The sequence below is a fragment of the Corynebacterium sp. HMSC073D01 genome (assembly GCF_001815555.1).
Classification (GTDB): domain Bacteria; phylum Actinomycetota; class Actinomycetes; order Mycobacteriales; family Mycobacteriaceae; genus Corynebacterium; species Corynebacterium glucuronolyticum.
The window spans coordinates 1-54378 of the sequence record NZ_KV821086.1; the positions used below are offsets into that span (position 1 = coordinate 1).

At 61.5% G+C, this 54378-nt stretch carries 60 protein-coding genes and 1 tRNA gene; 37 read left to right on the forward strand and 24 right to left on the reverse strand.

Going from position 1 to position 54378, the window contains the following annotated elements; all coding sequences use genetic code 11:
* Positions 1-626: 626 nt before the first annotated feature.
* The gene (locus HMPREF3044_RS12130; RefSeq protein WP_070742128.1) at positions 627-1007 is read right to left on the reverse strand and encodes an alpha/beta fold hydrolase; all 381 of its coding nucleotides are present in this window, start codon (positions 1005-1007) and stop codon (positions 627-629) included.
* 1 nt (position 1008) lies between these two features.
* Positions 1009-1515, reverse strand: a complete 507-nt coding sequence (locus tag HMPREF3044_RS12135) for a phage holin family protein (RefSeq protein ID WP_005390830.1) — start codon at positions 1513-1515, stop codon at positions 1009-1011.
* A gap of 84 nt (positions 1516-1599) precedes the next feature.
* Between HMPREF3044_RS12135 and HMPREF3044_RS12140 the strand changes: the two genes are divergently transcribed.
* A complete protein-coding gene (locus HMPREF3044_RS12140) occupies positions 1600-2169 on the forward strand; it encodes a hypothetical protein (protein ID WP_070742130.1) in 570 nt (189 codons plus the stop codon).
* Here the strand turns inward: HMPREF3044_RS12140 and HMPREF3044_RS12145 are convergent.
* On the reverse strand, positions 2123-2896 hold the full coding sequence (locus tag HMPREF3044_RS12145) for an HAD family hydrolase (RefSeq protein WP_070742132.1): 774 nt from the start codon (positions 2894-2896) through the stop codon (positions 2123-2125). The two genes, HMPREF3044_RS12140 and HMPREF3044_RS12145, sit on opposite strands and share 47 nt — an antisense overlap.
* 400 nt (positions 2897-3296) lie before the next feature.
* On the opposite strand from HMPREF3044_RS12145, the gene ssd reads away from it, so the two are divergent.
* The 8 genes from ssd (at position 3297) to HMPREF3044_RS12185 (ending at position 8154) form a co-directional block, all read left to right on the forward strand.
* The gene (ssd, locus tag HMPREF3044_RS12150) at positions 3297-4331 is read left to right on the forward strand and encodes a septum site-determining protein Ssd (RefSeq protein ID WP_070742189.1); all 1035 of its coding nucleotides are present in this window, start codon (positions 3297-3299) and stop codon (positions 4329-4331) included.
* A complete protein-coding gene (locus tag HMPREF3044_RS12155; protein WP_070742135.1) occupies positions 4324-5439 on the forward strand; it encodes a TadA family conjugal transfer-associated ATPase in 1116 nt (371 codons plus the stop codon). The genes ssd and HMPREF3044_RS12155 overlap by 8 nt, the downstream gene beginning before the upstream one ends.
* The gene (locus HMPREF3044_RS12160; RefSeq protein WP_005390824.1) at positions 5427-6068 is read left to right on the forward strand and encodes a type II secretion system F family protein; all 642 of its coding nucleotides are present in this window, start codon (positions 5427-5429) and stop codon (positions 6066-6068) included. The genes HMPREF3044_RS12155 and HMPREF3044_RS12160 overlap by 13 nt, the downstream gene beginning before the upstream one ends.
* Positions 6065-6622: a type II secretion system F family protein gene (locus tag HMPREF3044_RS12165; protein WP_005390822.1), complete on the forward strand. Its 558-nt coding sequence runs from the start codon at positions 6065-6067 to the stop codon at positions 6620-6622. Before HMPREF3044_RS12160 ends, HMPREF3044_RS12165 begins: the two co-directional genes overlap by 4 nt.
* 36 nt (positions 6623-6658) lie before the next feature.
* A complete protein-coding gene (locus HMPREF3044_RS12170) occupies positions 6659-6841 on the forward strand; it encodes a DUF4244 domain-containing protein (RefSeq protein WP_005390819.1) in 183 nt (60 codons plus the stop codon).
* Positions 6841-7146: a hypothetical protein gene (locus HMPREF3044_RS12175; protein WP_005390812.1), complete on the forward strand. Its 306-nt coding sequence runs from the start codon at positions 6841-6843 to the stop codon at positions 7144-7146. The genes HMPREF3044_RS12170 and HMPREF3044_RS12175 overlap by 1 nt, the downstream gene beginning before the upstream one ends.
* Positions 7136-7456 (forward strand): Rv3654c family TadE-like protein, encoded by a 321-nt coding sequence (locus HMPREF3044_RS12180; RefSeq protein WP_005390810.1) that lies wholly within the window; start codon positions 7136-7138, stop codon positions 7454-7456. The genes HMPREF3044_RS12175 and HMPREF3044_RS12180 overlap by 11 nt, the downstream gene beginning before the upstream one ends.
* A gap of 188 nt (positions 7457-7644) precedes the next feature.
* On the forward strand, positions 7645-8154 hold the full coding sequence (locus tag HMPREF3044_RS12185; protein ID WP_005390806.1) for an Hsp20/alpha crystallin family protein: 510 nt from the start codon (positions 7645-7647) through the stop codon (positions 8152-8154).
* A gap of 96 nt (positions 8155-8250) precedes the next feature.
* Here HMPREF3044_RS12185 and HMPREF3044_RS12190 read toward each other — a convergent pair whose 3' ends face one another.
* Positions 8251-10479 (reverse strand): DEAD/DEAH box helicase, encoded by a 2229-nt coding sequence (locus tag HMPREF3044_RS12190; RefSeq protein ID WP_070742137.1) that lies wholly within the window; start codon positions 10477-10479, stop codon positions 8251-8253.
* A gap of 32 nt (positions 10480-10511) precedes the next feature.
* Between HMPREF3044_RS12190 and HMPREF3044_RS12195 the strand changes: the two genes are divergently transcribed.
* Positions 10512-10715: a cold-shock protein gene (locus tag HMPREF3044_RS12195; protein WP_005390801.1), complete on the forward strand. Its 204-nt coding sequence runs from the start codon at positions 10512-10514 to the stop codon at positions 10713-10715.
* A gap of 150 nt (positions 10716-10865) precedes the next feature.
* The gene (topA, locus tag HMPREF3044_RS12200; RefSeq protein WP_070742139.1) at positions 10866-13742 is read left to right on the forward strand and encodes a type I DNA topoisomerase; all 2877 of its coding nucleotides are present in this window, start codon (positions 10866-10868) and stop codon (positions 13740-13742) included.
* Here the strand turns inward: topA and HMPREF3044_RS13190 are convergent.
* The 3 genes from HMPREF3044_RS13190 to HMPREF3044_RS12205 all read right to left on the reverse strand — a co-directional run bounded on the left by HMPREF3044_RS13190 (position 13739) and on the right by HMPREF3044_RS12205 (position 15826).
* Entirely contained in the window at positions 13739-13897 is a 159-nt protein-coding gene (locus HMPREF3044_RS13190) for a hypothetical protein (protein ID WP_005390798.1), read from the reverse strand. The two genes, topA and HMPREF3044_RS13190, sit on opposite strands and share 4 nt — an antisense overlap.
* Before the next feature lie 8 nt (positions 13898-13905).
* Entirely contained in the window at positions 13906-14070 is a 165-nt protein-coding gene (locus HMPREF3044_RS13195; RefSeq protein ID WP_168167263.1) for a hypothetical protein, read from the reverse strand.
* A gap of 337 nt (positions 14071-14407) precedes the next feature.
* The gene (locus HMPREF3044_RS12205) at positions 14408-15826 is read right to left on the reverse strand and encodes an adenylate/guanylate cyclase domain-containing protein (protein ID WP_005390794.1); all 1419 of its coding nucleotides are present in this window, start codon (positions 15824-15826) and stop codon (positions 14408-14410) included.
* Between the two features lie 33 nt (positions 15827-15859).
* Here HMPREF3044_RS12205 and HMPREF3044_RS12210 point away from each other — a divergent pair, with 33 nt between their 5' ends.
* The 4 genes from HMPREF3044_RS12210 to HMPREF3044_RS12225 all read left to right on the forward strand — a co-directional run bounded on the left by HMPREF3044_RS12210 (position 15860) and on the right by HMPREF3044_RS12225 (position 18365).
* Positions 15860-17083 (forward strand): DNA polymerase III subunit delta', encoded by a 1224-nt coding sequence (locus tag HMPREF3044_RS12210; protein ID WP_070742142.1) that lies wholly within the window; start codon positions 15860-15862, stop codon positions 17081-17083.
* A 68-nt stretch (positions 17084-17151) separates the two neighbouring features.
* Positions 17152-17227 (forward strand) — tRNA-Thr (locus tag HMPREF3044_RS12215).
* Between the two features lie 312 nt (positions 17228-17539).
* Complete coding sequence (locus HMPREF3044_RS12220; RefSeq protein ID WP_231286107.1) at positions 17540-18001, forward strand: Panacea domain-containing protein; 462 nt, start codon at positions 17540-17542, stop codon at positions 17999-18001.
* Positions 17991-18365, forward strand: coding sequence for a hypothetical protein (locus HMPREF3044_RS12225; protein WP_005390781.1), 375 nt, complete (start codon positions 17991-17993; stop codon positions 18363-18365). Before HMPREF3044_RS12220 ends, HMPREF3044_RS12225 begins: the two co-directional genes overlap by 11 nt.
* 132 nt (positions 18366-18497) lie before the next feature.
* On the opposite strand, the gene HMPREF3044_RS13525 is transcribed toward HMPREF3044_RS12225, so the two are convergent.
* From HMPREF3044_RS13525 to HMPREF3044_RS12820, 3 genes are all read right to left on the reverse strand, one after another.
* Positions 18498-18842 (reverse strand): site-specific integrase, encoded by a 345-nt coding sequence (locus tag HMPREF3044_RS13525; RefSeq protein WP_246821084.1) that lies wholly within the window; start codon positions 18840-18842, stop codon positions 18498-18500.
* A complete protein-coding gene (locus tag HMPREF3044_RS12815) occupies positions 18784-19119 on the reverse strand; it encodes a hypothetical protein (protein WP_246821085.1) in 336 nt (111 codons plus the stop codon). The genes HMPREF3044_RS13525 and HMPREF3044_RS12815 overlap by 59 nt, the downstream gene beginning before the upstream one ends.
* 247 nt (positions 19120-19366) lie before the next feature.
* Positions 19367-19831 carry an AAA family ATPase gene (locus tag HMPREF3044_RS12820; RefSeq protein WP_005394697.1) on the reverse strand — a complete coding sequence of 155 codons (465 nt, stop codon included), beginning with the start codon at positions 19829-19831 and terminating at the stop codon, positions 19367-19369.
* Between the two features lie 207 nt (positions 19832-20038).
* Between HMPREF3044_RS12820 and HMPREF3044_RS12235 the strand changes: the two genes are divergently transcribed.
* Complete coding sequence (locus HMPREF3044_RS12235) at positions 20039-20638, forward strand: hypothetical protein (RefSeq protein ID WP_070742144.1); 600 nt, start codon at positions 20039-20041, stop codon at positions 20636-20638.
* A 116-nt stretch (positions 20639-20754) separates the two neighbouring features.
* Here the strand turns inward: HMPREF3044_RS12235 and HMPREF3044_RS12240 are convergent, their stop codons facing one another.
* Both HMPREF3044_RS12240 and HMPREF3044_RS12245 read right to left on the reverse strand, forming a co-directional pair.
* Positions 20755-21351: a DedA family protein gene (locus tag HMPREF3044_RS12240; protein WP_070742146.1), complete on the reverse strand. Its 597-nt coding sequence runs from the start codon at positions 21349-21351 to the stop codon at positions 20755-20757.
* Between the two features lie 9 nt (positions 21352-21360).
* Positions 21361-21708 (reverse strand): DoxX family protein, encoded by a 348-nt coding sequence (locus tag HMPREF3044_RS12245; RefSeq protein WP_005390776.1) that lies wholly within the window; start codon positions 21706-21708, stop codon positions 21361-21363.
* Between the two features lie 77 nt (positions 21709-21785).
* Between HMPREF3044_RS12245 and HMPREF3044_RS12250 the strand changes: the two genes are divergently transcribed.
* Genes HMPREF3044_RS12250 through HMPREF3044_RS12260 form a run of 3 tightly spaced genes read left to right on the forward strand, consistent with a single transcriptional unit; the run spans position 21786 to position 25489 of the window.
* Positions 21786-23741, forward strand: a complete 1956-nt coding sequence (locus HMPREF3044_RS12250; RefSeq protein WP_070742150.1) for a glycoside hydrolase family 3 protein — start codon at positions 21786-21788, stop codon at positions 23739-23741.
* Positions 23742-23786: 45 nt separating this feature from the next.
* On the forward strand, positions 23787-24863 hold the full coding sequence (locus HMPREF3044_RS12255; protein WP_070742152.1) for an S-(hydroxymethyl)mycothiol dehydrogenase: 1077 nt from the start codon (positions 23787-23789) through the stop codon (positions 24861-24863).
* Positions 24863-25489 carry an MBL fold metallo-hydrolase gene (locus tag HMPREF3044_RS12260; protein ID WP_005390771.1) on the forward strand — a complete coding sequence of 209 codons (627 nt, stop codon included), beginning with the start codon at positions 24863-24865 and terminating at the stop codon, positions 25487-25489. Before HMPREF3044_RS12255 ends, HMPREF3044_RS12260 begins: the two co-directional genes overlap by 1 nt.
* 83 nt (positions 25490-25572) lie before the next feature.
* On the opposite strand, the gene HMPREF3044_RS12265 is transcribed toward HMPREF3044_RS12260, so the two are convergent.
* Positions 25573-26937: an MFS transporter gene (locus HMPREF3044_RS12265; protein WP_246821086.1), complete on the reverse strand. Its 1365-nt coding sequence runs from the start codon at positions 26935-26937 to the stop codon at positions 25573-25575.
* Between the two features lie 93 nt (positions 26938-27030).
* Between HMPREF3044_RS12265 and HMPREF3044_RS12270 the strand changes: the two genes are divergently transcribed.
* Positions 27031-27954: an NAD-dependent epimerase/dehydratase family protein gene (locus HMPREF3044_RS12270; RefSeq protein ID WP_005390767.1), complete on the forward strand. Its 924-nt coding sequence runs from the start codon at positions 27031-27033 to the stop codon at positions 27952-27954.
* A gap of 439 nt (positions 27955-28393) precedes the next feature.
* Here the strand turns inward: HMPREF3044_RS12270 and HMPREF3044_RS12275 are convergent, their stop codons facing one another.
* The 6 genes from HMPREF3044_RS12275 to HMPREF3044_RS12300 form a co-directional block, all read right to left on the reverse strand.
* Positions 28394-29188 (reverse strand): DsbA family protein, encoded by a 795-nt coding sequence (locus tag HMPREF3044_RS12275; RefSeq protein WP_070742156.1) that lies wholly within the window; start codon positions 29186-29188, stop codon positions 28394-28396.
* 412 nt (positions 29189-29600) lie between these two features.
* Positions 29601-29945 carry a DUF2304 domain-containing protein gene (locus tag HMPREF3044_RS12280; protein WP_005390761.1) on the reverse strand — a complete coding sequence of 115 codons (345 nt, stop codon included), beginning with the start codon at positions 29943-29945 and terminating at the stop codon, positions 29601-29603.
* Entirely contained in the window at positions 29942-30634 is a 693-nt protein-coding gene (locus HMPREF3044_RS12285; protein ID WP_070742158.1) for a glycosyltransferase family 2 protein, read from the reverse strand. The genes HMPREF3044_RS12280 and HMPREF3044_RS12285 overlap by 4 nt, the downstream gene beginning before the upstream one ends.
* A gap of 21 nt (positions 30635-30655) precedes the next feature.
* Complete coding sequence (locus HMPREF3044_RS12290) at positions 30656-31450, reverse strand: glycosyltransferase (RefSeq protein ID WP_070742160.1); 795 nt, start codon at positions 31448-31450, stop codon at positions 30656-30658.
* 20 nt (positions 31451-31470) lie between these two features.
* On the reverse strand, positions 31471-32670 hold the full coding sequence (locus tag HMPREF3044_RS12295; RefSeq protein ID WP_070742162.1) for a polysaccharide biosynthesis protein: 1200 nt from the start codon (positions 32668-32670) through the stop codon (positions 31471-31473).
* Positions 32671-33076: 406 nt separating this feature from the next.
* Positions 33077-34393 carry an alpha/beta hydrolase gene (locus HMPREF3044_RS12300; RefSeq protein ID WP_040428959.1) on the reverse strand — a complete coding sequence of 439 codons (1317 nt, stop codon included), beginning with the start codon at positions 34391-34393 and terminating at the stop codon, positions 33077-33079.
* A 280-nt stretch (positions 34394-34673) separates the two neighbouring features.
* On the opposite strand from HMPREF3044_RS12300, the gene HMPREF3044_RS13580 reads away from it, so the two are divergent.
* From HMPREF3044_RS13580 to HMPREF3044_RS12345, 11 genes are all read left to right on the forward strand, one after another.
* Complete coding sequence (locus HMPREF3044_RS13580; RefSeq protein WP_005390738.1) at positions 34674-34799, forward strand: hypothetical protein; 126 nt, start codon at positions 34674-34676, stop codon at positions 34797-34799.
* A gap of 223 nt (positions 34800-35022) precedes the next feature.
* Positions 35023-36432: a dihydrolipoyl dehydrogenase gene (gene lpdA / locus HMPREF3044_RS12305; protein ID WP_005394714.1), complete on the forward strand. Its 1410-nt coding sequence runs from the start codon at positions 35023-35025 to the stop codon at positions 36430-36432.
* A gap of 201 nt (positions 36433-36633) precedes the next feature.
* On the forward strand, positions 36634-36825 hold the full coding sequence (locus HMPREF3044_RS13020) for a DUF6767 domain-containing protein (protein ID WP_081446532.1): 192 nt from the start codon (positions 36634-36636) through the stop codon (positions 36823-36825).
* Positions 36826-37024: 199 nt separating this feature from the next.
* Positions 37025-37780 carry a succinate dehydrogenase cytochrome b subunit gene (locus HMPREF3044_RS12310; RefSeq protein ID WP_005390732.1) on the forward strand — a complete coding sequence of 252 codons (756 nt, stop codon included), beginning with the start codon at positions 37025-37027 and terminating at the stop codon, positions 37778-37780.
* 81 nt (positions 37781-37861) lie between these two features.
* On the forward strand, positions 37862-39850 hold the full coding sequence (locus HMPREF3044_RS12315) for a fumarate reductase/succinate dehydrogenase flavoprotein subunit (protein WP_034989352.1): 1989 nt from the start codon (positions 37862-37864) through the stop codon (positions 39848-39850).
* Positions 39850-40602 (forward strand): succinate dehydrogenase/fumarate reductase iron-sulfur subunit, encoded by a 753-nt coding sequence (locus tag HMPREF3044_RS12320; protein WP_005390728.1) that lies wholly within the window; start codon positions 39850-39852, stop codon positions 40600-40602. Before HMPREF3044_RS12315 ends, HMPREF3044_RS12320 begins: the two co-directional genes overlap by 1 nt.
* Positions 40603-40649: 47 nt before the next feature.
* Positions 40650-41039, forward strand: coding sequence for a hypothetical protein (locus HMPREF3044_RS12325; protein WP_005394715.1), 390 nt, complete (start codon positions 40650-40652; stop codon positions 41037-41039).
* A 77-nt stretch (positions 41040-41116) separates the two neighbouring features.
* Positions 41117-42427: a DUF445 domain-containing protein gene (locus HMPREF3044_RS12330; protein WP_034989227.1), complete on the forward strand. Its 1311-nt coding sequence runs from the start codon at positions 41117-41119 to the stop codon at positions 42425-42427.
* A 3-nt stretch (positions 42428-42430) separates the two neighbouring features.
* Positions 42431-42580, forward strand: a complete 150-nt coding sequence (locus HMPREF3044_RS13200) for a hypothetical protein (protein ID WP_005390716.1) — start codon at positions 42431-42433, stop codon at positions 42578-42580.
* Between the two features lie 5 nt (positions 42581-42585).
* A complete protein-coding gene (locus HMPREF3044_RS12335) occupies positions 42586-42867 on the forward strand; it encodes a DUF2516 family protein (protein ID WP_005390715.1) in 282 nt (93 codons plus the stop codon).
* A gap of 557 nt (positions 42868-43424) precedes the next feature.
* A complete protein-coding gene (locus HMPREF3044_RS12345) occupies positions 43425-43922 on the forward strand; it encodes a hypothetical protein (protein ID WP_141759703.1) in 498 nt (165 codons plus the stop codon).
* Here HMPREF3044_RS12345 and HMPREF3044_RS12350 read toward each other — a convergent pair.
* Positions 43902-44480, reverse strand: a complete 579-nt coding sequence (locus HMPREF3044_RS12350; protein ID WP_070742166.1) for a TetR/AcrR family transcriptional regulator — start codon at positions 44478-44480, stop codon at positions 43902-43904. The two genes, HMPREF3044_RS12345 and HMPREF3044_RS12350, sit on opposite strands and share 21 nt — an antisense overlap.
* Positions 44481-44494: 14 nt before the next feature.
* Between HMPREF3044_RS12350 and HMPREF3044_RS12355 the strand changes: the two genes are divergently transcribed.
* A complete protein-coding gene (locus HMPREF3044_RS12355) occupies positions 44495-44848 on the forward strand; it encodes a hypothetical protein (RefSeq protein ID WP_005390708.1) in 354 nt (117 codons plus the stop codon).
* Here the strand turns inward: HMPREF3044_RS12355 and HMPREF3044_RS12360 are convergent.
* Together HMPREF3044_RS12360 and HMPREF3044_RS12365 are read right to left on the reverse strand one after the other, a co-directional pair.
* A complete protein-coding gene (locus HMPREF3044_RS12360; protein ID WP_005390706.1) occupies positions 44835-45602 on the reverse strand; it encodes an LmeA family phospholipid-binding protein in 768 nt (255 codons plus the stop codon). The two genes, HMPREF3044_RS12355 and HMPREF3044_RS12360, sit on opposite strands and share 14 nt — an antisense overlap.
* On the reverse strand, positions 45602-46093 hold the full coding sequence (locus tag HMPREF3044_RS12365; RefSeq protein ID WP_005390704.1) for a DUF2505 domain-containing protein: 492 nt from the start codon (positions 46091-46093) through the stop codon (positions 45602-45604). The genes HMPREF3044_RS12360 and HMPREF3044_RS12365 overlap by 1 nt, the downstream gene beginning before the upstream one ends.
* Positions 46094-46117: 24 nt before the next feature.
* On the opposite strand from HMPREF3044_RS12365, the gene HMPREF3044_RS12370 reads away from it, so the two are divergent.
* Positions 46118-47161, forward strand: a complete 1044-nt coding sequence (locus tag HMPREF3044_RS12370; RefSeq protein ID WP_070742168.1) for a UDP-N-acetylmuramate dehydrogenase — start codon at positions 46118-46120, stop codon at positions 47159-47161.
* Here HMPREF3044_RS12370 and HMPREF3044_RS12375 read toward each other — a convergent pair.
* Positions 47151-48119, reverse strand: coding sequence for a lactate/malate family dehydrogenase (locus tag HMPREF3044_RS12375; protein WP_070742170.1), 969 nt, complete (start codon positions 48117-48119; stop codon positions 47151-47153). The two genes, HMPREF3044_RS12370 and HMPREF3044_RS12375, sit on opposite strands and share 11 nt — an antisense overlap.
* Positions 48120-48503: 384 nt before the next feature.
* Positions 48504-50210, reverse strand: coding sequence for a long-chain-fatty-acid--CoA ligase (locus HMPREF3044_RS12380; RefSeq protein WP_070742172.1), 1707 nt, complete (start codon positions 50208-50210; stop codon positions 48504-48506).
* Positions 50211-50316: 106 nt separating this feature from the next.
* Here HMPREF3044_RS12380 and mshA point away from each other — a divergent pair, with 106 nt between their 5' ends.
* Genes mshA through HMPREF3044_RS12400 form a run of 4 tightly spaced genes read left to right on the forward strand, consistent with a single transcriptional unit; the run spans position 50317 to position 54309 of the window.
* Positions 50317-51600 (forward strand): D-inositol-3-phosphate glycosyltransferase, encoded by a 1284-nt coding sequence (gene mshA / locus HMPREF3044_RS12385; protein WP_210400560.1) that lies wholly within the window; start codon positions 50317-50319, stop codon positions 51598-51600.
* Between the two features lie 22 nt (positions 51601-51622).
* Positions 51623-52369 (forward strand): phosphoglyceromutase, encoded by a 747-nt coding sequence (locus HMPREF3044_RS12390; protein WP_005390689.1) that lies wholly within the window; start codon positions 51623-51625, stop codon positions 52367-52369.
* A gap of 3 nt (positions 52370-52372) precedes the next feature.
* Positions 52373-53617: a sensor histidine kinase gene (locus tag HMPREF3044_RS12395; RefSeq protein ID WP_070742175.1), complete on the forward strand. Its 1245-nt coding sequence runs from the start codon at positions 52373-52375 to the stop codon at positions 53615-53617.
* Between the two features lie 8 nt (positions 53618-53625).
* Positions 53626-54309, forward strand: a complete 684-nt coding sequence (locus HMPREF3044_RS12400; RefSeq protein WP_005390686.1) for a response regulator transcription factor — start codon at positions 53626-53628, stop codon at positions 54307-54309.
* Positions 54310-54378 lie beyond the last annotated feature (69 nt).

Consider the following 54378-nt stretch of genomic DNA (forward strand, 5'->3'; position numbering starts at 1 on the left):
CCGAATGCGGCCCGACCCCGTTTGAGTTCTCGTGTTTTGGTTCCAGCTGGGCCGTGTTGTGTACGGCAGCGTTCTGAAGGCAGCCCTTCCTTGTTTGAAGCTCGAGGCCTTGGGGCAGCTGGGCCGCAGAAGGTACCCGCGCGACCGAATGCGGCCCGACCCCGTTTGAGTTCTCGGGCTTCGGTTCCGGCTGGGCCGTGTTGTGTACGGCAGCGTCCCGGAGGCGGCCCTTCTCCGGTCAAAGCTCGAGGCCTTGGGGGCGGCTGGGCTGCAGAAGGTACCCGCGCGACCGAATGCGGCCCGACCCCGTTTGAGTTCTCGGGCTTCGGTTCCGGCTGGGCCGTGTTGTGTACGGCAGCGTCCCGGAGGCGGCCCTTCTCCGGTCAAAGCTCGAGGCCTTGGGGGCGGCTGGGCTGCAGAAGGTACCCGCGCGACCGAATGTGGCCCGACCCCGTTTGAGTTCTCGGGCTTTGGCTCCGGCTGGGCCGTGTCGTGTACGGCAGCATCCCGAAGGTGGCCCATCGCCGTGCAAAGCTCGAAACCTTGGCTCCAGGTGGTCCGCATTGCGAACCGGCGCACCAGCGAGCAGACCCTGCAGCCCCAGCAGCCCCCGCAACTAACGCTGCCTACCGCGTCTTCTTCGCCAGGGCCGCGGTGAGCACCCGGGCGGCGGGGGAGCGGACATCGAGGAAGACAGCACCGGGGTGTTCGTTGACCACATCCTGGACGAGGTTGGGGTGCTTGGACTGCACCATCCGGGCGATGTTCTCCACATTGCGGTTGGGGACGAGGAGCGTGACCGGCGGCTCGGCGATCTGCGGGATAGCGTGGGCGACGTCGGCGGCGAACGTGTTGATGCTGTAGCCACGCGGGGGTTGATCGGATTTGCCAAAGCCACGCAAGGTCAGCGTCGTCGCGGTCGGGTGGGGCTCCTCAAGGGAGAGATAGACGTGCGAAAGGCACCCGCTTTCGTAGTGTAAGCGGATGCCTCGTTGGTATAGGTACACCTTAGGAGTACATGCCCCTGTTCTGGTCCTCCAGCTGCTTGGTGGCCTTGCCGGGGACGAGCTTCTTCATCTCCTGCACGGAGGCGACCGTCTTCTTCGGTGCCTTGATGGTCTTGACCTTCTTCAGGCCGACAAGTGCAAGAACAGCGGCGATGACAAGCATGAGGATGAAGATGATGAGCCATGCTGCCCAGCGGGCAACCCACAGGGTGAGGAGCTCAGCCGCAAACACGAAGAAGAAGAAAAGCGAGAACAGGGCGATGACGCCAGCAGCGCCGAGGAGGCCGCCACCGAGGCCGGCCTTCTTTGCTTCGCCAGCGATCTCAGCCTTGGCTAGTTCGATTTCCGAGCGGACGAGCGTGGAGATCTGGCTCGTGGCGTCAGACACGAGATCGCCGATGGATCCGGTACCGGCGGGGCGGGTGTCCACGTCGTGGAGCGGAATCGAGTTAACGCGTGTCGCTACAGGCTCGTTTGGGTCGGTGTACAGTCCGTCGTTGTTGCTCACGTGGGTTCCTTCTCGTGTACGTCTAAATTCGTTCTTCGGTATATCAATCCTACAGTGTAGCCGTCACCGACTAATCTGGCACACATGTTACTCGCTGATGCCCAGCTCGTCGCGGAGGTTGCCCGCGTCCACCGGATCGCCCCACGCCTCACCAACGCGGAGTCGGTGGCGCGCGGTGCGGTGCTCATAGCGGACATCGCGGGTCTCGACAGGGAGGTGGTGGCATCGGCGGCGTCGCTGCTGCTGGATCCGCCGCTGCCTACCCTCACCCGCCAGCCTCTCCAGGTCGTCGCAAAGCTGGACGTGGTGCTTGGCGGGTCGGGAGTGCCCCGTGAACCTGACCAGCTTGTCACGCTCGCGGGGATGCTCACACACACTCCTCCGACGGGGATCGGGGCCGACGTGCTGGGGCTCACGCACGGGGCGCTCGACAACGGGCTCGCCGTCGGGCTCATTGTGTCCCGGCTGGCGGCGATGGCCAGCGGCCTCGACCCGAAGGGACTGTGTGTGCCGGAGGTCTTCTACAACCGCCACCGTGCACGGTTTTTCCAGGCACTCTCGTCGTACGCAGGTGATGCGCAGGAGCTGTATGGTCTCTACGAAGAAGCTATGTACGCCGGTGCCCGGGAAGCAGCGGGGATCGCCAGAAAATAGCGATGAGGGCGCCAATCAGAACAATTGCTGCGCCGGCTGTCACCCACGGATTGGGGTGAGGGAACAGGGGCATGGGGTTGGAGAACCGCCGAATGGGGACCCCGTTGTCCGCGGCCCACTGCGCCAGGTTCTTATCGGGGTTGACTGCGACGGGGTGTCCCACCGCTGCGAGTAGGGGAATGTCCGTCTCCGAGTCGGAGTAGGCGTAGCTTTGCCCCAGGGCGTAGCCCATCTCCGTGACGCGAGTGATTTTTCTCACACCCTTGTTGTAGGTGAGCAGCTTTCCGGTGTACTTCCCGTCACGAACTTCCAGCTCAGAGGTAAGAATCCGGTCGACTCCAAGTTCGGTGGCAATGGGGGCGACGAGGTCACGCACGGAAGCTGACACAATGACCACGTCGTGGCCTTGTCGTTTGTGCCAGGCGATGAGTTCGCGCGCCTCCTCGTAGATGGCGGGGGTAACCACCTCGTGCAGCGTGGTCTGCGCGATTTCTGCCACTTTCGCCACGTCCCAGCCTGCGACCATTTCCAGGAGCTTGTCCCGTGTGGAATCCATCTGGCCACCTGACCAGCCCTGTAAGAGGAAGGCTGTTTGGGCGTAGCTCAGCGCAAGTGCCTGGGAGGCAGTGATGAGCCCGTTCTTGAAGAACTGGCGACCGTAGGCAAGCGCCGATGACGTGGCGATTACCGTTTTGTCCAGGTCAAAAAAGGCCGCAGGTGTGCTCATAATGACTAAGTGTATATACCCGTGGAAATGGGGGTAGAAATTTTTTTGGGTTAGGTGTTGCCGTGAGAAAAAAAGTGTGTCATACTTCGTATTGCACGGCCCCGATATACAGTGCGGCCGGCCCCGGTTCGCCCCCCGAGACCGGGTTACTCTGACGGCCCGCATCCATCCCCCCCGAGATGCGGGCCGTCCTATATCTTCAGCCAGACGCATCCCGGCAAGTGTCGTGGGTAAGCGCCACCATGTGTCGCTTGCGTGGCGTGGTGGACCTCCACAGCTCGTTGGGTGCAACACTCTTCTGACCAGCGCATTGTGTGGAACTTTCCGCACGATCCGGAGGTTATCCACAGAATTGGGTGCAACCGTTGTGGGCACGCGGTTGTGGCGTGAAGATGGGGCCATGAACGAAACACGCATGCACGAGTCCTACATTCTCATCGCCGCGGACGACCCCGTCCGCGCAGACATCCTCCATATCGCCGCCGCCACGGGCAGAGAAGTGGTCGAGGCCACCGACCCCGTCGAAATCCGGCGACTGTTCCGGCGGGCCTTCGCTGTGCTCATCGATGCCACGTGTGCGGCCGCCACCCGCGACCTACCCCGCCGGTCCCGCGTATTCCTCGTCACCCCCGATCCCGGTCCGCCCGACTACGAGTGCGCTATGGCGATCCACGCCGAGCTTGCCTGCACCGTACCCAGCATGTCCTATGACATCGTCGAGGCGCTGAGTCGTGAGCCTGCACGCATCGCCGGTGGTGGCGAGGTCATCGGTGTGATGGGGGTCTGCGGCGGCGCGGGTTCCTCCACCCTTGCCTGCGCCCTTGCGCTGAGCTCCTCCCGTCCGTCCTTGCTTGTCGACGCCTGCCCGTACTCCGGTGGCCTCGATCTCGTCCTCGGCGCGGAGGAGATGGAGGGCAAGCGCTGGCCAGATGTCCACCTCGACGGCCACGTCCCCGCCGCCGAACTTCGTGGGGCACTGCCTCAGGTGGGGGACACGGCGCTTCTTACCTGCGACCGGGGAGCGGTGAGCGCGCCGCCCACCACCGAGGAGGTTATCGCCGTCATTGAGTGCCACCGGGGTGACCCCGCCGGCGCCCGCACCATCGTCGACCTGCCCGCCTGGTCGGAGCCCGTGGCGGGGATCCTTAGCGCCCTGGACAGGCTCATCCTCGTCGTCCCCGCCGAGGTGCGTGCCGTTGCAGCGGCGGCGGGTATCACCAGGACGATTCGCACGGAGCTGGCGATCGCCGTGCGCTACCGGGAATGGTCGGGGCTCAGCTCCCGCGAGGTGGGTCGCCTTATCTCCCTGCCTGTCGAAGCCGAGATCCCGCATGTGCGGGGGCTTGCCAAACAAGTAGAAACGCGCGGCCTGACGCATCTTCCCCAACAGTTACGGCGAGCCGCGGAGTACCTCCTGGGGGTGGAGCGTGGGTAGCGTCGTCGACAAGCTGCAGGAAGCGCTGGCGAGCAACCCGGGGCTGACCCCAGCGGAGCTTGCGCGGATCGCGCGCGGGGAGGTGGGCATCGTCTCCGACCAACAGATGCTGATGCTTCTGCAGAAGGTGAACAACCGCGTCCACGGCATCGGGGTATTGGAGGGGCTCATCGCGCCGGGGGTCACAGACGTTGTTGTCAACGGCCCGGAGAGCATCTGGGTCGACCGGGGGAACGGCATGGAAAAGGTCGACTCCGTCCGCTTCGAGTCCGATGCCGAGGTGCGTCAGCTCGCTACCCGGCTCATGCACGCGGCGGGCCAGCGCCTCGACGACGCTGTCCCGTTCGCCGGTGGCCACATCCAGCGGCCGGACGGGCAGACCATCCGCCTCCACGCAGTCTTATCCCCACCGGCGGCACCGGGCACCCTCCTCAGCCTGCGCATGCTGCGGGGCGCGACCGCCACCCTTGACCGACTGGGGATTCCGCCGGGGCTCGTGCGAGTGCTGCGCGGTCTCGTGCGGGCGCGGCGCTCCATCCTCGTTGTCGGGGGCACCGGCACCGGCAAGACAACGATGCTGTCCGCCCTTCTTGCCGAGGTCCCCGCACACGAGCGCATCATCTGCATCGAGGACACCGCCGAGCTGCACCCGCCGCACCCGCACGTGGTGAGCCTTACCACCCGGGGCGCCAACGCCGAAGGTCGCGGCGCGATCACTATGAGCGACCTGCTCACCCAGGCGCTGCGCATGCGGCCGGACAGAATCGTCGTGGGGGAGATCCGGGGTAAGGAGGTTGTCGACCTCCTCGCCGCCCTCAACACCGGCCACGACGGCGGTGCCGGCACCGTCCACGCCAACAGCCTCGACGAGGTGCCCGCCCGGATGGAGGCGCTGGCTGCCCTCGGTGGGCTCGGGCAGGAGGCGTTGCACGCGCAGCTTGCCGCCGCCATCGACATCATCATCCACATGGTGCGCACTCCTGGCGGACGTGTTATCCACCAGATTGGAGTGCTTATCGCCCGGCGCGGACAGCCGGTGCGGACGCGGGTGCTGTGGGAAAACGGCACGCCACAACCCGGGTGGGAGGAGCTTGTATGCTCGCTCTAGCCTTGGCGTTAGTCATCGTCGGCGTGCCACCGCGAAGGCGACTCGGCGAAGAGGAACGGGGTGAATTCACCCATCTGCCGCTGGTATGCGCCATCGCGTTCGTGCTTGGGTGCGCGGTCATCGGTCAGGTGACGGTTGTCGTTGCGCTCGTCATCCTCGCTGCGACGGCCGTGCGCGTGGGGGCTACCCTGCGCGGTTACAGGCGGAAAACCGCTGCGGCCGAGGCCCTCGCCCGCGACGTGGGGCAGCTTGCAGCCACATTGCGCACGGGTGCCCTCTACCAGCCGGAGAAGGCCCCCGATTCCCCGCAGGTGCGCGCACTCGGCTCCGTTGCTGAAACCTACGGTATTCCTCTCGCTGGCCTGCTAGAAAGCGTGCAGGCTACAATGGACCGCCAGCTGCAGCACGACAAGCAGACGGTGGCGCAGCTCCAGGGGCCAATCACGACGGCGGGTATCCTGACGGCGTTACCGGTTATCGGCATCATCATGGGGGCCGCCATCGGCGCGGATTCCGTTACCTACCTGCTCGGTGGGGGGACAGGCGGGATCGTCCTTGTCGCTGGCACCGGCTGCATCGCCGCCGGCGTCCTCTGGTCCGCGCGGATCATCACGGGGGCGATGTCATGATCGGCCCTGCGGTCCTGCTCGCCCTCGCCCTCCTCATCGTGTCCCGACCGCCGGGGGCGCGGCTGGAACCGGCCACGGGCCCGACGATCCTTTCCCGGTTGCGCTGTGGCGGCGCCCCGCGTGACGGTCCCACAGTCAAAGACACAGTCAGCGACGTTGAACTATTCAGTGCCTGCTTGGAAGCCGGGCTTTCGCACGCACAGGCGGCGCACGCCGTCGGCATGTGCGGGGGAGACAGCGCCTGGCTGACGACAGCATCGCTGCTGGCCGTAGGGCTCGACCCGGATACCGCGTGGGCACCCGTCCGCGCCCTTCCTGGCTGCGCCGACATCGCCTCGCTGGCAAGCGCTGCGACGCGCACGGGGGCATCCATTGTGGCCGGCTGCATGCGGGTGGCGGACAAACTCGCCACCCGGGCAGCCGACGAGGCTACCGCCGCAACAGAACGCGCCGGTGTCCTCATTGCATTACCTCTCACCATGTGTTTCCTTCCAGCGTTTTTCCTCCTCGGGCTCGTGCCCGTGCTGGTCTCGCTGGGAGCGGACTACTTCTAACACACCACATCACATCCATCTGAAAAGGAGAACACCATGTTTGTTAACCGAATCCGCCACCTGTTCGTCGACGATCTGGGCATGTCCAGCGTGGAATACGCGCTGGGCACAATGGCTGCCGCAGCCCTTGCCGGCGTGCTGTATACCATCGTCACCGGCGACAGTGTGACGAGCGCGCTCGAGGGCATGTTCACGGACGCACTTCACAACCGTCCCTAATGCTCGAGGGTGATGAGGGAGCCGTCACCGTCGAGGCGGCGCTGGCGTTGACCAGCATCATCGTGGTCACCGCAGGCATCGTGGCGGGGATGGCATCCCTTGTCGCCAGTCTCCTCGCCGTGGACACCGCCGGTGCCGCTGCCCGCGCCTATGCCGTCGGCGTGGACTACGCGCCGCCGCGTGGAACTGTTGAGGTGACAGAAAGCGCCGGGCTTGTCACAGCGACGGCACGGATTCCCTCCCCGCTGGGGGAGATGACGTCCACCGCCGTCTGCCTTGTTGAGGGGAGAAACCGTGCGCGATGACCGTGGTTATGCCACCGTTCTCGCCGCAGGGATCCTCCTTGCACTCGTCGCTCTGCTCGGCACCCTGCTGTACTGTGTGAGCCTCATTCACGATGCTCACGTGGCGCAGCGGGCTGCCGATCTCGCAGCGGTGGCGGGTGCCCGGGAGGTCTATCTTGGGCGGGAAGGATGCGATGTGGCAGCCGACATCGTGGCCCGCAACGGGGGTGCTGTGACTGAATGCATAGTCAGGGGTGATGATCTGACCATTATTGTCCGCGTGGGCTCTCGTACGGCCGTCTCGACGGCGGGTCCAACCGTGCTCTTATAACGTTGTGTGGTGGGTAAATAATTCCCTCGTTCGCTAGTAGTAAACACGGTTAAAAAACGTTGACAAAAGTCAAATCGGGATTAAAGTTGGGGGTAGCGAAAAGGTGATAACCGGACATTCGAAAGGATGGTTTCGCAGGTTTTCTACCCCCGCTTCACACCAACTGCATAGACAAAAGGAGACACATCATGGCAGACATTTCCCGCTGGAACCCATTCGCAGAACTTGCACCGCTGCAGCGCGCATTCTTCGGTGAGGACTGGCCAGGCTTCGGCCGGGACGAATTCCCCGGTTCCCGCCGCGGCATTGATAGCCCGACGACGGACGTTTACACCTCTGGAGACAACGTCGTCGTAGAGGCGCACCTCCCGAACTTCTCTAAGGACGATATCGACCTCGACATCGACGGTCGCGTGCTGACGATTAGCGCATCGCGCCACTCCCGCGAGGAGGACAAGGACCGCAAGTACGTCATCCGCGAATCCTCGTCGAGCTTCCAGCGCCGCGTCACCCTCCCCGAGGGCGTCGATACGGACGCGATTACCGCCGAGCTGAACGACGGCGTCCTTACCGTCACCGTTCCTACCCCGCAGGTCAGCGCATCCAAGCGCAAGATCGAAATCACCGGTGGCTCCAGCACCCCGACAATGATCGACGGTGGCGAAAGTGCCGCAGACGGTGAGGAAGACGAGAAGTAATAAGACAACGGCGGGCGCTCGCCTGGATTGATCCGCAGGCGCTCACGTGGGGCATCGCACACCGGTTGTACCGGGGCGGTGCCCCTTTTTTCGCGGCTAGCCTTCGTCCTGCGTGCGCAGGATGCTCAGCAGCCGCAGGGCGCCCTCCTTGGACAGAGGCTCGTTGGCGTTGCCACACTTGGGTGAGATGATGCACGAGGGGCAGCCGGACTCGCAGCCACAGGAATCAATGGTGTCGTAGGTGGCGGTGATCCAGTCGTCGAAAAGCTCAAAACCACAGTCCGCAAAGCCAGCACCGCCGGGATAACCGTCGTAAACAAAAACGGTGGGCAGCATCGTGTCCGGGTGATCGGCGGTGGACAACCCGCCCAAATCCCAGCGGTCGCACGTGGCGATGAGGGGGAGAATCCCGATGGCGGCGTGCTCCGCAGCGTGCAGCGCGCCCGGCCAATCGGCGGGAGTCAACCCCACCGCCTCAAGGAGGACCGGATCGATGGTGTACGTCACGGCCCGCGTGGTGAGCACATCCGGCGGCAGGTGCAGCGACTCCTGGCCGAGGATTTCCCCGCTGCGGTGGCGGCGGATAAACCCGGTGACCTGCTCGGTGACCTCCACCTCGTTGAGCTGAACCGAGATGCCCGGCCGGCGGCGCTCCTCCACCGTGCGCAGGATCTCAATATCCGTCTCCGAAAGCGTCATGGTGGAAAAATCGGCGTGGGTGGGGGAGACGAGTGCGATGTCGTCGACAAGCTCCTCGCTCACATATGGGCGTCCCTGATGCAGGTAGATGGCACCGGGGTGGAGCTCACTTTTCGCGCGCGACTCGTCGATCGTCCCCAGCAGGCGGCCGTCCTGAGCATCGACGATGGTCACCTGGTTGCCACCGCCGCGCAGATGCACATCCTGATGCGGGTGGAGGCCTGGCTCCGGGTAGTAGAGCCCGTTACCGCGGCGCACCAATCCTGCCGGGGAGAAATCGCCGATCTCCTCGGCGGTGAGCGGTTTCTCCGCGGCAGCGCACGCGAGGTGGGGTTCCACCACGTACGGGTTCGCCGGGTTGAAAGCGAACCGCTCAATCGGCTTATCCAGCAGCGCCTCCGGGTGGTGCACAAGGTACTGATCCATGGGCTCATCGCGGGCAACAAACACGGACAGCGCACCCTGCCCACGCCGCCCCGCGCGACCCGCCTGCTGCGTGAAGGAGGCGATCGTCCCCGGGAAACCCGTCGTAATAACCGCATCCAACCCGCCCACGTCGATCCCCAATTCCAGGGCATTCGTGGTGGCCAGGCCGATGATCTCCCCGGTGTCGAGCTGGCGCTCCAGACGGCGTCGATCCTCGGCCAGATACCCCGCCCGGTACGCCGCCACCCGCTTGGCTTCTTCCGTTCTACCGCTCCGAAGGAGCTCCTCCCCGCACTGCATGGCGACGGTTTCGGCGGCGCGCCGGGAGCGCACAAAGGTCAGCGTTCTCAGACCCTCGGAGAGCAGAACGGACATGATGTGTGCGGCCTCCGTTGTGGCGGATGTTTCCTCCCCCGGGGTCCATAGAATCGTGGTGCGCTCCCCGCGGGGCGCGCCATCGCGGGTGATCGCACGAACCGGGACACCGAGGAGGCGGGCGGCATGCGCGCCGGGGTCGGCGGCGGTGGCGGAGGCGGCGATGAACACCGGTGTTGCCCCGTAGTGGGCGAGGAGCCGCTGGAACCGCCACATCACCTGCGACATGTGTGCGCCGAACACGCCCCGGTAGGAGTGGCACTCGTCGATGACGACGAAGGCGAGGCGGCGCAGGAACCGGGACCAGCGTGCGTGGTCGGGGAGGATCGCCTGGTGCAGCATGTCCGGGTTGGTGAAGATGAAGCGGCTCATCTCCCGCACGGCCCGACGCACCTCCTGTGGCGTGTCGCCGTCGTAGGCGTTGGGGTTCACACCGCTGATGCCCGCCCCGCGGATGATCGCGTTGACGTTGCGGATCTGGTCGGTGGCCAGTGCCTTCGTCGGTGTGAGGTAGAGCGCCGTCGCACCCTCCTGCTTGGCCATCCGTGTCAGGATGGGCAGCAGGTAGGCGAGCGATTTGCCGGAGCTGGTGCCGGTGGAGATGACCACATTTTCCCCGTCGTGCGCAGCCGTGGCGGCATCCGCCTGGTGGGAGAAGAGGCTGGTGATGCCGCGCTCGGTGAGGAACTCTCGCAGTCCTGGGTCGACCCAGGCGGGGTAGGGGGCGAAGGTGGCGGCGCGGGCCGGTGTGATGCGGAGGTGCTCGACGTGCTCCTTGCCGAGAGCGTTGGTCAATTGTGCTGCGATTTCTTCGCCAAACCTCACTGCATGTCCTCCATGACTTACAATCTACACACATGGCACAAGGCACAGTTCGGTGGTTCAACCCAGAAAGTGGCTACGGCTTCATCATTGATGACGAGTCTGGTCAGGATCTTTTCGTCCGTTATTCCGATATTGAGGGGGCGGGCTTTCGCACGTTGCAGGAAAATCAGCGCGTGGACTATTTCGTGATGGAAGGGCCGAAGGGGGCACACGCCTCCCGTGTGCGGACGGTATAGTCTCTGCTTCCACCGGCGCGCGGTGGGCGTACCCCGGTGTTGTTACCCCCGGAATGTTCGGGCTGCACGGGTTGCGTGGTAGGGATATATATTACTGTGTAGTTTTGATGTTCTTCGTTTTGTAAGAAGAAGGAAAGTAAGAGGTTTCCTGTGGTAAAGCGCCTGGTGATTGTCGAGTCACAAACAAAAGCCAATAAAATCGCTCCCTACCTCGGTCCGGACTACATAGTTGAGGCATCGGTGGGGCACATCCGCGACCTCCCCCGTTCGGCCGCTGAGATCCCGGCGAAATACAAGAAGGAGCCGTGGGCGCGCCTCGGCGTGGATACGGAGCATGACTTCCAGCCGCTGTACCTGGTCAGTAGCGAAAAGAAGAAGAAGGTCGCGGACCTCAAGAAGAAGCTGAAAGAGGTAGACGAGCTCTACCTCGCCACAGACCCCGACCGCGAGGGAGAAGCCATCGCCTGGCACCTGTTGGAGGTGCTTAAGCCGAAGGTGCCCGTGCGCCGCATGGTGTTCAACGAGATCACCAAGCCGGCGATTATCGCCGCCGCCCAAAACACCCGTGAGCTGGACGAGGATCTCGTTTCCGCGCAGGAAGCCCGCCGCATCGTCGACCGCCTCTATGGCTACGAGGTGAGCCCCGTGCTGTGGAAGAAGGTCATGCCGCGCCTGTCCGCCGGTCGCGTGCAATCCGTGGCCACGCGCGTCATCGTCGAGCGCGAGCGCGAGCGCATGGCGTTCATCTCCGCCGATTACTGGGATCTCACCGCTGAGCTGGATACCAAAAAGAACGAACTGAACAGCGTCTTCAACGCCCGCCTCACCGCCGTCGATGGCAAGCGCGTGGCGCAGGGGCGGGATTTCTCCGATCGCGGTGAGCTGAAGGACGATACGCTCGTTGTCCTGGACAAGGATCAGGCGACCGCGTACGCCACGTCGTTGAAGGGAGCCGAGGTACGCGTCGATGCGGTGGAGGAGAAGCCCTACACACGCAAGCCGTACCCGCCATTTATGACCTCCACGCTGCAGCAGGAGGCCGGGCGCAAGCTGCACTACACCTCCGATCGCACGATGCGTATCGCCCAGCGCCTGTACGAGAACGGTCACATTACCTATATGCGTACCGATTCGACCACGCTGTCCCAGTCTGGCCTGCAGGCCGCCCGCAACCAGGCGATTGAGCTGTACGGCGAGAAGTATGTCGCCGATTCTCCGCGCCAGTACACGCGCAAGGTGAAGAACTCCCAGGAGGCCCACGAGGCTATTCGTCCCGCCGGTGATCGGTTCGCCACCCCCGGTGAGCTGCACGGGCGTCTCGATGCTGAGGAGTTCCGCCTCTACGAGCTCATCTGGCAGCGCACCGTCGCCTCCCAGATGGCTAACGCCCACGGAACGTCGATGAAGGTCACCCTCTCCGCCGATAACCTCACGTTGTCCGCCACGGGTCGTTCCATCACGTTCCCTGGCTTCCTCAAGGCTTATGTGGAGACGAGTGAGCTTTCCGACGGCAGGAAAGTGGCGGACAACGCTGAGTCTCACCTCCCGGTTCTCACGGAGGGGCAGACGGTTCACGCCGAGGATGCCACCCCCGAGGGGCACTCCACGAACCCGCCGGCCCGCTACACCGAGGCATCGCTGGTGAAGAAGATGGAGGACCTGGGCATCGGTCGTCCGTCCACGTACGCATCCATCATCAAGACGATTCAGGATCGCGGCTACGTCTTCTCCCGCGGTAACGCGCTCGTCCCCAGCTGGGTGGCGTTCGCCGTCGTGGGGCTCATGGAGCAGAACTTCGGGTCGCTGGTGGATTACGATTTCACCTCCGAGCTGGAGGATCAGCTGGACTCCATCGCCACCGGCAACACGGACCGCACCAATTGGCTGACAGGCTTCTACTTCGGTGATGCCAACGCGCCCGAGGAATCCGTCCCCTACCAGGGTGGTCTCAAGGCGATCGTCGGCCAGAACTTGGAGAACATCGATGCCCGCGAGGTGAACTCGCTGCGCCTCTTCGCGGATAAGGAAGGCCGCGACATCGTCGTGCGCGTCGGCCGTTACGGTCCGTACTTGGAGCGCGTCGTTGGGCTTACCGACGACGGCGAGCCGGAATTCCAGCGCGCCAACCTGCCGGAAGCAACCACCCCAGATGAGCTCACCCTCGAGTTTGCAGAGAAGCTGTTTGCCACCCCGCAGTCCGGCCGGGAGCTGGGAACGAACCCGGATAACGGGCGCACCGTTGTGGCCAAGGAGGGTCGCTACGGGCCGTACGTTACCGAGCTCGTCCGTGACGACGAACGGTCGGTCGTCGAAAAGCAAGCCCTTGAGGTTGTGCAGAAGGAGCGCGAGGAAGAAGACGCGCAGCGCAAGGCCGAGGGCAAGCGGAAGAAGAACTGGGAAACCAAGACCGCAGAGAAGCAGAAACAGAAGCGGATCGACGAGTTCATCCAGGAGAAGTTGAAGCCCGGCACCGCGAGCCTGTTCTCCTCCATGGATCCGGCAGCGGTCACCCTCGAGGAGGCACTGAAGCTGCTGTCGCTTCCGCGTGAACTCGGTGCCGATGACGATGGTGAGATCATCACCGCCCAGAACGGCCGCTATGGCCCGTACCTGAAGAAGGGCAGCGATTCCCGTTCGCTGGCTTCCGAGGACCTCATCTTCACCATCACTCTCGACCAGGCTAAGGCCATTTACAGGGAGCCGAAGCGCCGGGGCCGCCAAGCCGCCAAGCCGCCGCTGAAGACGTTGGGTAACAACGACGTATCCGGCAAGCCGATGGTGGTCAAGGACGGTCGCTTCGGCCCGTATGTCACCGACGGTGACACCAACGCCTCCCTCAAGCGAGGCGATACGCCGGAGACCCTGACCGACGCCCGCGCCTGCGAGCTCCTTTCCGAGCGCCGCGCCCGTGAGGCCGCCGGCGAGGTGGGGAAGAAGAAGACGACGCGGAAGAAGGCAACCCGCAAGAAGGCAACGAAGCCGAAGCAGACGACCAAGCGCGTGGTGAAAGCCCGCCGGTCCCGTTAGTTAGAGAACACGAACGGCGGCAGTGCACGCGATGCGCTGCCGCCGTTTTGCGCCTTGCCGGGCAACAACACGTCACGCGCCCCGGAAAGGGAGCGCTTCCTCATCGGGAAGCAGATGCCACGTGCCTGGCAGAACGAGGCCTTCTGCGCTCTCATTCACAGAGTTATGTGGAGGCTGACTTTCGTGTCGCGTACACCGTGAAAATCGCGCCAACAATGACCACGGCAACCGTCCAGCCAAGGCCAATGCTGCTGGCCTTGTCGGCAACAACGTCGCCATACGGCTGGTCAGATAGTAGCGGGGCGAGGAGTAGACAGTAAGCCCACACTCCGGCTAAAACAGTTGCGAAACCGATAATTACTTTGCGCGGATTATCGGGATTTATGGTGCTCTCCGATCCCTAGGAAATACGTGCAGCTCTATTGCGAAAAAATTCTGTTCTCCCCTGCAAGGCCCGGTGCACTAGCTAAGCCGATTTGAAAAGGAAAATAATCTTCTGACAGATTGTTCTCATAGATTCTCCATTTGTTACGGCTGTTGTACGCATTTTCAACAATCAAACTAACCCCATATTGCAGTGCAGAGGATTTCCTGCTGACTAGCATCAGTGTTCCTGAGGAGGGGCAAACGCGGTGAACAAAATCTCGGCCAGGTTCACGTCGGCGCTACGACCGGTCCGCCAGCGTCGGCCGGATCGGGCGAGCGAGACGAGTTAGCGTGGAACGGCCGCGGAGCTCCACGGACTTCATGAGCGTCCAGCGGGCCTGCTCGGCCTCGCCGGCATCGCGCAAGGTCGCGGCGGTGGTGAGCACACCACCGGGGGTGTTCTTGGCCAGGTCTGTCAGGCGCGAGGCGGAGTTCACCGCGTCGCCGATGACCGTGTACTCGTAGCGCTCGCGGGCGCCGATGTGGCCGGCGACGACGGTGCCGGTCGCCACGCCGATACCCGCGTCGAGCTCGACGTTCTGCAGCCGTGCGTGCAACTCCCTGGCGGCGGCCAGGGCGTTGCCGGTGGAGTCGGGAAGGGTGTTGGGGGCGCCGAAGATGGCCAACGCGGCATCGCCCTGGAACTTGTTGATGGAGCCGTGGTACTCGTGCACGACTTCCACCACGTGCTCAAAGAACTCGTTGAGGGCGATGACCACTTCCTGCGGGGTGTGGCGGGTGGCGTAGGTGGTGGAGCCCACGACATCGACAAACAGGACGGCGACCTTGCGTGATTCGCCGCCGAGCTGCGGGGTCTCGCGCAGTGCGCGGTTGGCAACGGACTTGCCCACATAGGTTTCGAGCATCCGCTTCGTGCGTTTGCCCTCGCGGAGGCCGCGAATCATCTCGTTGAAACCGGCCTGCATCGTTCCGATGTCTCCTCCGTCGTAAAGCGGAACCCTGACCCCGAGCTCACCGCGACGGGTGGACTCCACCGCGTGACAGACATCCCGGATCGGATCGGCGACGGTAGCTGAGACGAGCACCGTGGCGACGGCACCGAACACGAGAACGGTCACCACGCCGACAATGACGGGCATGCTTGGCTGCATGAATGCGACGAGCGCCACCATCGGGACGCAGGTGGTCGCCACCCATGTCAGGATGATGCGGGTGGCAGGGCCGGTTTCCCGGCGGTGGCTTTCAACCTGGCCGGAGAAAACGCGGTTGGCGGCGGGGCGGATCAGGATTTTGGCTGTAAGAAAGGTGAGGACCGCGACCAGTGCGAGGCCGACGGCCATGCACACAACGATTGCACGTGAGCGGGAGATGGCGTAGAAAACGCCGGTGGCGATGGCCCACACAACGATGCCGACGATCGTTTGCAGGCGCGGAATCCGCATAACCGTTTGCCGGATCATGGCCCTGTCGAAGGCATCGGGATCCTTCCGCCAGGCCAGGACTGGCCGGAAGAGGAAGAACGTGGAGGCCACGCCGAGAGCCACGGCCACCACACCGACGGCGAGGCCGGCGACGGCGAGTGTGGCAGGCACGGGCGCGACGAGCGAGATGATGAGCGCGATCGCGGCCGCGCCCGCTGTGTTCACCGCAGCGATCGCGAGGGCGTAGCGGGGCCAGGAAGTTTTCAACAGCCACATGAGTTCTACTCTAAATCAACTACGCTTGTATGCGTGCAGTTATCCCCCGACCTCCTACACGCAGCCCACGCCGCCCGCACTGGCGAGTCTGGCTCCGCCATGACCCACGCCTGGCTCATTACCGGCCCGCCCGGCTCTGGTCGCTCGACGATGGCTCGCTACTTCGCCGCTGCGCTTTTATGCACCGCAGACGTAGTCGGCGGTTCCGGAGTCCGCGACGATGTCGGCGGTTCCGGAGTCCGCGACGATGCCGACGGTTCCGGAGCTTGCGACGGAACCCCCTGCGGTCAGTGCGAGGGCTGCCGGCAGGCGCTGAACGGGAGTCACCCCGATCTGACGGTCGTGCACCCGACGGAGTTGTCCATCAGTGTCGAAGACATGCGCGCAGTCATCCGCGGGGCGTCCCGCACGCCCACGGTCGGCGCGTTTCGGGTGGTCATCATCGAGGATGCGGACCGTCTCACCCCCGCCGCCGGCAACTCGCTGCTCAAGACGGTGGAGGAGCCCCCGGAGCGCACCGTCATCATCCTCTGCGCGCCATCGACGGACCCGGAGGACATGCTCCAGACCCTCGTCTCCCGCTGCCGCCACGTCTACATCCCCACCCCCAGCTTCGAGGAGGTCGCCGCCACGGTCGAGGCCTCCGGCGTCCCCCACGACCAGGCGCTCCTCGCCGCCCACGCCACCGCCGGGCACATCGGTCGCGCCCGCCACCTCGCCCAGGATCCCACCACCCAGCGCCGTCGCGCGCGCATGTTGCACCTGGCTGAGCTTCTTTTTTCGGGTTCGGATGCCTACCTCGAGGTCACCTCTTTGCTTTCCGACGTCGAGTCCGACGTCAAGGCTCGCATCAAAGAGCTTCTCGACGCCGACCTGGAGCGCACCCGCCTCACCCTCGGCGCCGGCGGCTCCGGCAAAGGCACCGGTGGCGTCATGCGTGGAACCGCCGACATCCTGAAGAAGGTCGAGCAAAAGTACAAGAAGCAGCAGACCCGCGAACTTCGCGATACCATCGATCAGCTCCTCATGGACTTCATCGCCCTCTTCCGCGACGCCATCGCCCAGCGTGCCGGCGCCCCGCTCCTCCACACCGACTTCGCCGGCGACTCCCAGGACCTCGCTGCCCGGCTTTCCGACGCCCAGCTCATCGCCACCATCGACACCATCGGCCGCGCCCGCGAGCGCATCACCCGCAACGTCACCCCCCGCACCGCCCTCTTCGCGATGATCGGGGAAATACGGCTCATAAGCAGGTAGTTTCTTCCCTGGTGAGGGAGTCATGTACACTACCACTTGGTCATTCAGCGATACGCTGGGCTGATCGTGCCGCCTTAGCTCAGTCGGTAGAGCGTCTCACTCGTAATGAGAAGGTCGTGAGTTCGATTCTCACAGGCGGCTCCACCAAATCCCCAGCTAGACACTGGTTCTGGCTGGGGTTTCACCTATTTCTAAGAATACACAAGAAGCTCAAGAAAGCCCAAGAAGTCTTAATTATTCCCGACCGTTGACCGACCATAGACCGACCATGGACGGTCCAGCCCAAAAACTAGACAGGCCACACCACAAAAGAAAGACAAGCCAGGCTACCCACACCACACCGGGAAATAGACCGTTCGGTACCGAATTCACCCCTTGGATAGGATGGAAACTAGAAAGGGCAATCACAAGGAGACATGCGCGGAGGTGACAATCATGCCCTATAGTCCTACCGTTGTGGCGAATAACATACTGGCCCGCGCGTTCAAAGAGAAGCTATATCCCACCCCGATGAAGCTCCAAAAGATCCTCTACTTCGTCTCCAGCCAGTACATCAAGAAGACCGGCCACCCTCTACTCGAATCCCCGTTCCTAACGTGGGCCTACGGTCCGGTGGTGTATACCGTGTATGACGAGTTTCGTCCGTTCTCCAAGAACGGCATCAAACGATACGCCCGCGATGCTGCGGGGCAATCCTACATTGTCGATGAGAACGAAGATCGAGCGCTGGCGGAATCCCTGTCTGAAGTTTGGGAAGCAACCAAGTACCGGGGCGCAGTCGACCTATCCAAAATCACCCACAAAGAGTCCTCTGCCTGGGATAAAGCGTATCAAAGAGGGGAAGACACTTTGAGCTGGGAAGACGTGAAACAAGACCGAACCTATGTAGACGAACTAGGATTGGCAAATGCCCACTGACGCCGGCAGTGAACCAGTCAAGAGGAAACCGGCGCCGGAAATCGAAGGAGAAGAAGACTACGCTCTTTCCCCCGAGGAAACAGGGACACCCAGCGCCACACAATCCGCTACTAGCTCCTCGCTCAAGCATGCGCCGAATTATGAGCCGAAGAACCTCCCCGAGTTCGTTGGATTATCCAAGCTGCGTTTCGGTCAACAGCTAATCGGCTGGTGTATTTTCCTCATCGTTGCTCTAACACTAATTTCCGCATTCAACTGCGCAAATGGCTCCATTCTGCAATCCACCATTGACGTTCTGAAGCTGATAACAACAACAGCCCTGGGATTCGTCTTCGGGCGAACAAAAATGAGCGACGGAGAATAACAACCCTGTGGGGCTAGATGCTCCGCAGTCGACCACGCCCGCCTGTCGCCCGCTCCGCACGGCGTTCCCTACGCAACCGCTCCCTTTCCCTCTCACGCCGCATATGCTCCTCCAGCGCGCCGGGAAATTGGTCTAGGCCCTCGTCCCATAGGTGGCCGTAAATGTCGAGTGTGGTGGCGGCTGAGGCGTGGCCACACTTTCCTGGATGACGTACACGTCAGCACCGGAGGCGATGGCCATGGATACGGCGGTGTGCTTGAGCGTGTAGGTGTCCACGCCTGTAAGCCCTGCAGCGGTGCATGTGGTGCGCCATACGCGCCGCCAGCGGGCATCGGTCCACACGTGGCCAACCTCGTCGGGGAGCAGCCAATCATCGTCTGCTTTGCCGTCTGCCGCGAGGTCAAGGTCGATGAGCAGATCACCGCCGACGGGAACGTCTCGGGTGAGTCTGTTCTTGGTGGGGGCCCTCGTGGCCAAGCGCGTCAACACTGCGCCGGATGGTGAGACGCCCACGGTAGTAGTCGAGGTCACCTACTTTGAGTCCTTTTGCTTCTCCTGGCCTGATTGCTGTCATTGCCAGGACTCTGATAAGAAGTTGGGCTTCGTCGGTGGGTGCGGCGTTGATGAGCGCGTCGAGTTCGGAGACCCTCAAATAGTGGTGGCTGCCTTTGGTCTGCTTAACGATGTCGCCTGATTCTAGGGGGCTGGCAGGAATGATTTTCTGTTTGACGGCCTGTTTCATGAGTGCTCCCATGATGATGCCGATCTTCCGTTTTTGGCCACTGCCCAGTGGTTGGGGATCGTGTTTGGCGTGGGGCCTACGGGTTTTGAGCCCATCGACCCACAGTGTGAATGCGCCACCGTCGACTTCACACACGGGTGTGGCTCCCCATACTGGCGCGAGGTGCTGCCAGGCGGATTTGTACCCGGCGATGGTTTTTGGTGCGCACTTGGCCTCTTTGGTAGCTATCCAGGGGCCCCACAGGTCTTCGACGGTAATGTCACGCTTGTCTTTGGTGATCCATGTTCCCTCGGCTTGGCCGGCTTCGGCTTGGGAGCACGAGTCGCGGGCTGCGTCTTCTGTTCGGAACGTTTTGGTGCGTTCTTTGCCGTTTTCGTCCCATAAGGAGGTTTGATGAACCCGTGATAATGAAACGCCCGGGGCGACGATCTTCTTCAAGCGCACCTTTGATAGCCCTAAACAGTTCCGGTGCGCGTTGAATCTCGTCGATGGCTAGAGTGCCCTCCGGAAACATGCGGACAAATCCGTCAGGATCTTCGCGTGCGGAAGTGAGATGTGAGGTTTCGTCCAAATTAACAAACCGTGATGGACGATCCAATAAGAGTTGGCTTGCAAGCGTGCTTTTGCCAACTTGCCTCGCTCCTGACACCGAAAGAACCGGGGTGTCGGACAAGATTTCCTCGGCAATCGATTTCGTATTTCGGTGTAAAAGATCATACGACATAAAATCATCCTACCTGCGACGTTGTGATTCTGCAATATGTTCACCGTGATTCTGCAATATACTCATCGTGATTCTGCAAGGCTTTCGTTGTGATTCTGCAACCGTTTTCAATCTGTTGTGTGAAAATAACTCTTCCTGATTTGCTGCCATGTTTCGGTATCTGTGCTAGATGGAGTTTGTGTCTCGGCAGCCAGCTAATATGGCGCTATGGACCCTATGGATAACGTGTACGAGTGGCGGGCATTCGAGCAGACGGCGGCTTTCAAGAAGCAGGCGACGGATGTGCATGGGCAGCTGCGGGCGGGGGAGTTCGCTGCGGCACTGGAGGTTTTTGCGCAGGCGATGCCGTGGGATCCGGGGATCAATGATTGGGATCCGGCGGACCCGTCGATGGCGTACCCGGTGCAGATTGTGGAGGAGCTCGGTGGGCCCGTGGACTTTTTTGTGGCCCAGGGAGCGTTTACCACGCTTCGCGCCGAAACGTTCGGGCTGCATTCGGAACAGCTGACGCGGCTTGTTGAAAAGCGGGCGGAGGAGTTCGGGTTGACGCTTCCCGCGTGGGAGGCGGTGGATCTGGGGATTCTCACGGATCCGCAGGCACCGGAGGCGATTTGGTTGCCGGTGCCGGGGATGCGCGGTGGCTTCGAGATCACGCGCTGGGGTTCCGACAGGGTCGGAACCGACAAAGATGCCGATGAGGTCGACGCGTTCCAGGTGCGGTCCTGGTCCAGGAAGGACATGGGGTCGGGGCAGCGACACCGGCTGACCGCAGATGGTTTGGAGCGTGTGCCGGGCGGATTCGACTAGACTACGGTTTGACTTTTTGCAGCAGATCCGGCCCAATTCCCTGCTAACGGAGCCCTTCGAAGGGAATCTGCCGCAAAAAGTAAATGACGCTCTCACAGCGTCGAAGATGTCGCCCCCTAGGCCTGCGCCACGCGCGACTTCTGGATGTGCTGGATGATGACGCCGGACATGAGGCCTGCGGTCACGCCGATGATAACGCCGATGAGCGGGTACTCCTGGAAAATCCAGCCACCGAGGTAGCCGATGAGGGTGGCCTGCGTCGCCCAGATAAAGGAACCGACGGTGTCCACAACGAAGAAACGCCACCAGGGGTATTTCACAGAACCCAAGAAAATGGTGAGGAACCAGCGCGCCCAGGGGATGAAGCGGGCGGTAATGATGGTGACGGCCTCGTTGCGCTCAACCGAGTTGCGCACCCAATCCGAGGCGCGGGCACGCTTGGAATTGGGTTTGAGGTGATACTTGCCGGCGTAGAAGCGACCGACAAGGTACGTGGTGTTGTCGCCGATAATGGAGTAGGCCCAGGAGGCCAGGAAAATACCCCAGACCCAGGGCCGACCCGTGGAGCCGGACCAGGCGGCGGCAATGTTGACAATGGTTTCGCTGGGCAAGAGGGGGAAGATGCAGTCGCCGATGACGAACATCCCGAGGATGGGATAGAACAGCGACGAGTGCAGGAACAACTCGATGAGAGCCTCTAGGAATCCGCCCATGAACTGCCTCTACTTGTTGTCGGTGTAAATCTTCCAACCCGCCATAATGAGCGGTATCTGTAAGGGTAAACGGCCGACGGAGATAATTTGTTTCTTTGCTGGCTCATGGCGCCAGTCCCACGCCATCTTGAAGTTGCCGGGCCACACGGCCAAGGAGGTGCCCACGGTAGCGAGCCCACCCCAGGCGGGCTTGGCCAGGAGCAGGGCGGCGGTGCCGAGTTCCCACACGCCGGAGAAGTAGGTCCACTGGGTGGGGGTGCCGGGGAGTGCCTCCGGGATGAGGTTGTTGAAGGGCTCCGGCTTGGCAAAGTGGAGGACGCCCATGGCACCGAATGCTGCTGCGAGGATCTTTCTCATAGCCCCCAGAATACGACCGCGAGGCAAATTCTGGCAACGACGGGCGTAAGCCCCACAATTTCATTAAATTCACAGGTATGAAGATTGTTTCCCACGTAGTTCCCACGATCACAGTCGGCGGAGAGACATTCCGCGACCTCGACCGCGACGGGGTGCTCAGCCCCTTTGAGGATTGGCGGCTGACCCCAGCGGAGCGCGCGGCAGACCTTGCCCGTCGCCTGAGCGTAGAAGAAAAGGCGGGGCTGATGATCATTGGCTCCCACTACCCGGGCGATTCCTCGTTCCTCCCCAACCCCGTTGAGGGCAAGCTCCTCAACGATGAGGATGTGTGGAAGGATAAGCACCCGATCACCGGGATTCCCTTTCCCGAGCCGGTGCTCACCGCCGCCGCCAGCGAGAAGGCGGTGAAGGAGCGGCACCAGCGCTACTTTATTGTGCGCGATAACCTGAAGCCGCGCCGCCTGGCGGAGTGGACGAACGCCATCCAGGAGTTGGCCGAGGAGACGCGCTTCGCCATTCCGGCCGTGTTCGCGTCGAACCCCCGCAACCATGTCTCCCTCGTTGCCCGCTTCGGTGTCAACGAGTCCGCAGGTGTGTTCAGTGAGTGGCCGAGCGAGCTGGGCCTCGCCGCCCTCGATGATGCGGAGCTCATGCGCGAGTTTGGCAAGCTCATCGCCCGCGAGTGGCGCGCCGGTGGCATCCACAAGCTGTACGGCTACATGGCCGATGTTGCCTCCGAGCCCCGCTGGTCCCGGTTCAACGGCACGTTTGGCGAGGATACGCAGCTTGTCGCCGATTACATCCGCGAGGTTGTCACCGGGATGGAGGAGGGTGGCGTGGCCACCACCATCAAGCACTTCCCGGGCGGTGGCGTGCGCATCGACGGTCACGACCCGCACTTCCCGTGGGGTCAGACCAACGAGTACCCCACCGAGGGGGCGCTGGCGAAGTACCACCTCCCGCCGTTCCAGGCCGCCGTCGATGCGGGCTGCACGTCGATCATGCCGTACTACGCCAAGCCTGTGAACACCTCGGCAAAGCAGCTCGACGAGGAGCTGTGGCTAAGCCCGAGCACGCAGTTCGACGAGGTTGCCTTCGCGTATAACAAGACGATCATCGGCGACCTGCTGCGCGACAAGATGGGCTTCACCGGCTACATTAACTCCGACTCCGGTGTCATCGATGCCATGGTCTGGGGTGTCGAGGAGCTCACCGAGAAGGAGCGCTTTGCCAAGGCAGTCAAGGCTGGCACGGACATCTTCTCCGATATGTCCAATCCCCAGAAGCTTGTCGACGCCGTGGCTGACGGTCTGCTCACAAGTGACGATCTCACGGGGTCGGCCACCCGTCTCCTCACGGAGATTTTCTCCCTCGGTCTCTTTGAGAACCCCTACGTCGACCCCGCCGAGGCTGAAAAGGTCATCGGCAACACCGAAACGCAGGCGCTGGGTGAGCAAAAGCAGCGCGAGTCCGTCGTCATCCTCAAGAAGGGCGAGGCCCTGCCGCTGGATACGTCCAAGAAAGTGTACACCTTTGCCACCGGTCGCACGTCCATCGGTGAGGTGCAGGAAAAGCTGGACAAAGCCGTCGACAAGCGATTTACGCGAGCTGACCTGGACGATGCAGACATCGCCATCGTGTGGGCTCGCCCTGAGATCGAACTTTTCGAGGACGACCAGGAGGGCGTGACCCTCTCCATCAACCCGGAGGATTGCGGTGTTGACCTCGAGGAAGTCAAGCGGATTCAGGAGCAGGTGCCGACGATTGTCGTGGTGAACTTCACCAACCCGTGGATCCTTGAACACCTCGAGCCGGGCGCCGACAGCCTCGTCGGCAGCTTCGAAATTACCCCCGACAATCTCCTCGACTCGCTCGTAGGGGGTGAGGCGAAGGGCCACCTCCCGTTCGCCGTGCCGGCATCCATGGAGACCGTGAAGGCATCCCCGCGCGACGTGCCGGGCAAGTACCTAGGCGACGACTACGCCTACGTCGATTCGGTGGGCAACCGCTACGCCTACGGCTTCGGCCTCTAGCTGGAAACCGTTTCTAACAAGCGGTTTCCCGTTACAGTGGCGGGCATGGATAAGGTACAAGCAGTCATTTCCCGCCACAAGGGTGAGCCCGTCGAGCTCACCACCATCGTCGTCCCCGAGCCTGGCCCGAACGACGTCGTCGTGAGGATCCAGGCGTGCGGCGTATGTCACACCGACCTCGCCTACCAGCAGGGTGACGTGGAAGACGCGTTCCCCTTCCTCCTCGGCCACGAGGCCGCCGGAGTGGTAGAAACCGTCGGTGACCGCGTCACCCACGTCGCCCCCGGCGACTTCGTCGTTTTGAACTGGCGCGCCGTGTGCGGCGAATGTCGCGCCTGCAAGCGTGGCGAACCGCAATACTGCTTCGCCACTTTCAACGCCTCCAAGAAAATGACCCTCGAGGATGGCACGGAGCTCACCCCCGCCCTCGGCATCGGTGCCTTCGCCGAGAAGACCCTCATCCACGAGGGTCAGTGCACCAAGGTGAACCCCGATGCTGATCCGGCCGCTGCTGGCCTCCTCGGCTGTGGTGTCATGGCCGGCCTCGGCGCCGCCGTTAACACGGGCAAGGTTACCCGCGGTCAATCCGTCGCCGTCATCGGCTGCGGTGGCGTGGGCATGGCAGCCATCGCCGGAGCCCACCTTGCGGGTGCAACCACGATCATTGCCGTCGACACCGACGAGTCCAAGCTTGAGCTCGCCAAGGAGTTCGGCGCCACCCACACCCTCGTGAGCTCCGAATCTGTCGTTGAAGACATCCAAGAGATCACCGAGTTCGGTGTCGACGTCGCCATCGATGCCGTGGGCATCCCCGCCACCTGGAAGCAGGCCTTCTACGCCCGCGACCTCGGCGGCACCGTCGTCCTCGTCGGCGTGCCCGCGCCGGGCCAGGCGGTCGAGATCGAGGCCGCAGACATCTTCAGCCACGGCGGCGCACTCAAGTCCGCGTGGTACGGCGACTGCCTCCCGGAGCGCGACTTCCCCATGTACACAGACCTCTACCTGCAGGGTCGCTTCCCACTGGACAAGTTCGTCAATGAGCGCATTGGCCTGGACAAGGTCAACGAGGCTTTTGAAACGATGAAGTCCGGCAAGGTCCTGCGCAGCGTGGTGGTGCTCTAATGGCCTTCACTATTGAGCATGCGGAGACCTCCGGCCTGTTTAAGCTCGACGGCGGCGAGTGGGAAGTAGACAACAACATTTGGGTTGTTGGCGACGATACAGAGGTCTACATCATCGACGCCGCCCACTCCGTCGACCCCATTGCCGAGGTTGTTGGCGACCGCGCCGTGAAGGGCATTATCTGCACCCACGGCCACAACGACCACATCACCGTCGCCCCGCAGCTTTCCCAGAAGTACGATGCTCCCATCTTCCTGCACCCCGGCGACCGGATGCTGTGGAACGAGACCCACCCCGATGTCGCCTTCCAAGAGATTGAGGACCGTCAGCGCTTCGGCATCGCGGGAACGGACCTGGAGTTCATTTCCACCCCGGGCCACTCCCCGGGCAGTGGTTGCCTGTATATGCCGGAAGCAGGCGTGCTGTTTTCCGGCGACACCCTGTTCCAGGGCGGCCCGGGTGCCACGGGCAGGAGCTTCTCCTCCTTCGAGGTGATCATCGACTCCATCCGCGAGCACCTGCTCACCCTCCCCGCCGAGACCCTCGTGTACACGGGACACGGCGAGCACACCACCATCGGTGGCGAGGCCCCGCACCTGGAAGAGTGGATCAAGCGCGGCTACTAGCTGGCAAAATCCCCAAAAATAAAAAGTCTCCACCCGGATTCCGGCTGGAGACTTTCAGTTTTCCTCTCCCCATGTAGCGAGGGCTACGCCTTCGCCTTGCGTAGGTCTACGATCTGCAGCACGAGGGCCACCAGAAGAATTCCTAGGATGGCCATGAAAGCTGCGGTGATCGCGTGGTTCCAGTTGGTGGTGGCGAGGACGGAGAACAGAATGCCCGTCATGATCGCGTTACCGATTGCAGTAGCGACGCGCTCTGCGGTCTGCTTGAATGCGCCGGCGGTGCCACCCTCGTAGCCGGGGACATCGAGCATCGCAATGGTCTGGTTAGCAGAGCCGAAGGCACCCTGTCCCAGGCCGACAATTGCGAATGCTGCGAACAGCCACCACACGTTCAGGCCATGCATTCCGTTGAAGTAAATGATCGCAATCGCGGCTGTCATGCCCACGACCATGGAAGCAAGAGAAGCGATGCAGATCTGGCGGCCGTACTCCAGTGAATGGTTACCGGAGAGGTAAGCAGTGATCGCTGAAGTGATCGCGCCGCCAAGGCCAACGAGGCCAGCGTTGAGGGCCGTGAAGTGCTGACCATTCTGGAGGTAAATGGCCAGTGTGGAGAAGATCGAGGTGGAGCCGACGAACATGATGCCACTGATGGCGGTTCCCCAGCCGAAGGAGCGCAGCTTGAGCAGGCCGAGGTTCACCATCGGCGCGTTTCCGCAGTTTTCGTAGTGGCGTTCCCACTGTACCCAGGCGAATCCAAGGATGGCGGCGAGGGGGAGAAGCAACCACATGAGCTTGTTGTCGCCGTGGTACATGAAGGGGTACATGATGCAGACGACGGTGGAGGCGAGCAGCAGCATGCCGATCGGGTCCAGGTCGAGTTTGCCCTTCTTCCGGTGTGCTTTCTCGTCGGCAAATGGCAGCCACCGGAGAGCAAGGAAGATGCCGATGATGCCGACCGGAACCATGAACCAGAAGGACCAACGCCAGCCCCATGCGGGATCCAGTGCGGAAATGATCGTACCTGCGATGACCGGGCCAATTGCGACCGCCACGGCGACGGTCAGCCCGAACTTAGCGAAAGCTCGGGCGCGTTCCTTGCCATGGAAGTAGGTCTGAATGATGCCTGCGGTCTGCGGACTGTAGACGGCGGCGGCGAACCCTTGGATGAAACGGAAAATGTTCAAAATGACGGGGTCGCTGGCGAAGCCACACAGGGCCGTCGACAAGCAAAATAGGGCGAGACCGATGGTGAAAAACATCGAACGACCCAGGAGATCACCGAGTCGCCCGAAGGGGACGAGGAACACACCGAAAGTAAGCGCGTAGCCTGCCAGCATCCATTGCAGCTGCGATGCAGATGCGCCGAGCGCGTGCTCAATCGACGGCAGCGCGACGTTAATAGAACTGACCGCAACAAGCGCCATAGCCAGTGGGATTAGTACCACTACAAGAATCTTTTTTCGCTCACCCATTCAAACCTCCTACAAAATTGCAACCAGCACATGATACTCATATGTCCATAAACTACAATTTGATACATGCGCGCACTTGTAACTGGTGGAGCCGGGTTTATTGGCTCCCATCTTGTGGAATTGTTGGTTTCTGAGGGACATGAGCCGGTTGTGGTGGATAACCTGTCCCACGGCAAGCGGGAAAACGTGCCTGCCGGTGTTCCCCTCGTCGAGGCGGACCTGTTAAAGATCGACGTGGACGAACTTTTCGACGAGTACGCCCCCGAGGTTGTCTTCCACCTCGCCGCACAGATCGATGTGCGCAAATCCGTGGCATCCCCAATCTTCGATGCCCAGACCAACATTCTGACCACGATCCGCCTGGCGGAGGCTGCCCGTAGTCATGACGTACGCAAGATCGTGTTCACGTCCTCCGGTGGCGCAATTTACGGTGCCCCCACCCAGTTCCCGGTCTCAGAAGAGACTCCGGTTGACCCGCATTCGCAGTACGCTGCATCGAAGGTCTCCGGTGAGATTTACCTGAACACGTACCGTCACCTGTACGGCCTGGAGTGCTCCCACATCGCCCCGGCGAACGTGTATGGGCCGCGTCAGGATCCGTATGGTGAGGCCGGTGTGGTGGCGATCTTCAGCCAGCACCTGCTCAACGGCTTGCCGACGAAGGTGTTCGGCTCCGGTTCCAACACCCGTGACTATGTCTATGTTGGCGACGTTGCTCGCGCGTTCTACTTGGCCAGTGGCAACAAGGGTGGTGGCATGCGGTTCAATATTGGTACTGGTGTGGAGACCAGTGACCGTGACCTGCATTCTCTTGTTGCTGCAGCTGCTGGTGCGACCGATGACCCGGAGTTTGCTCCTGCTCGCCTTGGTGATCTTGAGCGCAGCTCGCTTGATTCCACGCGTGCGCGCGAGGTCCTCGGCTGGGAGCCGCAGGTGACGTTGAAGGAGGGCATCGCCAAGACGGTGGAGTACTTCCGCAGTGTGAAGTAATGCTTCTGATTTCTTTAGCCCGGTAGTATCCAGCATGCTGCCGGGATTTGTTGTCTTCGCACCCAAAAAACCGAAATGCGGCCCATCCTGCGTAGGAGTGTCGCTCGTTGGGATCGATTGGGCCGCATTCGGTATTCCAGCGTGACATGGTGCGGAGCGCGGCCCGGGTGCTGCCGAATGTCGGGTGCCGTTCCCCGGTTGGGACGCGTTCGGGACAAGGCGATGCGGAGCGCGGCCAGAGGGATGCTGAACCTCGGGTGCTGCGTTCCAGCTGGGACGTGTTCAGTATTCGAGCGTGACGTGATGCGGAGCGCGGCCCAGGTGCTGCCGAATGTCGGGTGCTGCATTCCAGCTGGGCCACATTCGGTAGCAAGCAAGACCGGAGAAGCCAGACATGCAAAAAGCCGACGACCGAAATCGCCGGCTTGGGATGTGTGCGCTACTTGTTCTTCTGCAGCTGCTCCTCGATCGCCTTCTGGAAAACCTCGTAGGGCTGTGCGCCGGAGACGAACTGGTCACCGATGATGAAGGACGGCGTACCGGAGATGCCGATGGATGCGCCGTACTTGGTGGCGCTGGTGACGGCCTGGGTGTATGTGCCACTTTCCACCTCAGAGCGGAAGCGATCAAGATCGGGAACGCCTGCCTCGGTGGCGAAGCGGACGAAGTCCTCGATGTCGTTTTCCGGGTGGCCCTGGATGTCCTTGCTGGCGGTGTACAGCGCGTTGTGGAACTCATGGAACTTGCCCTGAGCGGCGGCGGCGCGCCCGGCCTCGGCGGCCTTGATAGCATCTGGGCCGTTGACGGCCATGTCGTTCCATTCCACGCGGACAAGGCCCTTATCCACGTAATCTTTCAGCACCTGGGGGTACGTCTCATTGGCGTACTTGGCGCAGAAGGGGCACTCGAAATCGGAAAACTCACTGATAACCACAGGGGCATCGACCTTGCCGATGGCGAACGGGTCGTTTGCCATGCGGCGGTGGACATGCGTGATGTCTTCACTGGTGGCGATGGTCTTACCGGGGCCCCACAGGAAAGCGCCGGTCTCACCCGAGGGCTCAATCTTCACTGCTGCCTGCGCCTGCGTCGACGGGGCGACGGAGGAGACGGTGGTGGGGTCGGGAGCCGGTGGCGCATCCTTGTCCTTGCCACTGCCACCGAGGGCGTAGCCAATAAGGACGGCGGCCACCAGCGCAATAGCGCCGAGGACCCAGTAGAGTGACTTCTTCATTCGATTCCTTCCTAGCTTTCGTACCAGCCTACAAGCCTACCGGTGCTGGACGTGGAGGAAAGCTCATATTCTCTTCCTAGCGGCCGGCTTGAACCACCTCACCTGGCCACCGGTGATGCGGATGTATTCCAATCTGCAATACAGTCCATTAACCTTCGTCGAGCTGCCTCCTGTGGACATGGTATGGAGGCATCGAAATCCGCAATGTAGGTCGTTTCTCCGTGATCGGTGACCCTTCGGTTGATGGCAGAGCCCCACCACCGTGGTTGAGTGCAGAGGAAGGAGGAGGGGACCCGCCCCCATCAGCGTTGGATAGATGCTTGAGGGCGTTGCTGCGATCGTTCTTGCACTCCTTCATCTTCCGTATGGATGTGGCCGATTATCGCGCGACAGGTCGTAATAACGAAGCTGATTACGGCTGCGTGTCGTCGTCCGGGGTCACAGCGTTTTGGAGCGCTACGGCGCGGGCGAGGCGTGCATACCTCAATTCCTGCTCACGGAAGCGGATATAGGCCGACATAGTCACAAACAAGAAGGCAATGACCAACGCATACAGCATGAGGTCTGTGCCTCGGTCCACACCAACCCAGTTGGCCACAACCGTCAGATCGTCGGGCCGTAAAATGGCCCACACGCTGGCGATGACGAACAGTACGAAGCCGATCTTCACCCCGGCCTTCGCGCGTGACTTGCGGCGGTTGGAGAGGAAGAAGATGGCGAGGACCGCCGTGGCGGCGAGGAGTAGGACCTGAATCATTTGAGCCTCCTTGCGATGAAGCCGTCGGCAAGAATATTGACACCGTTGATCAGCGATTGACCCTTACTCATCGAGTACTCGGTGTACAAAATATCCACCGGCTGCTCAGAGACGCGCCAACCACGCTCATCCATCTGTGCCACAAACTCCGAGGCATGACTCATGCCGTTCATGCGGATGTTCAGCTCATCGGCTACCTTCTTATTAAACACACGCAGGCCGTTGTGTGCGTCCGTGAGCCTCAGCTTGCGGGTTCGGGGAGACAGCAAAACGACGGTTTTCAGCACCAGGCGCTTGATCCACGGCACCTGGTCGTCTTCCTTGCGCGGGCACCCAAACCGCGTGCCGACGATAATATCCACATCCTCGTTGCGCAGCCGGTCGAGCATCGCCACGACGTCTTTCACCTGGTGCTGCCCATCCGCATCGAAGGTGACAAAATACTGCGCGCCAGGTTGAGAACGCGCGTACTCCACGCCCGTCTGGATAGCGGCACCCTGCCCCAGATTCACCGGGTGGTTGACGAGATGGGCGCCGGCCTTGTGGATCTCTTCCGCAGAGTTATCCGAGGAGCCGTCATTGACGGCCACGATATTAGGGAATGTTTCGCGCGCGTGGCGGATCACATCACCAATAACCGTGCCCTCATTGAAGCACGGAATGATAAGCCACGTGTCTTGATTCTGCATAACACCGTAAACAATAGCGTGTCAGTTGAACAGAGTCTCGTACACCCGCCGAACGAGCCCTTGCGGGATTGCCCGGTAGGCCGACCGCACGAGGAGATTGACCAGCCCTCGCTTCTTGGAAATGAGTCCGTACGCTGCGAGGTTGCGTTGCAGCTGGACTTCCGATTCCCACATGCCCTCGGCGCGGCGGGAGAAAACAGCATCGTCGAGCCGGAAGCGGACGAGGGGCTCGGGGAGGTTGTGCAGACGCATTCCCGAGGCGAGCATCCGCGCCCACAGGTCGTAGTCCTCCAGGTTTTTGATCGGTTGGTAGCCACCCGCGTCCCGGACGGACTGGGTGCGGAACATAACCGTCGGGTGGTTCATGGGGCTGTTTATTGTGGCATAGGAATGGATCTCTATGGCGTGCTCGGGCATGGCACGCACGCCATGGTCGCCCGCATCGGAGAATTCCACCATCGCCGAGCCGAGAGCATCGGTTTCGGGGTGCTCGGCAAACCAGGCGAGCTGAGTCTCAAACCGGTGGGGCAGGCTCACATCGTCGGTATCCATGCGGGCGGTGAACTCCGCAGTCACATGCTCCAGGCCACGCGCGAGGGCGGCACCCAGGCCACAGTTTCGTTCCAGGGGAACGACAGTCAGATTGTCACCGTAGCCGTCGATGATGGCATCCAGCTCGTCCGTAAGGGGCCCGTCCTTCACCAGGATCACCTCATCGGCCGGTCGGGTCTGCGAGAAAATCGATTCGAGGGCCTCAGCGAATTCGGCTGGGTCCACCTTGTGATACACCGACATCAACACGGCAAGAGTCTGCATAGAAAATAACACTACCGCGTCTAGGCAGTCGCGCCACCGCGATGTGTCACACCCCGGTCACGCTGGGAAGAAAACCCGACTAGATGTACCACGATGCCGATGGCGGGACCCGCTGTCAGAGCCAGAAGCACGGCAGCGGTGGTGGGAAGAGGTAGCAGCAGGATGCCGAAAGCGGATACCGAGGCGGCGATCCAACCGAGGACGTAAAGACGGTGCTGTTCCGCCGCCAGCGTGCGCGTGCCGGTGATGATGAGGGCGCCCATCCATGCGGCAGCGAAGGTCAGGATCGCGAGGATCCAGCCGCTGACGAAGTAATCGGGGGAGAAGAAGGTGCGTAGGATCCACGGCCCAATGAGGTAGGCGGCCAGCGCCCCGATCGCCCCCACGCCGATGACGGACAGGATAGGCTTCACCGGGGACCCCTTCTTTTCCACGAAGTACACGATGAGGGCGGACTGGAAACGCTGCAGGGGGACGAGGATCGGCGCGCGGGTCAGCGTGATAGCGAGCATCAGCCCGGCAAGCGTCCCGGAATCCCCGGTGAACTTCATCATCGCCGGGAAGCCAGTGATCAGCGCTGCGGAGGCCCCGGAGGCGAGCATGGCGGCGGTGACGCGGCGCATGAATTGGGTATTGGAAACGTCGGCATGCGAGGTAAGCAGGCTGTGCCGGGCGCGGGGTGAGCAGGCGATGATGACCGCCCAACTCAGTGCCCCGATGACGGTGACGATGAGGAAGGAGGTGAGACCCCACCCCGCGGCAAGTGCGATGAGCACGAGGACGAGGCGAATCCCCGAGTCGAGGATGAGGAGTACCGCGTAGTGGTTCCAGAGCTTCAGGCCGGAGAGGATGCCTGACAATGCTGCCTGGTAGGCGTAGCAGACGATGCCCACGGTGAGAAGGGTAGAAGCGGTGACCGGGTGGTCGTCGACAAGCCGTGGGAGGAACAGCGGCCCGAAGAGAATGGCAAACGTGCCGATGATCCCACCGAGGATGAGCGCCGTGGCGTGCGGGCGGGCAGTGCCACGCGGGTGCGGGGAGGAGACGGCGCGGGTGGTTTCTTGCATGAGACCGTCGATGAGGCCGGCGACGGCGAAGAACAGACCCCAGTAGGCGTTGAACTGCTCAAAAACCTGGCCGTCGAGGGCGAGGGTGGCTACGAAGATGACGATAAACCCCGATAGTGCGGAAAATATCGTCGCTATGCTCATCGCCTTCATAGGGAGAATCCTACACAGCGGCCTCGTCGCACCCGGTTGGTCACCTGCCGTACCGACTGCGGCCCAAGTGAGGCAGATGTGCGAGTGGCTGGCTGGGGCTGGGCTGCGTTGGGGACAGACTGTACCGAGTGTGGCCCAGGCGGGGAGGATGTGTGAGTGCAGTGGCGAGGTTGGGCCGCGTTGGGGACAGGGGTGCGGAACGCAAACTCAACAATTCCCTCGAAATACGGACTAATTAGGCAGTTAAGGGATCTGGCCCTGAGCGCGCTGAACCGAGTGCGGCCCAGGTAGTGCTGAAGTGCGAGTGTTCTGGCGAGGCTGGGCCGCGTTGGGGCAAGCGGCGGGAGTGGAGCGTCGAAAAGCAAAAAAAATCCCCCCACCGTGAGGTGAGGGGAAAGAGTGTGGGTTAGCTGTTGAGCTCGTTTTCGATGCCCAGGCCCTTGGCCAGCGTCGGCCAGGAGAGGTGCATGTCATCCTCCCAGTAGCCCCACTGGTGGGTGCCCGTCGGGCGGAAGTTCCACTCGGCGGGGATGCCCGCCTTGTCCAGCTTCGCCTTGAGCTGGTGGGTGCAGAAGTTGGTAGCGCCCTCAATCACGCCACCGACGACCTCAACCTCGGCCATCGCGGCGGAGTTGCCCTTGGTACGCGGGCTGGACCAGTAATCCCAGCGGCCGGAGAGACCGGAGGCGTTAGAGATGTACATCGTCTGGCCACGGAGCTTCTCTGCATTCACGAGTGCGTCGTTGTACTGCAGGTAGTTGTCCACTGGCTTGTCCAGGAATCCCGGCTGGAATGCCTCGCCATTGCCCCACATTTCGTTCACGTTGGAGCTTGCGCGCTCAAGCGTGAGATCGATCGCGATGCGGCCCATGGAGTCGTTGGTCTGGGCGCAACCGGAGAAGCTGCCGATCGCATCGTAGAAGCCCGGGTGGTGCTGTGCGTACAGGAGCACCGTGGTGGCGGACATGGACATGCCGGTGATGGCGCGCTTGTCGTTGGCCTGCAGTTCCTTCTCAATCACGGGCGGGAGTTCCTTAGTGAGGAAAGTTTCCCACATCTGCTTGCCACCAAGGTTCTTCTTTTCGTTGACCCAGTCGGAGTAGTAGGAGAACTTGCCCTCCATGGGGACGACGACGTTGATGTTCTTATCCTTGTAGAAATCGATCATCTTCGTCTGCATGATCCAGTTGGCGGAACCCTCGCCACCGTCACCGCCGTTGAGTACGTACAGCGTCGGGCGACCCGGGTCCTTCGCGTGGATGACGACGAGCGGAATGGATCGGCCGTTCATCGACGGGGACGTGGCCTGGTAGACGCTGACCTGCGGATCGTTGGAGCCGGTGTTGTACACGTAGAACTTCTCGCCGGCGCTGTTTTCCCGATAAACGTAGCCCATCTTGGGGTTGCCATTCGCATCCTTGATTGGCTCGCCCTTCTCGTCCTTGAGTATGCCGCGCTTCTCGCCACCGATTCGCGAACGCCACTTTTGCAGGGCTTCGCCGTCGTTATTCTCCTTGGTGAGGGTGGCTAGGCCGTCGCTGTTTTCCGTGGTCTCTGCCGCCGGGGTGGCAGCAACGTCGGCCGGATCCGTCGTGTTAGCCGTTGCGACGGCGGCTTCCTGGGCAGTGGCAATGGCGGGCAGGCCGGCGACCATCGTGGCGACGGCAATGGTGCTTGCAGCGAAACGACGTGCGCGCGACGAGGCGGAACGTAGATGGCTCATCGAAACATCCTCACAGTTAAGAAGTAATGGCTAGTATTTCTTTAGTTCTTATCCATCCCCCACAGGGGGATCACATGCTATATCGAAATACTATCCTGTTACGTTAACACGCGTAACCCTGCGGTACCTCTGGTGTAACGTAATGGGCACACAATATGAATAGAGCTTATAGAATCGCTAGCGAACCTGGCGCCAGACGTGTTGAATCTCCACTTCGCGTGAATGCGTGTCACAGGTTGTCGGCGAAAGTTTGTCAAACACCTGCAAAGAAAGGCTGAACATGCAGTTCTTCCCCCTCGAGCCCCTCGAGCAGATCCTTATTGCCATTAACGAGTTCCTCGGCATGCTGCTGCACAACGGATCCTCCTCGCTGGCGATCACCAGCGCAGAGATGGGGATGATCTAATCCGCATCAGCGGGTAGAACGTGGCGGATGTACCGCGAAGCGGGCACCTGGCGGGGGCCTGCTCTTTTAGTACTACCTAAATTTGGGGGCTGGTCGGTGGGGGATTTTATGCGCCTAGGTGAGGGTGGAATTTAGTTCCAACCTCGCCTTTTTGCTATTCATGCATGGAAAATGTTTTCAAACCGCAAGCGGGGAACCCTGTGTATCCGTACACTTAGACAGTATGAGTGAACATTTTGATGTAGTTGTACTCGGTGCGGGCCCTGGCGGCTATGTTGCTGCCATTCGCGCAGCCCAACTGGGTAAAAAAGTGGCGGTCGTGGAAAAGCAGTACTGGGGCGGCGTGTGCCTCAACGTCGGGTGTATCCCGTCGAAGGCGCTCATCAAGAACGCGGAGCTTGCTCACGTCCTGACCAAGGAAAAGAAGACCTTCGGTATTGAGGGCGACGTCACCATGAGCTTCGAGGCGGCGCACAAGCGCTCCCGCAAGGTCTCGGGCAACATTGTCAAGGGCGTCCACTTCCTCATGAAGAAGAACGAGATCACCGAGATTAACGGCCTCGGCTCTTTCAAGGATGCGAAGACCCTGGAGATCACCGACGGCGATGACAAGGGCAAGGAAATCACCTTCGACGATTGCATCATCGCCACGGGTTCCGTTGTGAAGAGCCTCCCCGGTGTCGAGCTTTCGGAGAACGTCGTCTCCTACGAGGAGCAGATCCTCAACGAGAAGCTTCCGGAGTCCATGGTTATCGTGGGCGCGGGTGCTATCGGCATGGAGTTCGCGTACGTACTGGCTAACTTCGGTGTGAAGATTACCATCGTCGAGTTCATGGATCGCGTTCTGCCGAACGAGGATCCCGAGGTGTCTAAGGCGATTGCCCGCGAATACAAGAAGCTAGGCGTTAAACTTCTCACCGCTCACGCCACCAAGGCTGTGCGTGACAACGGTGACTCCGTCGAGGTGGACATCGAGTCTAAGGACGGGGCAAAGAGCGAGACGCTCACCGTTGATCGCGTCCTCGTATCTGTCGGCTTTGCACCGCGCACCGAGGGCTACGGCCTGGAGAACACCGGCGTGAAGCTCACCGAGCGTGGCGCCATCGACATCGATGAGCGCATGCGCACGAGCGTCGAGCACATCTACGCTATCGGCGACGTGACGGCCAAGCTGCAGCTCGCCCACGTCGCTGAGGCGCAGGGTATCGTCGCAGCCGAGACGATCGCTGGGGCAGAGACCCTGGAGCTCGGCGATTACATGATGATGCCGCGCGCCACGTTCTGCAACCCGCAGGTCGCATCCTTCGGTTACACAGAAGAGAAGGCCAAGGAAAAGTTCCCGGACGCAGAGATCAAGGTCGCCTCCTTCCCGTTCTCCGCAAACGGCAAGGCACAGGGCCTTGGCGAGTCTCAGGGCTTTGTCAAGATCATTGCCGATGGTCGCCATGGCGAGCTGCTCGGTGCACACATGGTGGGCTCCAACGTCTCCGAGATGATTCCGGAGCTGACGCTGGCCCAGCGCTTCGACCTCACCGCAGAAGAAATTGCCCGCAACGTCCACATCCACCCGACGATGTCGGAGGCGATGAAGGAAGCTGCGCACGGCATTGCTGGCCATATGATCAACCTGTAAGTGTCTAACCCCACCTTTTAGGGTGGAAAACATTGTGCGTCACGTACACGAGCTGTGCGTGACGCATTTTTATTGTGGGCCAGGTCAACGGCGATGCGCCCGAATTACGCAACAAATTGCGCATATATATAAAGGTGCAAAATAGGGGGTTGAGCGGGGGAAAATGCCAGAAAAATGCTCGTTACATGTTACCTTTAGGTTATGCCAGTAGAGCCGAAGTGCCCGATTCGCTATGGAGATCCGTGCTCGCTTTGTGTGCCGGGAGCGACCGGGCCGCAGGACTGTCAGCTGGTTGCTCTGGTTCGCGATGATCCGGAGTTGATGGAGCTGCGTCGTGAGATGATTGCCCGCAAAAAGGGCGAAAATCGGTCACGCGGTGCCAGTAATAATTAAAAAGAATTACCACGTTCGAGGGCGTAATACGTGCTATCGCGAATATTTCGTGACCGTGAAAACTAAGTTATTGCTGAGCACTGTTACTCACGGGCTAGTAAGGCCCTGCGCTCGATGTGTGACGTTAAGCACGTCAAGATACGGAAAGTGGGAGATTTTTTCTGCTAGGCCGTAAGGTAAAAGGGACACTGGAGGTGCCATGACTGTTAAATATGATGACCGTGAGGCCATTGCTCACGGTAAAATCACTACAAAGCCGCTGCGTGAGCGGCCGAGCGCGCCCTCATGGGCGTTGAAGCTCATTATGGCGATTACGGGCATTATTTTCGGCCTGTTCGTCTTTGTCCACATGATCGGAAACCTGAAGATCTTCCTTCCGGATACCGACGGGGTTAACCATCTGAATGAGTACGCGGCGTTCCTGCGTGAGTTCGGTGAACCAATGTTGCCCTACGGTTCCTTCCTGTGGGCATTCCGAATTGTTCTCCTCGTGTGCCTGATCGCACACATTTACTCTGCCTTCGCGCTCCACGGGCGTGGCCAGAAGTCCCGCGGCAAGTTCCGCCGCTCTGGCCTTATGGGGGGTCTGAACAGTTTCTCCGCACGAACCATGCTCGTCACGGGTATCGTGCTGCTTCTGTTCATCATCTTCCACCTGCTGGATCTGACGATCGGCGCACAGCCGGCTGCAACGGCAGCATTCGAGCACGGTGAAGCATACGCAAACGTGCTCGCCAGCTTCAGCCGCCCGATCGTTGCCATCTTCTACATCCTCGCGATGGTCATCCTGTTCTTCCACCTGAGCCACGGGCTCTGGACAGCAGTGAGCGACCTGGGCATCACGGGTAAGCGCTGGCGCGCAGTCCTGCTGTTCGTGTCTTACCTCATCCCCGCCGCTGTGCTGGTGGGTAACGCACTCATCCCGATCGCCGTTCTCGCCGGTTGGCTTGTTTAGAAAGGGGCAGAGATAACTATGAGTACTTCATCCAAGATCGAAGGTTTCGCCGCGCCCGCGAAGAGCACGGAAACCTACACCATGCCCAATGGGCAGGAATTTACCGCCCCGGCCTCGTCCGTGAGCGAAGTTGAGCTGGGCAACATCCTCGAGGCAGGTCTGCCTGAGGGTGTTCCGCTGAAGGAGGCCTGGGAGTATCACAAGGCGCACATGACGCTGGTCTCCCCGCTGAACCGTCGCAAGTTCACCATCATCGTTGTCGGCACCGGCCTGGCCGGTGCTGCCGCAGCTGCTGCTCTCGGCGAGCTGGGCTACAACCTGAAGGTGTTCACCTACCACGATGCCCCGCGTCGTGCACACTCCATTGCTGCACAGGGTGGCGTGAACTCCGCTCGTGGCAAGAAAGTGGACAACGACTCCACCTACCGCCACGTGAAAGACACGGTGAAGGGCGGCGACTACCGCTGCCGTGAGGCTGACTGCTGGCGTCTCGCCGCTGAGTCGGTCCGCGTTATTGACCACATGAATGCCATCGGTGCACCGTTCGCTCGTGAGTACGGCGGCACGCTGGCCACCCGCTCCTTCGGTGGTGTGCAGGTGTCCCGTACGTACTACACCCGCGGTCAGACGGGTCAGCAGCTGCAGCTTGCATCCGCTTCCGCGCTGCAGCGCCAGATCAACGAGGGCACCGTCGAGATGTTCACTCACAATGATCTCTTCGACATCATTGTGGACGAAAAGGACGGCAAGAAGCACTGCTCCGGTGTGGTTATGCGTAACCTCATCACCGGTGAGCTCACCGCCCACATGGGTCACGCTGTGATCCTTGCTACCGGTGGCTACGGCAACGTCTTCCACAAGACCACGCTGGCTAAGAACTCGAACGCATCTGCCATGATGCGCGCCTACGATCAAGGTGCCTTCATGGCCAGCCCGTCGTTCATTCAGTTCCACCCGACGGGTCTGCCGAAGAACGCCGACTGGCAGTCCAAGACCATCCTCATGTCTGAGTCTCTGCGTAACGATGGCCGCATTTGGTGCCCGAAGCAGAAGGGCGACGACCGCGACCCGAACACGATTCCGGATGAGGAGCGCGACTACTTCCTCGAGCGCCGTTACCCGGCATTCGGTAACCTTGTGCCCCGCGACGTCGCTTCCCGTGCCATCACCAAGCAGCTCGTTGAGGGCTACGGTGTCGGCCCGAACCACAACTCCGCGTACCTCGACTTCCGCGATGCCATCGAGCGTCTCGGCAAGGACACCGTGGCTGAGCGCTACGGCAACCTGTTCGACATGTACGAGGAGACGATCGGTGAGGATCCTTACACCACGCCGATGCGTATCGCCCCGACCTGCCACTTCACCATGGGTGGTCTGTGGACGGACTTTGATGAGATGACAGCTATCGACGGCCTGTTCGCCGCCGGTGAGTGCTCCTGGACCTACCACGGAGCTAACCGCCTCGGCGCGAACTCGCTGCTGTCCGCATCTGTGGACGGCTGGTTTACCCTCCCGTTCTCCGTACCGAACTACCTCGGCCAGCACCTGGGCGAGGAGCTCCCACCGGCAGACTGCCCGGCAGCTCAGGCAGCCCTCAAGCGTGCGCACGATCGCATTGAGCGCCTCATGAACATCAAGGGCAACCACGGTCCGGACTACTTCCACGAGAAGCTGGGCAAGATCCTCTACGACAAGTGTGGCGTGGATCGTAACACCGAGGCTCTCTCCCAGGCTCTGCCGGAGCTCCGCAAGCTGCGCGACGAGTTCTGGTCCGATCTGTTCATCCCCGGTGCTGCCAACGAGATGAACCAGACCCTCGAGCTTGCTAACCGCGTTGCTGACTACTTCGAGCTCGGTGAGCTCATGTGCATCGATGCCCTCGATCGCGATGAGTCCTGTGGCGCACACTACCGTTCGGATCACCTCAGTGAAGACGGCGAAGCCGAGCGCGACGATGAGAACTGGTGCTTCGTGTCTGCGTGGGAGCGCGGCGAAGGTAACCACTTCATCCGCCACGCAGAGCCCCTGTACTTCGAAGAGATCCCGCTGATGACAAGGAATTACAAGTAATGAAACTGAATCTTGAAATCTGGCGTCAGGCCGACTCGAACTCCGAGGGACACTTCGAGGCCATCGCTGTTGAGGACGCCGTACCGCAGATGTCCATCCTCGAGCTTCTGGACCACGTAAACCTTAAGCTCATCGAGGAAGGCAAGGAGCCGTTCGCCTTCGCCTCTGACTGCCGCGAAGGTATTTGTGGCACCTGTGGCCTGCAGGTCAATGGTCGCCCGCACGGCCTGGACAAAAACAAGCCTGCCTGCCAGCAGCGCCTGGCCGGCATCCACAACGACGGCGACACCCTGAAGATTGAACCGTTCCGCTCCGCCGCCTACCCGGTCATCCGTGACCTGGTGGTTGACCGCTCCGCTCTGGATCGTGTCATGGAACAGGGTGGCTACGTCTCCGTGAACGCCGGTACCGCACCGGACGCGGACACGCTGGCTACCAGCCACGAGAACGCCGAGAAGGCTCTCGACTTTGCAGCCTGCATTGGCTGTGGCGCGTGCGTCGCGGCGTGCCCGAACGGTGCGGCCCACCTGTTCACTGGCGCAAAGCTCCAGCACCTGCGTCTGACCCCCATGGGTGAGCACGAGCGCGGTCGTCGCGCTCGCAGGATGATTGATGAGCTAGAAACCAACTTTGGGCCGTGCTCGCTGTACGGCGAGTGCGCTGATGTCTGCCCCGCGGGTATCCCCCTAACGGCGGTATCCATTGTGACGAAAGAACGCGCGCGAGCTGCTCTTCGTGGTAAAGACGACTAAAGTTGAAACGTAACTTGAGAATTTTCTGATAAGAAAGGCAGAATGCGATGACCGAGAACCACGCTCTGCGAGGCGATGCCAGCACGGCAACCGCCGTGTCCGGTGCCCACGGCGAGGTAGCAACTGAGAAGCGGGAGATTGGCTCCCTCGACGTAGATCGCTACGTTGACGGCTACCAGCCGGTGTCTTTCGTTGCACCGCACTCCTCGCTGCTGAAGACCTCCACGTGGATTGGCATGGGTCTCATCCTGGCTACCCTGGCCGGCATCGGTACCCTCGTATTCGCCGCCGCAGGTGGCGCACCGACGATGAACTCCACGATTTTTACTGCGGGTATCATCATCACCGTTGTACTGCTGGTCAGCGGTTTCGGCCTCGTATTCTACGGTCGCCGCGATTGGAAGAAGTTCTCTAAGGCTACGGGCTACAAGCACTAGTCTCCTGGGCTCACTAGCCAAGCCAGCCCCCATAACCGCTTCGGCACCTCCGGCGGTTGCGGGAGGCTGGTTTTTTCATGTCTACAATGGCCTATATGTCGAAACTTCCTGTCCCTGGCCCCTCGCCGGAGGTGGAGGCCGAACGTCGCCGCGCGCTGCGCGGTCACAAGGCTCTTGCCACCGGTTTGCTGCTCGTCGCCACTGTGATTTATCTCGTGTGCCGGTACGTCCAGGTCCGCACTGCTGCGGACGCGCCCGAGTGGATCGGCTTCGTCCGGGCTGCGGCGGAGGCGGGCATGATCGGTGGGCTCGCTGACTGGTTCGCCGTCACGGCCCTCTTCCGTCACCCGCTGGGGCTGAAGATTCCGCACACGGCGATTGTGAAGAACAAGAAGGATCAGCTGGGTGGGGCGCTTAGCCAGTTCGTGGGGGAGAACTTCCTCAACGCTGAGCTCATCGTGGCGAAGGTCCGCGAGGCGGGCATCCCCAACCGGATTGGCCAGTGGCTGGCGGATCCGGCCCATGCCCGCGCCGTTTCCCGCGAGGCCGGAACGCTCGGCGCGAAGGTGCTGCGCGAGGTGCCTAGGGAGGACGCGCAGGAGCTCATCCGCACGCTCGTCATTGATCGTGCCGCCGAACCGCAGTGGGCGCCGCCCATGGGCCGCGTCCTGCAGCAGCTCATCGACGACGGCAAAACGGAGCCGATCATCGAGGAGGTGGCTCAGTGGTTGCATCGCAAGACGTTGGAGTCCGAGTCACTCATCACAACGCTTATCGACGATCGGGCTCCTGCCTGGGCACCCGACTTCGCTAACCGTCTGGTTGGCGACAAGGTCTACCGCGAGGCGGTCAAATGGACGGCCGATGTGGCGCGCGATCGGTTCCACCCCGCCCGCGACGCGGTGCGTCGCGTCATCACCCAATTTGCCGTGGACCTACAAAGTGACGAGAAGACAATGGCGCGTATCGAGGATCTGAAGGAGGGAATCCTCGGTTCCACAGCGGTCAAGGAGATTCCTGTCGCCCTGTGGGAGCACGCCGTGGAGGCTCTCACGAGCGCCCTTACTGACGAGAAGTCCATCCTCCGTGTCCGCTTCGCTGAGTTCGTGCAGCGCCAGGGCGAGAACCTTCTCGACGATGCCGAGCGCCGCGCTCAGCTGGACGAGAAGATCCAGAAGGCGGCCCGCTTCCTTGCTGATAACTACGCGCCCGAAATCACCGCCATCATCTCCGAGACGGTTCAGCGCTGGGACGCGGAGGAAGCCAGTGACAAGATTGAGCTCATGGTGGGCAAGGATTTGCAGTATATTCGTCTTAACGGCACCATTGTTGGCGCCCTGGCAGGACTTGCCATCTACACTGTTTCCTACGTCCTATTTGGAGGCTAGACCATGAATGTGAATTCGATTATTGAGACACTCAAGCAGTTCGTCAGCAACCTGAACGTGCGCACTCGCGACTCCCGCACGCAGCTCATTGAGGACATCAAGCAGGCTTCCCAGGATACCGACTGGTCGAACCTAAAGAAGAAGGATAACTAGACTCTATGGCAACCGCTTTCACTATCTTCCACTACGTCATCAGGGGGCTCTTTTACGCGGTAGCGCTGGCCGGGGCCCTTGGCGTCCTGCAGTGCTTTACCACCCGCGAGGACGCGTTCCCTGCAGCAGACAGGAAGCCGAAGATGACGTGGGTAGCGATCCTTGCCGGTTCTACCCTCGCCCAGTTTCTGTACCAGATCCCCTTCATCGGCTGGATCGGCATGGTTGCTATCGGCATCTACTGGTTCGATGTCCGCCCGAGCATCAAGGACGTTCTTAGTTACTAAGGCAAGTAGCGGCCGTATTGCGAGGGACATTCCAGGTACTTACCGGTACTTCCCGTCCATGCGGGACGTGCCGGGCTGAACTGGTCAAACTGTGATTTGAGGAGCGCATCTACAATCCTGTTTTTACCAGGATCGGAATGAGCCAATTTGGTTTGTTGAGTGGCGACAAGCTAGTTATCGTTGACTCTGACTCAGGAGCAGTGAGTAAACGTGATGCCGGTATGGTTACAAGTGGCATGCAGCGTGGAATGACATCGGATGATGGTGCGTGGTCGCTGCTGATCGGGTATCCGCGTGCTGCATGGGACAGCTTCACACTTACGGTTGGCACTCATGTGAGAACGGAACTTCTCCCGGGGCTGAGACAAGCATCGGCGGTCACCGTGGACGGAACAGCTCTAGGAGCTTTTAGAGTTAGCGAAGATAACGAGGATACGCTGTGAATTTATTCGTTTTCTCTCTCCTCAGATCTAAATCACGATTGTATCCAGCTAACTGAAGGGAAAAAGATAAGCATCCCCGTATTTTCCACTCATGCAGGCGAGCCGGAGCTCTTTTTGCTGTGGTTTACAGAAGATAACGTCGGCTGGAATGTGTATCGCCATGGAGGCGACGGATGGAAGCAGGTTAATGAGCAAGAGGGCTGGGACTATGATCGCCAAAAGCACGGATACATAGCCCGCTGGTTTTCTCGGAATAGCCGCATCTACATGATCTCTACGGAGCCAGGCTATCTAGCATTCGACTTTCCCACTGAAAAGACCACAGATCCTAAGCTTCAGTACACCACACTAACTGACCTTGTTTCCGGCCCCCAAGTTTCGATGACGATGGTCGGGGGGATCCTTTCCTCTGTCTTCTATGGTGGAGAAGATGTCGGCGCCGGGCAGTACGTGGCCGCTGTTAACCTCGCCGATCCAACAAAACGAGTAGGCCCGTGGAAGATTCCGCCAGAGCTTATGCAGGGGACAGGTTTCTCCTCGTACCAAACGGTCGATTCGCTCTTTTTTACCGACCAGGCGACTAAAGAAAAACTAGGCGCTACGCGACAGTGACATGAGGACGATGGTGGCGAAGCATGCGGTGACCTCGTCGCGTGGGGCGAGTTTGAAAAGGGCGAGACCAAGCGGGGAATCGGTTGAGACGGGAACACGGCCGATAGCGCGCAGCACGACGGTGGCTACGTGGTAGAGGGCCTCTTCCATCGCGTCCAGTGGCAGGTCAGTGAACTGGCCACGGGCGACGGCAGCGATCATCTCCAGGTTGATGATCTGTGCGTCACCATCCAGCCCGGTGGCCGCCGCAGCGTTGCGCAACAGGGTGGCAAGCTTGTCGGCGTCGGAAAGCAGAGAGAAACTGGGAGTAAACCGGGAGATTGATTCGATCCAGCGGTTGTCGAGGGCGAGTGCACGGTCGGTGAGCCCGGTGAGGTGCTCTGTGAGGGTGGCGGACAGGAGCTCGTCGAGGCTTGTGAAATTGGAGTAAAACGCCCCCCGGGATAGCCCCGCCTCCGTGGTGATGCGGTCGATCCGGCAGCCGCCGATTCCCTGGCGGATGATCATGCGGCGGGTGGCTTCGTGCAGTCGCTTAATGGTCTCCGATCGGGTGCTCATTCTACTATTGTGCCATGCGTGAATTTTTAGACCCGCTTGCCCAGCCTGCCACCGACGAACCCGTCGCCGTTTTGCCCACCCACCTGCCACTGGAGGCGCCGACGGTGCGCTGCGTCGTGGGCTACCCCCTGGGGGCCTCCCAGACGCTTGTCAAGGCCGCTGAGGCGCGGTTGGCGGTGGCGATGGGGGCGACGGAGATCGAGTACGTCCCCCGCCGCGACTACCTTACCGACGAGTCCGCACTCCTCAGCGAGTTCATCGCGATCAAGGAGGCGGTAAGCGAGGAAATCCCCCTGGGCGTTCGTATCGCGCAGGGGGATGAGGCGGCGGCACGCACGTTGCCCGCCGCGTGGGTCACTGTTGCGTAGCGACACTCGGGTTGTCGCTGCTCACCGTTAGGTCTATCAGGCCATCTTTCACTTCTAGCTTGTCGACGCTCATCTGACCAGCCGCATCCTGTGCCGCCGAGGCCAGTGACTCCGAGATCGCGTCAACGATCTCCTGCGGCACCTCGAAGCCGAGCAACTCGGCGTTCGTGGCCGTAAACGAGAGATTGCCGTCGGCGGCCCGCGGCTCGAGGGTGAGGGTGGCGATGCCGTCGGCGAACTCAATGTCCACCGCCTGTGTTGCAGCCCGGCTCGTCACCCCACTGATGTGCAGGAACCGCTGGGCGAGAGCATCGCCGATGGAGCTGCCTGTTGACGGCGGGTTGTCCGCCATCTGGCGCTGAATTGTGGCCAGCAGGAACTCGTCGGGAAGCTCCACGTGGGCCACCATGTGCGCTGCACGCAGCACCTGCGGATCGGAGATATCCAGATCCGTCAGCGACACATCGGCAGCCGGTGCGCCACTAATCACCGGCGCATCCGCCCCGGAGCTGATCTGCAGCGTCGATGGCACCGACACATCGACATTGGGAACCGTCTTGGTCACCAGACTGAACAGTAGGGGAGTGGCACCGAACTTGATCGATGGATTCTCCTGCACCGCTACTGGACTCTGCGCCTTCACGGACGTCTCCAGTTGATTGCCGATGTACCAACGCAGGCCAAACTCCGCCGCAGCCGCCAGAATGACAACCATGACGAGGAGACCCACCAGAGCCTTACCCAGTGACTTCATTACAGGTTGTCAGAAATCCACTGTCCGAGCAGATCGGCCTCAGCCTGCGTGGTCTGCTCCAGCGCCTCGGCCACCTTCGGCTCGATAGCAGCACCCATGAACGGGATCTTCACGTCGACGGTGTTGGAGTAGGTCAGCGTCGTCGTGTCACCCTCGCCGGAAACGGCGATATCCGCACCGAAATCAACCGGGGTGCCCTTGACATCGCTGTGGTAGCTGGCGGTGTTCTCGTCCTCCAGGTGGAAGGTGCGCTTGATCTTCAGATCCTGGCTGATCATGCCCTGAACAGCCTCCGGCAGCAGCGTCATTGGCATGACCTCGTAGAGGGCCACATCGACCTTGCCGTCCGCCTCGTTGAACTCGTGTACCTCACCGGGCTCGGTGGACAGGTTCTTGGTGTCAAAATCCCAGAACTCTTGGGTGCGCCATGCCTGGAGCACCTTTTCCTTGGAGTGGGGGATAGTTACGGTTACTTCATTTCGTGCAGTCATAAGCCTAAGACTACCGTTAAAGGTGTGTTTGATTCCACGCAGACTGCCGGCACCGAGCAAATCGACGTCACCTTCGCGGACCTAACCACCCTCCACGTTGGTGGTTCCCCGCGTGCAGCCTTCCGGTGCACCACCCAAAATGCCGTGGTGGAAGCGGTGGAGGCCCACCCCGATGCCCTCATCGTCGGTGGTGGCAGCAACCTCCTCGTCGCCGACGGCCCCCTCGACCTCACCGCCGTCATCATGGGGATAGACCGCGTCACCATCGACGGATCCACCGTCCGCGCGGAGGCGGGTGCCCGCTGGGACGACGTGGTGGCCACCACCGTCGCAGCAGGGCTCGGTGGAATCGAGTGCCTGAGCGGGATCCCCGGTTCCGCCGGGGCCACCCCCGTGCAAAACGTCGGCGCCTACGGGGCGGAAATCGCCGATGTCCTGCGCCGGGTGAAACTTTTTGACCGCCGCTCCGGTGAGGTCTCCTGGGTGGACGCGGAATCCCTCGACCTCGCCTACCGCTACTCCAACCTGAAATTCACCGGCCGCGCCGTCGTCCTGGAAATCGAACTGGAACTGTTTGCCGACGGCCTGTCCCACCCCCTGCGCTTTGGCCAGCTGGCTAAGAAGCTCGGCGCCTCCCACGGCGGCGAGCGCCGCCCCGCCGCCGAGGTGCGCGAGGCCGTCCTCGAGCTGCGCCGCAGCAAGGGCATGGTCTACGACCCCGCCGACCACGACACGTGGAGCGCCGGCAGCTTCTTCACCAACCCCATCGTCACCAGCGCCGTCGCCGACCGGCTTCCCGACGATGCCCCCCGCTACCCCGCTGACGACGGCCAGGTGAAGCTCTCGGCAGCCTGGCTCATCGACAAGGTCGCGGGCTTTAACAAGGGGTTCCCCGGGGAAGACGCCGTTGCCCGGCTATCCACCAAGCACACGCTGGCGCTCACCAACCGCGGGAACGCCACCGCCGCAGACATCGTCGACCTTGCGCGCACCATCCGCGACGGCGTGTTCTCCAAGACGGGCATCGAGCTTCACCCCGAGCCCGTCTGGGTCGGCCTTAGTATGTAACCTGCGCATCCTTGATGGTCTGCTGGATGCTGGCGGCCGTCTTGGCCAGCGCCTCCTGCTCCCACTCGTTGAGAGACACCGCAAACCGCTTCTCGACGCCCTCCGCACCAATCACCGACGGGATAGACAGCGCCACATCGCCGTTGAACCCATACTCACCGCGGAGCGTGGAGCACACGGGCCACAGCGCCTTCTCGTCGAAAAGCACGGCACGCGCCAGGAGTACAGCAGACCGGGCGATCGCCGCATTGGTCCATCCCTTAGCGTTAAACACGTCGTAAGCAGCCGACACCACGGACTGCCCGATCTCCTCTGGATCAAGCTTCACGCCGAAGTGCTCCTTGAACTCGTCGGCGCGAATCCCACATGCGGTCAGCCGCGACAGCACAGGGAACGCGGACATGCCGTGCTCGCCCATCATGTAGCCCGACACGGTCTCCGGTGAAATCCCCAACCTATCAGCGACGATGCGCCGCAGACGCGACGAATCGAGCATCGTGCCCGTGCCGAAGCAACGCGGGTAGTCAAACTCGTTTTCTGCCAAGAAAACCATCGTGTCCAGCGGATTCGTGATGAAAATGAGGGCCGGATCGCGGGTAACGGCCGTCAGATCCGTCATCACCTGGCGGATTTCCTTCGCGTTCACGCTAGTCAGCTCCGTGCGGTCCGGCTGCGAACCCGTCCCGTCGGGAACCATTGACGGTCCCGCAGCACAGATGATGACATCCGCGTCCTTGCAGTCCTCGTAATCCCCGCTGCGCAGCTTCACACCGGGGTTACCTGGCAGCGCCGAGGCCTGGTGGTGATCCAGCGCCTCGCCGAACGCCACCCCCTCCTTCTTGTCGATGGTGACGATCTCCGCGAAAATCCCCGCGCGCACCGCCTCCGTCAACACCTGCGAGCCGACGTGCCCGAGTCCGATAATTACCAACCGTGGTCCATGTTTCGTATTTGCCATACCTTATCTTTACGCCTCGGGTGTCCTTCCCGCCGCGTTTTACCCCCACAAATCCCGCAGGGTGAGCACCGTTGTCCCTTCCGCGGCCCGACTGTTCCCGATGCTCGGGTGGGTGGTTGGGGTTGGGCCGTGTTTGGTATCTACGTGTCCCTTCCGCGGCCCGACTGCTCCCGATGTTCGGGTGGGTGGTTGGGGTTGGGCCGTGTTTGGAATCTACGGGTTCCTTTGTGTGGCCCGGTCGTCCCCGATGCTCGAGAACTCGGAAGGCAACGGGCCGCAGAAGGAACCAGCACGCCCGGCGAGCAAACAAAATGCGGCCCACCAAACAGGTGGGCCGCATATAGGGGGCCGCATATAGGGGGGCCGCGAAGCCAAGCGCGAGAACTACAGGTTGTGGCGCTCGATGATCTGGTCGCGGACGTCGCGGCGGCGGATCTTGCCCATCATGTCACGGGGCATGTCCTCGAAGTGGAAGAACTTGCGCGGCACCTTGTAGCGGGTGAGCTGGGTGCGGCAGTATTCCTTGAGGCCTTCGGGGTCGAGGGCGGCACCCTCGTTGAGGGTGATGGCGGCGGTGACGATCTCCGAACCATCGCTGCGGGGCAGGCCCACGACGGCGACATCGTCGATATCGGGGTGGTTGCGGAGGACTTCTTCGACCTCAACCGGGTAGACGTTGAAGCCACCGGTGATGATGACCTCCTTGAGGCGAGAGACGATCTTGATGTAGCCCTCGTCGTCCATGACGCCGATGTCGCCGGTGCGGTACCAGCCGTCGACAAAGCTGGCCTCGGTGGCGTCTGGCTTGTTGAGGTAGCCCTTGAACACCTGGGGGCCCTTGGCCTGGATTTCGCCTTCCTCGCCGTCAGGGAGAACGCGGGATGGATCCTCGGTGTCGCAGATGCGGATGAGTGTGTCGGGGAAGGGGATGCCGATCCAACCGGGGCGACGGTTGCCGTCCATGGTGTTGCCGGTGAGGATGGGGGAGCACTCGGTGAGGCCGTAGCCTTCGACGAGGCGGCCGCCGGTGGCCTTTTCCCACCGTTCAACGAGGGAGACGGGCAGGGTGGAAGCGCCGGAGAAGGCGTTGGCGACACCGGAAATGTCCGTGCCGGTCTGCTCAGCGGCCTGCAGGATTTTCTCGTAGAGGGTGGGGACGCCGGGGACGAAGGTCGGCTTGTGCTTCTTCATCACCTGCATGATGAGCTTGAGATCCGGGGTGGGCAGGAGCACCATTTCAGAGCCACCATAGAAGGGGAGGGTGGCTGCGAAGGTCATGCCGTAGGCGTGGAAGAGCGGCAGAGCGGCGAGGATGCGCTCGTCCTCGTGGGGGAACCCGGGAACCCAGGCGGCACCCATGAGCACGTTCGAGTACAGGTTTCCGTGGGTGAGCTGTGCGCCCTTGGGCACGCCAGTGGTGCCGGAGGTGTAGAGGATGAGGGCGGCATCGTCTTTCTTCACCTCGGGGAATTCGAGGTCGGCGCCGTCGCCGCCGATAGCGGAGGAGCACAGGGCCTCCCAAGGAACCGTGTTGGGGGCGGAGCCGGTCATGCGCTCACGGGTCTTGCTCAGCGGGGGCAGCGGGATGCGCAGCGCGAGCTGCATGTAGCGAGGCATGGTGTTGATCATGTTGACGGAGATGATCGTCTCCAAGGGGGTGGTCTCACGCAGCTTCTCCAATGTTGAGCTGGTCTTGTCAAAGCTGATGGCGATGCGCGCGCCGTGGTCTTTGAAGGGCTCCTCGAGCTCGTGGGCAGTGTAGAGCGGGTTGTGTTCAACGACGGTGGCGCCGAGCTGCAGCACAGCGTGGAAGGCGATGATGTGCTGGGGGCAGTTCGGCATGCACAGGGCAACGCGGTCGCCCGGGCGGACGCCGAAGGCGCGGAGGCCGGCGGCTGCGCGGCGGACCTGCTTGTCCAGTTCGGCGAAGGTCATGGTGCGGCCGAAGAAATAGGTGGCCGGCTTGTCGGCGTTGCGCTTGAGGTTGTCCTGGTAGAGCGACGCGATGGTGGTATCACCGTAGTCGAGCTCATGTGGAGTCCAGGGGGCGTAATGCTTGAGCCACGCCTTCGTTTCGTATGCCTGAGACACGGGATGCTTCCTTCCGCTGGCTTAAAGATATGTTACGGCTTAGTAGAGTACACCCTATGATAAGAACTTTTTAAGGCAAAACATTAGTGTCCGTACAATGGGGGGTATGCGTATTGCCATGATTTCCATGCACACGTCCCCCCTGATGCAGCCGGGAACGGGTGACGCAGGCGGGTTGAACGTCTACGTTATGTCCACGGCGAAGAAGCTGGCTGCCCATGGCGTGACGGTGGATATTTTCACCCGCGCGACGAGCCCCAGTCAGGGTGAAATTGTGTGTGTGCAGGAGAATCTGCGGGTGATTAACGTGGTGGCGGGTCCCTATGAAGGGCTGGAGAAAGAGGATCTGCCGACGCAGTTGGCGGCCTTCGCCGGGGGGATCTTGAGCTTCACGCGCTGCAACAACATCAGCTACGACATCATTCACGCGCACTATTGGCTGTCCGGCCAGGTGGGGTGGTTGCTGCGGGATCTGTGGCGCGTGCCGCTCGTCTTTACCGCGCACACGCTCGCCGCAGTGAAGAACGCGCACCGCACGCTCGACGATACGAAGGAGTCGGAGGCGCGTCGCATCTGTGAACAGCAGATCATCGATAATGCCGAGGTCATTACCGCGAATACGGTGGAGGAGCGGGCTGATCTCGTCGCCCACTACGACGCGGACATGGATAAGGTTGTGGTAGTCAATCCGGGCGCGGATACAGAACTGTTTACGCCGGGGACTGGTCGGGCGACGGAAAAGGCGCGCCGCGAGCTGGGCCTGCCGCTGCAGGCGAAGGTAGTCGCGTTTGTTGGCCGGTTGCAGAAATTTAAGGGTCCGGATGTCCTGATTCGGGCATTGGCGGAGATCATTAAGCGTGATCCTGATTACACGCTCCGCGCCGTTTTGTGCGGTGGCCCGTCCGGCCAGAACGCAAACCCGCGGGAGTACGAGTCTCTCGTGGCTGACCTCGGGATTTCCCGCTATGTTCGGTTCACGCCCCCGCGCCCGCCGGAGGATCTCGTCCGCATCTATCAGGCCGCCGATATCGTTGCGGTTCCCAGTTACAACGAGTCTTTCGGCCTCGTTGCTCTCGAGGCGCAGGCCGCCGGAACCCCCGTCGTCGCAGCTCAGGTCGGTGGTTTGCCGATCGCCGTCGCCGATGGTTACTCGGGGGTTCTGGTCGGCTCGCACGACCCCGCTGAGTGGGCCAGGGCCATTGATTCGTTGCTTGTCGACGATGAGTCGCGCATCAGCATGGGTCAACAGGCTGTCGCCCATGCATCTCAATACTCCTGGTCAAAGACGGCCGAGAGGCTCCTTGCGCTGTATGAGGAATACGTCGGACGGGACATCGAACAGTGCGTGAGCCGAGATGCGACCGGGGAACCGAGCGTCGACAAGCGATAAAAGTCATGGCAAACTGAGGAGTATGACTCAAGGAAAATTGATCTTGCTCCGCCACGGGCAGAGCGAATGGAATGCATCCAACCAGTTCACCGGTTGGGTCGACGTGGCCCTGACCGAAAAGGGCCGCGCCGAGGCTAAGCGCGGCGGCGAGCTTCTCAAGGAAAAGGACATCCTCCCCGATGTCCTCTACACCTCCCTCCTGCGTCGCGCCATCCAGACGGCGAACATCGCACTCGACGAGGCCGACCGCCTGTGGATCCCCGTCACCCGTGACTGGCGCCTCAACGAGCGCCACTACGGTGCCCTCCAGGGCCTGAACAAGGCCGACACCAAGGAGAAGTACGGCGACGAGAAGTTCATGACGTGGCGCCGCTCCTACGGCACCCCGCCGCCAGAGCTCGACGATAACAACGAGTACTCGCAGGCGCACGACCCGCGCTACGCAAACCTTGACGAGGTTCCGCGTACGGAGTGCCTGAAGGACGTTGTGGCCCGCTTCATCCCGTACTTCAAGGAGGAGATCCTCCCGCAGGCTCTCGCCGGCAAGAACGTGCTCATTGCTGCACACGGCAACTCCCTGCGTGCGCTGGTGAAGTACCTCGATAACATCTCCGACGAGGACATCGCTGGACTCAACATCCCGACTGGTATCCCGCTGGTCTACGAGCTCAACGAGGACGGCTCCGTTGCCAACCCCGGCGGCACCTACCTCGACCCCGAGGCTGCCGAAGCTGGCGCAAAGGCAGTCGCCAACCAGGGCAACAAGTAAATCTTGTCCTACATCTTCACCTTCATCGCCGGTATTATCGTCACCCTCATCGGGCTGGCGGTATACCGGGCAGGTGAGGCCATTGCGCGCCGGACGCGAATCGCCCGGACGCTCAGTGAACCGCGAGTCACCACCGTGAGCCAGGTGCTGCACCTCGCGATCCAGGGTGCGCCCGTGGGCGTGGCCATTGTGGACGCCAACCGCGAAGTTGTCCTCTCCAACGCCTCCGCCCACACCATGGGACTCATCCATGAACGCCGCGTGGCCCAGGAAATTTGGGACCTTGCCCAAGATGTCCTCGCGGACAAAGAAGAGCACAGTCTTGATCTGCGCGCGCCGCGCAGAGCAGGGAAGAGCCGTGTCACCGATATTCGCGTCGTTGTCGCGCCACTGACGCTCACCGACGACCGCTTCGTCATCGTCTACGCCACCGATCAGTCCGAGGCCGTGCGCATGGAGCACGCCCGGCGCGATTTCGTGGCCAACGTTTCGCATGAGCTGAAGACCCCCGTCGGCGGCATCGCCTTGCTGGCAGAAGCGCTCCTGGAATCCATCGACGACCCCGAATCCGTCGATTACTTTGGCGAAAAACTCTACGGCGAATCACGCCGGCTCGGCGATATGATCACCGAACTTATTTCACTTTCTAAGCTGCAGGGGGCAGAGGCACTGCCCGACCTTACCCCCGTTCTCGTCGACGACGTTGTCGACGAAGCCATCAACCGAACGAGCGTCCAAGCCGAAAACGCCAGCATCCGGCTCAACCGTGGCGTGCGCACCGGCGTCTACGTCCTCGGCGATTTCAACCTTCTCGCCACCGCCGTGACCAACCTCATCGCCAACGCAATTAACTATTCACCTGCAGAAACACCGGTTACCGTCACGCAGAAGGTGGTCTCCGCTGACATTATTCATATCCGCGTCACCGACCGCGGAATCGGCATCTCTACTGAGGATCAGCAACGCGTGTTTGAGCGCTTCTTCCGCGTGGACAAAGCCCGCTCCCGCTCCACCGGCGGCACAGGTTTAGGCTTAGCGATTGTTAAGCATGTTGCAGCAAATCATGGGGGAACGGTTAAACTATGGTCTAGGCCCTCCACGGGGTCGACCTTTACCATTGAACTGCCCATCTACCGTCCCGGCGAGGAGAAGGAAGAGCTTCCACATCCCGCCAGGAAACAGGATGTGAACAGGACTATCGATTCCCGCGGGCTACGTGGAAGCGACGACAAAGTAAGGAAGCAGTAGGAAAGATTATGGCAACAGTGCTCATCGTAGAGGACGAATTATCGCTCGCTGAGCCTCTCGCCTTCCTCCTCAAAAAAGAGGGTTTCGACGCGATCATCGCCACCGATGGGCGGACCGCACTCGTTGAATTCAACAAAAACGACATCGACCTCGTCCTTCTCGATCTCATGCTCCCCGGCATGAGCGGCACCGATGTCTGCCGCCGACTCCGCCAGGTCTCTACCGTCCCTGTCATCATGGTGACCGCCCGCGACACTGAACTAGACAAGGTTCTGGGGCTCGAGCTCGGTGCAGACGACTACGTGACCAAGCCCTACTCCTCCCGCGAACTCATCGCCCGCATCCGCGCCGTCCTCCGCCGCGGCGGTGATTCCGACGGTGCCGTCGCCGACCAAATCCTCGAAGGTGGACGCGTCTCCCTCGACGTTGAGCGCCACATCGTCACCGTCGACGGCCAGCAGGTCGCCATGCCACTCAAGGAATTCGACCTTCTCGAGTACCTCCTCCGCAACGCGGGCCGCGTCCTCACCCGTGGCCAACTCATCGACCGCGTCTGGGGTGCCGACTATGTTGGCGACACCAAGACCCTCGATGTTCACGTCAAGCGCCTCCGCTCCAAGATTGAGGCCGAGCCCAGCCACCCCACCCAGCTGGTAACCGTTCGCGGCCTGGGCTACAAGTTCGAGGCCTAGGAGGCCTCTCCGGCTGTGAGGCCCGGGCCGGGTCCCTTAACTGCGTAATTGGTGCTGTTTTGGGGGTAT

Coding starts and splice junctions, on each gene's coding strand:
- HMPREF3044_RS12255 (WP_070742152.1), top strand. CDS start 23,787: ATGGATAAGGTACAAGCAGTCATTTCCCGCCACAAGGGTGAGCCCGTC.
- HMPREF3044_RS12240 (WP_070742146.1), bottom strand. CDS start 21,351: ATGGGCGGATTCCTAGAGGCTCTCATCGAGTTGTTCCTGCACTCGTCG.
- HMPREF3044_RS12170 (WP_005390819.1), top strand. CDS start 6,659: ATGTTTGTTAACCGAATCCGCCACCTGTTCGTCGACGATCTGGGCATG.
- HMPREF3044_RS12390 (WP_005390689.1), top strand. CDS start 51,623: ATGACTCAAGGAAAATTGATCTTGCTCCGCCACGGGCAGAGCGAATGG.
- lpdA (WP_005394714.1), top strand. CDS start 35,023: ATGAGTGAACATTTTGATGTAGTTGTACTCGGTGCGGGCCCTGGCGGC.
- HMPREF3044_RS12235 (WP_070742144.1), top strand. CDS start 20,039: ATGGACCCTATGGATAACGTGTACGAGTGGCGGGCATTCGAGCAGACG.
- HMPREF3044_RS12315 (WP_034989352.1), top strand. CDS start 37,862: ATGCCCAATGGGCAGGAATTTACCGCCCCGGCCTCGTCCGTGAGCGAA.
- HMPREF3044_RS12300 (WP_040428959.1), bottom strand. CDS start 34,393: ATGAGCCATCTACGTTCCGCCTCGTCGCGCGCACGTCGTTTCGCTGCA.
- HMPREF3044_RS12195 (WP_005390801.1), top strand. CDS start 10,512: ATGGCACAAGGCACAGTTCGGTGGTTCAACCCAGAAAGTGGCTACGGC.
- HMPREF3044_RS12160 (WP_005390824.1), top strand. CDS start 5,427: ATGCTCGCTCTAGCCTTGGCGTTAGTCATCGTCGGCGTGCCACCGCGA.
- HMPREF3044_RS12365 (WP_005390704.1), bottom strand. CDS start 46,093: ATGACTGCACGAAATGAAGTAACCGTAACTATCCCCCACTCCAAGGAA.
- HMPREF3044_RS12140 (WP_070742130.1), top strand. CDS start 1,600: ATGTTACTCGCTGATGCCCAGCTCGTCGCGGAGGTTGCCCGCGTCCAC.
- ssd (WP_070742189.1), top strand. CDS start 3,297: ATGAACGAAACACGCATGCACGAGTCCTACATTCTCATCGCCGCGGAC.
- HMPREF3044_RS13020 (WP_081446532.1), top strand. CDS start 36,634: ATGCCAGTAGAGCCGAAGTGCCCGATTCGCTATGGAGATCCGTGCTCG.
- mshA (WP_210400560.1), top strand. CDS start 50,317: ATGCGTATTGCCATGATTTCCATGCACACGTCCCCCCTGATGCAGCCG.
- HMPREF3044_RS12815 (WP_246821085.1), bottom strand. CDS start 19,119: ATGGGAGCACTCATGAAACAGGCCGTCAAACAGAAAATCATTCCTGCC.
- HMPREF3044_RS12185 (WP_005390806.1), top strand. CDS start 7,645: ATGGCAGACATTTCCCGCTGGAACCCATTCGCAGAACTTGCACCGCTG.
- HMPREF3044_RS12330 (WP_034989227.1), top strand. CDS start 41,117: ATGTCTACAATGGCCTATATGTCGAAACTTCCTGTCCCTGGCCCCTCG.
- HMPREF3044_RS13200 (WP_005390716.1), top strand. CDS start 42,431: ATGAATGTGAATTCGATTATTGAGACACTCAAGCAGTTCGTCAGCAAC.
- HMPREF3044_RS12145 (WP_070742132.1), bottom strand. CDS start 2,896: ATGAGCACACCTGCGGCCTTTTTTGACCTGGACAAAACGGTAATCGCC.
- HMPREF3044_RS12350 (WP_070742166.1), bottom strand. CDS start 44,480: ATGAGCACCCGATCGGAGACCATTAAGCGACTGCACGAAGCCACCCGC.
- HMPREF3044_RS12290 (WP_070742160.1), bottom strand. CDS start 31,450: ATGCAGACTCTTGCCGTGTTGATGTCGGTGTATCACAAGGTGGACCCA.
- HMPREF3044_RS12295 (WP_070742162.1), bottom strand. CDS start 32,670: ATGAAGGCGATGAGCATAGCGACGATATTTTCCGCACTATCGGGGTTT.
- HMPREF3044_RS12360 (WP_005390706.1), bottom strand. CDS start 45,602: ATGAAGTCACTGGGTAAGGCTCTGGTGGGTCTCCTCGTCATGGTTGTC.
- HMPREF3044_RS12335 (WP_005390715.1), top strand. CDS start 42,586: ATGGCAACCGCTTTCACTATCTTCCACTACGTCATCAGGGGGCTCTTT.
- HMPREF3044_RS12260 (WP_005390771.1), top strand. CDS start 24,863: ATGGCCTTCACTATTGAGCATGCGGAGACCTCCGGCCTGTTTAAGCTC.
- HMPREF3044_RS12280 (WP_005390761.1), bottom strand. CDS start 29,945: ATGATTCAGGTCCTACTCCTCGCCGCCACGGCGGTCCTCGCCATCTTC.
- HMPREF3044_RS12250 (WP_070742150.1), top strand. CDS start 21,786: ATGAAGATTGTTTCCCACGTAGTTCCCACGATCACAGTCGGCGGAGAG.
- HMPREF3044_RS12355 (WP_005390708.1), top strand. CDS start 44,495: ATGCGTGAATTTTTAGACCCGCTTGCCCAGCCTGCCACCGACGAACCC.
- HMPREF3044_RS13580 (WP_005390738.1), top strand. CDS start 34,674: ATGCAGTTCTTCCCCCTCGAGCCCCTCGAGCAGATCCTTATTGCCATT.
- HMPREF3044_RS12175 (WP_005390812.1), top strand. CDS start 6,841: ATGCTCGAGGGTGATGAGGGAGCCGTCACCGTCGAGGCGGCGCTGGCG.
- HMPREF3044_RS12270 (WP_005390767.1), top strand. CDS start 27,031: ATGCGCGCACTTGTAACTGGTGGAGCCGGGTTTATTGGCTCCCATCTT.
- HMPREF3044_RS13190 (WP_005390798.1), bottom strand. CDS start 13,897: ATGAGAGCGCAGAAGGCCTCGTTCTGCCAGGCACGTGGCATCTGCTTC.
- HMPREF3044_RS12275 (WP_070742156.1), bottom strand. CDS start 29,188: ATGAAGAAGTCACTCTACTGGGTCCTCGGCGCTATTGCGCTGGTGGCC.
- HMPREF3044_RS12225 (WP_005390781.1), top strand. CDS start 17,991: ATGCCCACTGACGCCGGCAGTGAACCAGTCAAGAGGAAACCGGCGCCG.
- HMPREF3044_RS12205 (WP_005390794.1), bottom strand. CDS start 15,826: ATGTGGCTGTTGAAAACTTCCTGGCCCCGCTACGCCCTCGCGATCGCT.
- HMPREF3044_RS12325 (WP_005394715.1), top strand. CDS start 40,650: ATGACCGAGAACCACGCTCTGCGAGGCGATGCCAGCACGGCAACCGCC.
- HMPREF3044_RS12245 (WP_005390776.1), bottom strand. CDS start 21,708: ATGAGAAAGATCCTCGCAGCAGCATTCGGTGCCATGGGCGTCCTCCAC.
- HMPREF3044_RS12310 (WP_005390732.1), top strand. CDS start 37,025: ATGACTGTTAAATATGATGACCGTGAGGCCATTGCTCACGGTAAAATC.
- HMPREF3044_RS12285 (WP_070742158.1), bottom strand. CDS start 30,634: ATGCAGAATCAAGACACGTGGCTTATCATTCCGTGCTTCAATGAGGGC.
- HMPREF3044_RS12320 (WP_005390728.1), top strand. CDS start 39,850: ATGAAACTGAATCTTGAAATCTGGCGTCAGGCCGACTCGAACTCCGAG.
- HMPREF3044_RS12165 (WP_005390822.1), top strand. CDS start 6,065: ATGATCGGCCCTGCGGTCCTGCTCGCCCTCGCCCTCCTCATCGTGTCC.
- HMPREF3044_RS12375 (WP_070742170.1), bottom strand. CDS start 48,119: ATGGCAAATACGAAACATGGACCACGGTTGGTAATTATCGGACTCGGG.
- HMPREF3044_RS12400 (WP_005390686.1), top strand. CDS start 53,626: ATGGCAACAGTGCTCATCGTAGAGGACGAATTATCGCTCGCTGAGCCT.
- HMPREF3044_RS12820 (WP_005394697.1), bottom strand. CDS start 19,831: ATGTCGTATGATCTTTTACACCGAAATACGAAATCGATTGCCGAGGAA.